This window comes from Cupriavidus sp. F041 (genome assembly GCF_057814235.1).
On record NZ_JBVASY010000002.1, the window covers coordinates 2366707 to 2422489 of the forward strand.

Here is a 55783-nt window from a genome sequence, read left to right on the forward strand (position 1 = left end):
CCCCGAACACCGGATCGTAGCCAGCGCTGGCGATCTTGGCGATGGCGGCCTCGCTCACCTCGAGCGTCATGTCCATGCGCGCCAGCCGTGCCGTCAGCCGCTCCAGTTGGATGCGGGCGATCGACTCGATATGTTGCTGGTCGAGCGAATGGAACACCACCACCTCGTCGATGCGGTTGAGGAACTCGGGCCGGAAATGTGTCTTCACTTCCTGCCATACCGCGCCCTTGACCGCCTCGTGCGGCTCGCCTGTCATCGCCTGGATGATGTGCGATCCCAAATTGGAGGTCATCACGATCACCGTGTTCTTGAAATCCACCGTGCGTCCCTGGCCATCGGTCAGGCGGCCGTCGTCCAGCACCTGCAGCAGCACGTTGAACACGTCCGGGTGGGCCTTCTCGACTTCGTCAAGCAGGATCACGCTGTACGGCTTGCGGCGCACGGCCTCGGTCAGGTAACCGCCTTCTTCATAGCCCACGTATCCCGGCGGCGCGCCGATCAGCCGGCTCACGCTGTGCTTCTCCATGAACTCGCTCATGTCGATGCGGATCAGGTGGTCCTGCGAATCGAACAGGAACTCGGCCAGCGCCTTGCACAACTCGGTCTTGCCCACGCCGGTAGGACCGAGGAACAGGAACGAGCCGTAAGGCTTGTTCTCGTCCGACAGGCCGGCACGCGAGCGGCGGATGGCGTCCGACACCAGGCGCACGGCCTCGTCCTGGCCAACCACGCGGCGGTGCAGATAGTCCTCCATCTTGATCAGCTTCTCGCGCTCGCCCTGCATCATCCTTGACACGGGGATGCCGGTCGCGCGGCTCACCACTTCGGCGATTTCCTCGGCGCCAACCTGCGTGCGCAGCAGCTTGTTGGGCTGCTTCTGCTCGCTGGCCTCGGCCACGGTGGCGGCCTTCAGCTTGCCTTCGAGTTCGGGCAGCTTGCCATACTGCAGCTCGGCCACCTTGTCGAGCTTGCCTTCGCGCTGCAGGCGCGTGATCTCCAGGCGGATCTTGTCGATCTCTTCCTTGAGCGCGGCCGCGCCCTGGGCGGCACCCTTCTCGGCCTTCCAGATCTCTTCGAGGTCGGCGTACTCCTTCTCCAGACGGCTGATTTCCTGTTCGATCAGTTCGAGACGCTTCCTGGAGGCTTCGTCGGTTTCCCGCTTGACCGCCTCGCGCTCGATCTTGAGCTGGATGGTGCGGCGCTCGAGCTTGTCCATCACCTCCGGCTTGGAGTCGATTTCCATCTTGATGCGCGCGCCGGCTTCGTCGATCAGGTCGATCGCCTTGTCGGGCAGGAAGCGGTCGGTGATATAGCGGTGCGACAGCTCCGCCGCGGCGACGATGGCCGGGTCGGTGATCTCCACGCCGTGGTGCAGTTCATACTTCTCCTGCAAGCCGCGCAAGATGGCGATGGTGGCCTCCACGCTGGGCTCGTCGACCAGTACCTTCTGGAAGCGGCGCTCCAGCGCGGCATCCTTCTCGATGTATTTGCGGTATTCGTCCAGCGTGGTGGCGCCGATGCAGTGCAACTCGCCGCGCGCCAGTGCGGGCTTGAGCATATTGCCCGCGTCGATCGCGCCCTCGGCCTTGCCGGCGCCGACCATGGTGTGCAGTTCGTCGATAAAGACGATGGTCTGGCCCTCGTCCTTGGCGATATCCGACAGCACGGCCTTGAGGCGTTCCTCGAACTCGCCGCGGTACTTGGCGCCGGCCAGCAGGCCCGCCATGTCGAGCACCAGCACGCGCTTGTTCTTCAGGCTTTCCGGCACTTCGCCATTGACGATGCGCTGGGCCAGGCCTTCCACGATGGCGGTCTTGCCCACGCCCGGCTCGCCGATCAGCACGGGGTTGTTCTTGGTGCGGCGCTGCAGGATCTGGATGGCGCGGCGGATTTCGTCGTCGCGGCCGATCACGGGGTCGAGCTTGCCGATGCGGGCGCGCTCGGTGAGGTCCACGGTGTACTTCTTGAGCGCCTCGCGCTGGGTCTCGGCGTCGGCGCTGTTGACCGAATCGCCGCCGCGCACGGCTTCGATGGCGGTCTCGAGCGACTTTCGCGCCAGGCCGTTCTCGCGGGCGATGCGGCCGGCCTCGCCTTTGTCGTCGGCCACGGCGAGCAGGAACAGCTCGCTGGCGATGAACTGGTCGCCACGCTTGATGGCTTCCTTCTCGGTGGCGTTGAAGAGCGCGTTAAGCTCGCGCCCGACCTGGACCTCGCTGGTGCCCTGGACCTGCGGCAAGCGCTTGATGGCGGCATCGAGCGCGGTGGTCAGGCCGCCGACGTTGACGCCGGCGCGCGACAGCAGCGCGCGGGCGGCGCCGTCGTTCTGGGCCAGCAATGCGCGCAGCACGTGCAGCGGGTCGATATATTGGTTGTCGTTGCCGATCGCCAGGCTCTGGGCATCGGCCAGCGCTTCCTGGAATCGGGTAGTGAGTTTGTCAAGTCGCATTTAGGAGCCCTCTTTTTTCGGATGAGTGTCCCGATGCGGAAGGCGGGGCGTCCGCGCCCCGGCCTGCCGATCCCGCCGCGCGGGCCGGACACTGGATGTCTGATCGAAAGATAAGGCTTTGCGCCTACATTTCAAGGCCTGACTGAACGGCCATTGATGTGGCGCAGGAAATACGTTGCGACCTGTTCCCTCCCGCGCATTTCACGCTGCCGCGAGCGCCCGCTTGTCTTCCAGGTTGCGCACCAGCACCAGGGCCTCTCCGGCCAGCACCACGCGGCCATCGTCGCCGGTGACGACGGTGGCCAGGTTGACCAGGTCCTTGTCGCCGCGCAGGCGCACGATCCGCACCGAGGCGGTCAGCAATTCGCCCAGCCGCGCCGGCGAACGCAGCCGCAGCGACTGTTTCATCCAGCCGGTGCCGCGGCCCGGCAAGCGCGTGCCCAGCAGGTCCGAGAACATGCCGGCCAGCAGAGGCAGCGGCACGATGGCGCCCCCGAAGCCGCGGCTGCGGGCAAATACCGGGTCGGTATAGAAGGCGTTGCCATCGTCGGTCAACGACACGTATTCATCGATATCGCCGGCGCTGAAACTGCGCACCGCCGAAGCCTCCTGGCCGACGCTAAGGTGATAGAGCGTCCGGTCGCCGTCCACCGCGGCGGCAAGGCGCCCGGCATCGTCCGCCTCGTCAAGCGGCGCCTGTGCCAGCGTTTCGGCACTTGCGTCGACCAGCAGGATCGCATCTCCCTGTGCCGTAATCTGCTCATCGGTAGCTGCCGTTCGCATGCGGCCACGCTGCATGCAGCGGATCTCGGTGTCCAGGGCGATGCGGTCCCGGCCGGGCGTGTCGTTCAGCACCAGCATGGCCGCCACGCCGTCGCCGACGAAGGTGGGACGAGGAAACATCAGCGTCTGCCCGATCGGCAGGACCGGCCTGGGGTTGCTGCGCTGCATCTGCGCGCACAGCAGCGAAAACAGAAACATGCCGTGCGCCACGGTCGCACCGAAATGCGTCGTCCTGGCGAACCGCGGGTCGCAGTGAATGGGATTGTCGTCGCGCGAGAGCGAAGCGAAGCGGTCGAAATCTTCTTGCGTCAGGACGCGCGTGCGGGATGCCTTCATCAGTTGGGTACCTCTACGGTGCTGCCGATGACCGTAATCCGGTCCGCATTGGCCGGGGTGGCGGAAAACGGCGGCAAGTTGGTGGGCAGGATGGTGGGCGCCGGCGACAAGGTGCCACCGCGCGCGATCGTGCGCACCACCTGCGATGGCGGCAGCGCGGTGCCGGTGGTGAGGTTGGCGTAGACCGCGTCGAGCGCCCGGTTCAGGTAGACGTGGAGCGGAATAAAGCGGTTGTCATAGCCCGCTACCGCGCCGATGAAACTGTCGAAGTGCTGGCCGTTCGTGACTTCCATATAGGAGAGATTGCTGGCGCGGCCCTCCTTGAGCCGGTTATAGCCAAGATAGGGCCGCGAGGTATGGTTGACCGGCAGCAGCGCATCGCTGCGGCCATGCACGATGATGGCCGGTTTTCCATGCAGGTCACCCGAGCGCAGCGTCTGGGCCAGCCCCGCCTTCAGCGCCCGCGCCTGGGTGCCGGTGCCGGTCATCAGTGCGCGCAGACAGCGGGCACCATCGAGGTTGGCATCGGCCAGATTCGTGCCGGGCGAACTGGAGTAGAGGTCGCGCAGCGGCCCGCCGGGGTTGTTGTCGTTGATCAGTTGCACGCCAGCCGCCGGCGGCACGCCATTACCCGTCGAGTACAACACATTGAGCGTGGCCGGCGCGATCGTCACCGGCGTCAGTACGGCCGTGCCGGTGGCGGCAAAGCTGTAGCCGCACAGACGGTCAGCCACGGCGGCACGCGCCAGTGCGTTGGCGAACGTCACGGATACCGCACTGGCGACCTCGAACAGGGCAAGCGACGGATGGAGCGCGTCGGAATCCGATTCCCAGCCGGCATCATGCAGCTTCTGCAACGCATCGGCAGCCCGGTTTGCCCCGTCGGACCCGCTGACCAGCCCGGCATTGGCCAGCGACTGGCAACGGTTGAGCGCCGGTTGCACGAGCCCGACGGCGGGCAACGCATACGAGGCCACGCCCGGCGCGTTCACCAGTGCGGTCGCCTGCGAGGTGCAAAGTTGCATCAGGTTGGCCGTGGTGGTGTAGTCATACAGCACGCGCCCCGATTGACTGACCGGCACCCCGCCGCGCGTGACGATCACCCCCGTGTTGGCGGGCAGGTTCAGATTCGGCTCGCCCACCGCCACGCCGTCGATCAGGCCCTCGGTATCCTGCTCCGCCGCGGCGATAGCCGCGCCACCGCCGTTGGAGACGCTGGACGCGATGACGACGATCTTGTCGGGGCCGAAGCTGTGCTGGCGCGTGCCATCCGAGGCCACCGTGCCAAACCGGTCATTGATGGCCCAGATCGCGAATTCGGCGGCCTGCAGCGTGAAGGTGCCCCAGTCCTTCTCGGGGTTGCGCTGCGAATGGGCGTGCTTGAACGCGAGCCGGTGCGGCGCCAGCGCATTGAAGGCAGCCAGGCTGGTATTCGGGAACGGGGCGGCGAACTGCGCGCTGGTGCCGGCGGCGGTACGGTTCGCTCGCGTGCCGTCGATCAGCGGCACGGTGTCGGTATCCAGGTCGTGCGGCGCGGCGCCGGTGCCCTTGTCCGTATAGGCAACGGCGCAGCCGCGCTTGAGCGCCCACTCGCCAGTGGAAATCGCGCCGTAGACGCCGCGCGAGCCGGACGAGGTGGCCGTGATCAGGCAGGGCTTGGCCACGTTGAAACTATCGGGAATCTGCACCAGCATCGTCACGTTCTGCTGGCCGCTGCCATCGTCCGAGAAAGCCAGGTACTCGCGCCCGGCGACCTTCCCTTGCCCGCTGGTGACATTGCCCTGCGCGTCCACGTTGGGGCCATACAGGCTGCCATAGCCACCGCCCGCCGTGATATCCACCAGCGCGCGGTAGTTGGTATAGATGGCATAGCGGCGCAACTCGGCGGCCGTGGGCGCCGCGGAGTTCAGCGGCACCGGCGCCGTGGCCGAGCCCAGGCCGTCCTTGCCAAGACCGCCGGTGAGCAGGTCATCGGTGTTGCCGTCGTAGGTCGTGATCGTTACCGCACCGATATTCGCCGGTTTGGCATTGGGATTGGGATTGACGTTGATCGCATTGTTGTCGCTCGAGCCGCATGCCGCCAGCAGCAGGCCTGCCACGCCTGCCAGCGCCAGGCGCCCTCCGCGTCCGTACCTACCGCCATGTCCTGCAAGTCCGCGCAACATGTTGACCCCCTTTTGCATGCTTGATCTATCGGAACGCAATACAGAAACGAGAATTTCACGAGACAGCAACTGCATGACATCGAACTGCGCGGCGACAGGCGCTGGCCGCCGCCTCATTGTGCCTGGAAGCGCGCGCGCAACTTGTGTTTTTCCACCTTGCCGGACGGCGTGCGCGGCAGCGCCTCGATGATCCGGACATGGCGCGGCACCTTGTAGCCTGCCAGCGCCGCGCGGCAATGCGCAAGCACCCCTTCAGCATCGAGCGCCACGCCTGGCCTGGCCACCACCAGGGCCATGCCGACTTCGCCCCAGCGCGCGTCCGGCACGCCGATGACAGCCGCCTCGGACACCCCGGCAAGCTGGAACAGCACGTTTTCCACTTCGGCGGGATAGACGTTCTCGCCACCGGAAATAAACATGTCCTTGGCGCGGTCGACGATGTAGTAATCGCCCTCCTCGTCCATGTAGGCGATGTCGCCGGAATGCAGCCAGCCGCCGCGAATGGCGGCATCGGTGGCCTGCGGTAGGTTCCAGTAGCCCGGCGTGACACCCGGCCCCTTGATCAGCAACTCGCCGCGCTCGCCGGGCGCCACGTCGCGGCCGTGCGCATCCACCACCCGTGTCAGCATCGAGCCCACCGGCTTGCCGATGGTGCCGATCTTGCGGCGCGCGGTGGCTTCGTCGCAGACAAACACGGTGGGACCGGTCTCGGTCATGCCGAAGCCGAAGCAGATCGTCACGCCCTTGGCCAGGTAGGCCTCCAGCAGAGGCCGCGGCACCGCCGAGCCGCCCGCGGACATATTGCGCACCCGCGAAAAGTCCGCCGCCGCAAAGCCGGCGTGCTGGCTCAGGAAGAGATAGACCGCGGGCACGGCAAAGAACATGGTGATGCCCTCGCCGGCGCCGGCGTCGAGCTTGCCCAGCGTGACCGCGGCATCGAACTGCCGCATGATATGCACGGTGCCGCCGGCATGGAGCACCGGGTTGGCGTACAGGTTCAGCCCGCCCGTATGGAAGAACGGCAGCACATTGAGGAACACGTCATCGCGCGTGATCTTGTTGGCCAGCATGGCGTTGACGGCATTGAAGAAGACCATGCCATAGGTCTGTATCACGCCCTTGGGACGGCCAGTGGTGCCCGAGGTATATAGCAGGTGCCAGACCTCGTGCTCGTCGCGGCAAGGCATCTCGATGATGCGGCCCGAACTGCCGGCCAGCATCGCTTCATACTCCATCCAGCCCCCCGGCACATCGGCGCTCTCGTCATCGGCCAGGTGCAGGACCGCGCGCAGCGGCAGCGCACTGCTCAAGTCCGCGGCGGTAGCCAGGAAGCCATCGCCGGCCACCAGCACGTCGGGCGCGCAGTCGCGCAGGATTGGCAACAATTCCGCCGCCGGCAGGCGCCAGTTCAGGCAGACCATCACCATGCCGGCCTTGGCGCAGCCATAGAGCATCTCGAAATAATCGGAGCTGTTGTGGGCCAGCACGGCCACGCGGGCGCCGGGCGCCAGCTGCAACCGCTCGCCCAGGTACTCGGCGAAGCGGCTGGCACGTTCGTCGAACTGCCGGTAGGTCACCTTGCGGCCGCTCTCCACGTCGACCAGCGCAACCTTGTCCGGCGTGTGCAGGGCGTTCTTGTGCAGCCAGTCGACTACATACATGGTCCCGGATCTCCGCTTCTAGGTGTCTTTGTTATAGCGCTTCTTTTCGTGCTTGTTAACACTCGCCGCATGGTCCGGCATGTCGCAAAGCCCTACGACGCCACCTCATGCTCCGAGCGATCGCCGCGCAGGCGGCCAACGATGCCTTGTGGGAAGTAGTACACGCTGAGGATGAACAGCAGGCCGAGCCATAGCAGCCAGCGGTCCGGATGCAGCAGCCCCGAGAGCAGCGGCACGGCCGTGGTGGCCTCGCTGGCCAGCTTCATCACATCCTGCAGGTAGGTTTGCGCCACCAGGAACAGCGTAGTGCCGATGATGGCGCCGTACAGCGTGCCCATGCCGCCGATCACCACGATCAGCAGGATGTCGACCATGATCTCGAACGACAGCGAAGTATCGGGCCCGTTGTAGCGCAGCCAGAGCGCCATCAGCACGCCGGCCAGCGTGGCGAACCCGGCCGACAGCACGGTGGACACGGTCCGGTACACCACGGTGCGGTAGCCGATCGCCTCGGCGCGGAAATCGTTCTCGCGGATCGCCTGCAGCACCCGGCCGAACGGCGAGTTGACCACGCGCAACAGCAGCAGGAACAGCACCAGCGCGCCGGCGAACACGAAGTAGTAGGAGAACAGCTTGCCGTTGAGCGGCACGCCGAACCACTCGGCGTCTCCCAGGGTAAAGCCTGGCGTGAAGACCTCCGGCACCTTGAAGGTGATGCCATCCTCGCCGCCGGTCCATTCCGACAACTGCGATACCAGCGTGGCGAAGGCGGTCGCCACCGCCAGCGTGATCATGGCGAAGAAGATGGCCCTGACCCGCAGCGAGAACAGCCCGATCAGGAAGGCCAGCGCCATCGACACCGCCAGCGCGCCCAGCGTACCGAGCGCCAGCGCGCCCCACCCCGGATCGAGCCGCGACATGGCGATCGCCACGCCATAGCCGCCGATGCCGAAGAACATGGTGTGGGCAAAGGAGACGATGCCGGTATAGCCGAGCAGCAGGTCGTAGCTGGCCACCAGCACCACGAAGATGCAGATCTTGGCCGCCATATTGAGTGCGCGCGCGCCGGGAAACAGGAACGGCGCGCAGGCCAGCGCGAGCAGCATCGCCACCAGGATGACGGTGAGCACGCGGCTTCTTGGCAGGTCGCCGGAAAGCAATCGGGTCATGGTTTTCCTCGGCGCTCAGCGCTTGGCTACCGGGTACAGGCCCTGCGGACGCCACAGCAGGATCATTACCATCAGCAGGATGTTCGAGAACAGCGCTACCTTGGGAAACAGGAAGCCGGTGTAGTTGGCCATCAGCCCGACCAGCAAGGCGCCGACAAAGCAGCCGGTGGTGGAACCGAGCCCGCCGATGATGATGACGATGAAGATCAGCACATTGACCTGGGCGCCGATGGCGGCCGTGATGTTCTGCTGGTACAGGCCCCACAGCACGCCGCCCATCCCGGCCAGGCCGGCACCCACCACGAACACGCCGATAAACAGGCGCCGGATACGGTAGCCGAGTGACTCGACCATCTCGCGGTTCTCCACGCCGGCGCGGATCAACAGGCCAATGCGGGTACGGTTGAGCACCAGCACCATGGAGACGAAGATCACCAACCCGAGCACCACGGCGATCAGCCGGTATTTTTCGATCGCCGCATCGCCCAGCAAGACCGCGCCGCGGAAGGTGGTGGGCACCTGCAGCGCGATGGTTTCGGCGCCCCAGATGGCCTTGATCAATTGCTCCGCCACAATCATGCCGCCCATGGTGATCAGAATCTGCTTCAGGTGCTGGCCGTAGACCGGGCGCACCACGATGCGCTCGAACAGGAAGCCGATCGCGCCCGCCGCCACCATCGCCGCCCCGATGGCGAGGCCGAACACCGCCAGGTTGAGCGCCAGGCTGTCGGCCTCCACCCAGGCGCCCAGCGGCAACAGCACCGACGCCGCCACGTAGGCGCCCAGCGCGATAAACGCGCCGTGGCCGAAGTTGAGGACGTCCATCAGGCCGAACACCAGCGTCAGCCCCGAGGACACCACGAACACGATCATGCCCATGGCAAGGCCGGCAATGGTCAGGGTGAGCCAGGTCGAGCCGCTGCCGATCAGGGGATAGGCCAGCAGCATCAGCAGCGGGGCCAGCGCCAGCGGCGTCCAGTCGAGCCGGACCTTGGGCAGGTCGGCCGGCGCCGCCGGCGTGGTGGGTAAGGAGCTTGTACTCGTCATTGTCTCGGTCCTGACGATTCTTGTTTGATTGCGTGGAGGCCTTGATGGCCCGCCACGGGCGGCGGCACTTGCCACCGCGCGTCATGCCGCGCCCGACGCTACTGATGCGCCGCCAGCGACAAACCCAGCAGCCGCTGCTGCAAGGCCTCGTCCCCTGCCAGCTCAGCCATGTTGCCCGTATGCACCACGCGCCCGTCGTCCATCACGGCGACCGTATCCCCCACCGACCTGGCCATGTGGAAGTTCTGCTCCACCAGCAGGATCGACACGTCTGTCTGCTTGAGCTCGCGGAAGACCGTGATCATGTTCTGGATGATGGCCGGCGCCAGGCCCTTGGTCGGCTCGTCGACGATCAGCAGCTTGCGCGGCTCGATAATGGCCCGCGCCACCGACAGCATCTGCTTCTGCCCGCCGGACAACACGCCGGCTCGCTGGTGCCAGAAAATCTTCAGCGCGGGAAACATGCGGAATACCCAATCCAGCCGCTGCCCGTCGATGGCGCCACTGCGCGCGGCCAGGCGCATGTTCTCTGCCACGGTCAGCTCGGAGAACACGCTCATGTTCTCCGGCACGTAGGCGATGCCGGCCTGCGCGATGGCGGGCGTGCCGCGGCGGGTGATATCCGCGCCGTCGAACGCGATGCGCCCTTCGCTTGCCTGCCAGAGATTCATGATGGTGCGCAGTGTGGTGGTCTTGCCCGCGCCATTGCGCCCAAGCAGCATCGTCACGCCGCCGCGCGGCACCGAAAAGCTCACGCCGTGCAGGATGTGATATGGCCCGATATGCGTCTGCACGCCATCCAGGCGCAGGATGGGTGTTGCCGGTCCGTCAGCCATGACTGCCCTCCCCCTGCACACCATCGTCGGCGGCGCCGATCCCGAGATAAGCCTGTTGCACGATCGGCGAGGCGATCACCTCGGCCGGGTCGCCGTCCGCCATCAGGTTGCCGTTATGCAGCACGATGATGCGGTCGGCCAGCGAGCGCACCACATCCATCTTGTGTTCCACCAGCAGCACCGTCTTGCTCCTGTCGCGCTTGATCTCCTGGATCAGGTCCAGGATGACGGGCACCTCGTCCACGCTCATGCCGGCGGTCGGCTCGTCGAACATGAAGATGCGCGGTTGCAGCGCCAGCAGGATGCCCACCTCCAGCTTGCGCTGGTCGCCATGCGGCAGCGAGGCAACAGGCAAATGGCGCTTGTCGGCCATGGCCACGCGTTCGAGACAGCTCTCTGCCTCGGCGCGTACCGCCCGGTTGCCGCTCCACACGGACCACAAGTCCAGTCCGATGCGTTGCCGCGCCTGCACCGCCAGCCGCACGTTCTCGAACACCGACAGGTTCGGGAACAGGCTGGTCAGCTGGAAGGCCCGGCCAATGCCGCGCGCCGCCTTGTGTGGTACCGGCAGCCGCGTCACATCCTCGCCGCCAAGCAGGATCTGCCCGGCGGTGGGCGGCAACTGGCCCGAGATCAGGTTGAAGTAGGTGGTCTTGCCGGCCCCGTTGGGGCCGACGATGCAGGTCAGCTCGCCCGGTCGGAACGCGCATGACACCGCATTGACCGCCACATGCCCGCCAAAGCGGATGGTGAGGCCGCGCGTCTCTAGCGCGGGCGGCTCCGCCACCGCCCGCGAGAGTGCCGCCGTGGTATCGATGGAAGAGGCGCCCACCGTCATCACCGCTTGTTGCGGACCGGCACGTTCATCTCCTCCGGCTTGATCTCGCGGATCAGCTCGGGCACGCCCCAGGCGAACGCCGGATCGACCTTGATCTTGAAGTGGTACATCGACTGCAGGGCCTGGTGGTCTTCCTTGCGGAACGTCATCTTGCCCTTGGGCGTCTCGAACGACATGCCCTCCATCGCGCCGATCAGCTTCTCGGTATTGGTGTCGCCATTGGTCTTCTTGAGCGCCTCGACCAGCGCGATGCCGGCCGACATGCCGCCCGCGGTGAAGAAGTCAGGCGGCGACTTGAACTTGGTGTAGTGATTGGATACCAGCCACTCGTTGGCCTTGTTCTTGGGAATGCCGAAGTAGTAATACGTCGCGCCTTCCATGCCGGGGAAGTTCTTGTAGTTGCTCATGGCGGGCAGGATATTGCCGCCCGTGGCGATCTCGATGCCGTAGCGCTTGGGGTCGAGGTCGGCGATCTTGAACGGATTGCCGGCGCCGGCCCAGATGATGAAGATGATCTTGCGGCCCGGCTTGTCCTTGAGCGAATCAAAGAGGCGCTGGGCGCCGGCGGTGAAGTCCGTGGTGTTGGTGGGCAGGTATTCCTCGTGAACGATCTTGGCGTTCTTGAGCGCGCCCTTGAAGGCCTTCACGCCGTCGCGGCCGAAGGCGTAGTCCTGCGCCAGCGTGGCGATCTGCACGCCGGGCTTGTCCAGCGCCACCGCGTTGGAGATGGCGTCCTGCGACGAGTTGCGGCCGGTGCGGAAGATATAGCGATTCCACTTCTCGCCGGTGATCGAATCCGCCACGGCGGGTTCGACCAGCAGGATTTTCTTGTATTCCTCGGCCACCGGCAGCATCGCCAGCGCGGTGCCGGAGGACGTGGGCCCCACCGCGATGTCCGCGCGATCGTCGCTATAGGCCGCGGCAAGCTGGGCCTTGGCGACGTCGGGCTTGCCCTGGGTATCCTTCTCCAGCACCACCAGCTTGTTGCCGTTGACCATCATGGTGCCGTTAGTGGCATAGTCCAGCCCCATCATCAGCCCGGTCTGGGTCTGCTTGGCGTAGGCTTCCAGCGCCCCTGTCTTGTCGTAGACATGGGCGATGCGGATGTCCTTGGCAAGGGTGCCGCCGGCGGCCAGCAGGCCGGCCAGCGCGAACGCGGCTGCGGCTTGGTGCTTGAGTTGCATTCTGTGTCTCCTCTTTGGGTTTCTCTGTTTCTCTTATTGTTGCAAGTAGAGATGCTGCTCGATAACGGCTGATCGCGGCGATCGACCGTGGCCGCCCTGTTGCTCCGCTCCTTCAGCCCGCATCCGCGCCGCCCAGGAAGCGGCGCATGCCGGCGGCGGCCTCGGCGCGCATCACCTGCGCCACAAACGCCGCGCGCTCTCGCTCGAGGCCGTGCGCCAGGACCTCGGGGTCCCAGCGCAGCAGCGCGCGCGTACTCGCCACGCTGCCGGCTACCTTGTCCTTCAGTCCGGCCGCCAGCGACAGCGCCATGGCCTCGGCTTCGCCGGAAGGCGCGAGATGCGTGACCATGCCCAGCGAGGCGGCTTGCCCCGCGGTCAACGTCGTGTTCTCAAGCTGGATCGCGCGCGCCCGTGTGGCGCCAATCATCTGGGGCAGCATGGCGGTCCAGCCACCGTCCGGGCTGAAGCCCACCACCGTGTAGTACGGCGCAATGCGCGCGCCCTCGCCCAGCACCGTCATATCGCAGGCGAGCGCCAGACCCAGCGCGCCGCCGGTCAGCCAGCCCTCCACCGCGGCGATCACCGGCCAACGCAGCGCCGCCAGGCGCAGGATGGCGGCGTTCAGCAGGCCCAGCAGCCGCTGCGCATACTGTTCCAGTTCAGCGCTTTGCGGCGGGAAAGCGGCAAAGGCACCCACGTCGCCGCCCGTGGAAAACGACCGGCCGGCATGGCCGAGCACCACGGCGCGAACTACCGGATCGGCCTCCACGCGCTCGAGCGCCGCCAGCAAGTCCTCCAGCAACCCTGGCACCAGGCTGTTGTGCCGCTCGGCGCGGTTGAGCCGCAGCACTGCCGTGCTGCCGCTACGCTCGACCAGTACCAGCGCACTCATCGTGCGGCCAACCCGTGAGAGATCATGTCGAAGGCGGTATCCACCACCTTGTCCATCGACGCTGGCCGCTTCCACAGCGCGTAGCGCATGCCGAGGAAATTGCTGATGCCGATCAGGCACCACGCCCGCACTTCGGCATCGCCCGGCGAAATCTCGCCCTGCTCCTCGGCCTTGCCCAGGCGCCGGCTGTAGACGTCGGCGAAGACCTGGAAATAACTGCTGTAGATGGTCTCGTCGACCGAGTAGGAATCGAGCACGATGCGGTACAGGTTCTTGTGGCGCGACACGAAGGAAAGGAAAGCCTTGAGCCCGAGCCGCTCGGCCTCGATCTGCGTTTGCGCCGACCCCACGTGCTTGCGCAGGTGGGCGCGCACCAGTTCCAGCATGTGCTGTACCAGCGCGCGGAAGATGTCTTCCTTGTCCTTGAAGTAGAGGTAGAAGGTGCCCATCGCCACCTCGGCTTCCTGCGTAATCTCGGAGATCGAAGCCACGTAGTAGCCCTTCTCGCCGAATACTTTTTCGGCGGCGCGCAGCAGCGCTTCGCGGGTCTTCTGGCCGCGCGCGGTCTTGGGCTGGCTTACGCCGGATTCGGTGAGGGACATCGGGGCTCCGCAGTGGCTGGTCAGGCCGGAATCTCGGCAGCTACATTGCGGTTTTGCACCACGGTAACCGCACCCTCCGGCCAACCTCAAAACATGATAACTGATTCATGTTTCATGATATAAAGTTAGCGATCCGAATGTCAATACATCGCTTACCCGGAGCCCTGCCCACCCATCCGGGGAACATGGGCACGCCGCCTGGCAAGCCAACACATCGACTGGAACCATCGCCATTGGATGCTTCTCACACGGCGCCCCATGCCACGCAAGCTGAGCCAGCCGGCCTGGCTCCGGCCTTCGCCGTCCACGCCGCCAGCGCGGCCCGGCCAGGCTGGCGCGAGACGGGCAGCGGGCAAGCGTTGCTGCTCCTGCACGGGTGGTCGCTATCCGGCGAAGCCTTCGACGGCCAGCGCGCGCTGGCACGACTCGGCTATCGCGTAATTGCCCCCGACCACGCCGGACACGGCTTGTCTGCTGCGCTGCCGCATGCGGGACAAGCCAGCATTGCGCGACTGGCCGCGGATGCGGCAGCGCTGATCGGGCACCTGGGACTGCGAGACGTCGTGGTGGTCGGATGGTCGATGGGGGCGATGGTGGCCTGGGAACTGATGCGCGGCCATCCCGCGCTGCCGCTGGCCGCCATCGGCGCCATCGACATGACGCCGCGCCTGGTCGGCGACGCGGAATGGCCGCACGGCCTGCACGGATGCTACGACAGGGTCCAGGCCGCAAGAATGGCCATGCACGTTCGCAAGGACTGGCCCAGCCTGATCGATTCGGTACGCACCGGACTGTGGTCCGCCGGCAGCGAACCCGATGCGGAGCAATCAGGCCGCATCACCGGCATCATGCGGCAGTGCGCGCCGGACGCGCTTGCCGCGCTGTGGGAGGACATGGCGCGCCAGGACTATCGCCCCGCGTTGCGCCAGGCTCGCCTTCCCTTATTCCACCTGGTCGGGCAGCACAGCCGACTCTATGCGCCGGCCGTGGGCCAGGCCACACTGGCACTGCAACCGGCCGCGCGCCTTGCCACCGTCGACGGCACCGGCCATGCTCCGCATATGGAGCGGCCGGCGGCCTTCAACACGGCCTTGCTCGCGATGCTTGACTGGCCTGGCTTGTCCGCTGCACCGGCGCCATGAGCCGCTGCCCTCAGGCCAGCAGCCGGTAGGTCCACAGGCCCAGCGCGGTCAGCAGCAGCGAGCCACCAAGATGCGCCGCCAGGTGCACTGCCGCCCAGCCATAGTCGCCTGCCATCAGGTTGGCGACAACCTCGCTGGAGAAGGTGGAAAAGGTGGTCAGGCCGCCCAGGAAGCCGGTCACGGCCAGAAGGCGCCATTCGGGCGACAGATCCGCGTGCGCGCCGAAGAATCCTGCCGCCAGGCCGATAAGGTAACCGCCCACCAGGTTGGCCGTCAGCGTGCCATAGGGCAGCGCCGGGTTGGCCGCATTCCACAGGACCGAGAACACCCAGCGCAACCAGGCCCCCATCGCGGCACCGACCCCGACCGCAACAAAACCGAGCCCGCCCATCAGTGCTTGATGCCCGTGTCTTCCGCCCGCACCGGGGTGGCGCTGCCTTCCGGCGCCTCGCCGCTGGCATTCAGGGAGCGGATGCCCCAGCGCGCCAGCGCGGACTCATCGGTCACCCGCGCATCGACCCAGCGCGCGCCTTCCGGCGTCTGTTCCTTTTTCCAGAACGGCGCTTCGGACTTGAGGTAATCCATGATGAACTCGCAGGCGGCAAACGCATTGCCGCGATGCGCGGAGGCCACCGCCACCAGCACGATCTGGTCCAGCGGCAGCAGGGGTCCGACCCGATGCACGATGGTGACGCCGAGCAGTTCCCAGCGCTCACGCGCAACGGCTTCGATCCGCGCCAACGCCTTTTCGGTCATGCCGGGATAGTGCTCCAGCTCCATCGCGCTGACCGCGCTGCCGTCGTTCATGTCGCGCACGGTGCCGACGAAACTGGCCACCGCGCCCACGCCCGGCTGGCCGTGGCGCAGTGCCGCCACCTCCGCACCCAGGTCGAAATCCTCGCGCTGCACTCTGACGCTCATGTCAGCCTCCGGTCACCGGCGGGAAAAACGCCACTTCGCAGCCGTCGGCCAGCATGCTGTCCGCGCTCGCCACCTCATGGTCCACGGCCATGCGCAAGGCCCTGCCTTCAGCCAGCACCTCAGCCCACGCGCCGCCGCGGGCGCCCAGCCACCGCCGCAGGTCCGCAACGGTGGCCACCGCCGGGGGCACCTCGACCCGTTCCTGTCCCAGGCCCAGCTGCTCGCGCACGCTGGCAAAAAAACGCAACTCGATATGCATGGCGGTCTCGCTCCTCATGCCAGCAGGCCGTCGAAAGCGATGTACTGCACGGTGTCGCCCCGCGCGATCGCCTGGTTGGGCGGATTGTCGACCAGGCCGTCGCCCCACACGGTGGAGGTCAGCACCCCCGAACTCTGGTTGGGAAACAGGTCGAGCCCGCCAGCCTGGTTGACGCGCACGCGCAGGAATTCATTGCGGCGGTCGCCCTTGGGCAGGTCGAAATCGGCGCGCAGCGGCAGCCGGCGCGGCAACACGTTCTGCACGCCCTGCAGCCGCAGGATAAAGGGCCGCACGAACAGCAGGAACGTCGCGAAGCTGGAGACCGGATTTCCCGGCAGCCCCAGGAAATAGGCCGGCGCCTGAGCGCCGCGCGCTACCTCGCCGAAGGCCAGCGGCTTGCCCGGCTTGATGGCGATCTGCCACAGGTTGAGCCGCCCTTCCGCCTCCACGGCCGGCTTGATGTGGTCTTCCTCGCCCACGGAGACGCCGCCGGAGGTGATGATCAGGTCATGCCCCTCGGCGGCCCGGCGCAGGGTGTCGCGCGTGGCGGCCAGGGTGTCGGGCACGATGCCGAAATCGCTGACCTCGCATCCCAGGTTTTCCAGCAGTCCGCGCAGCGTGAAGCGGTTGGAGTTGTAGATGGCACCCGGCTTGAGGGGCTCGCCCGGCATGGCCAGTTCGTCGCCAGTGAAGAACACCGCCACCTTGACGCGCCGCACAACGTCCAGCGCCGCCTGCCCCACCGAGGCGGCCAGCCCCAGCGCCTGCGGCGTCAGCCGCGTGCCGGCTGGCAGGATCACGCTGCCGGCGCGGATGTCCTCGCCGGCCCGGCGGATCCACTCGCCCGGTTGCGGCGCGTGATTGACGATCACATCGTCGCCTTCCGCCACACACTGTTCCTGCATCACCACCGCGTCCGCTCCCGGCGGGATCAGGCCGCCGGTGAAGATGCGGGCAGCCGTGCCGGCCGCCAGCGCCGTGCCGACATGGCCGGCGGGAATGCGCTGGGCCACGCGCAGCCGCGCGCCCGGCGCGGCCACGTCGGCACTTCGCACGGCGTAGCCGTCCATCGAAGTATTGTCGGCCGGCGGCACGTCCAGCGTGCTCGATACCGGCGTGGCCAGCACGCGCCCGTTGGCGTCCAGCGTGGCGATGCGCTCGGCTTCGGCGAGCGGGCTGGCGCCGGCCAGCAAGGCTTCGAGAGCCTGGGCCATGGTCAGCATGGGGGGACGGGCGGGCGCGGCAGCTTGTGTCATGACGGGAACAGGTAGGTAAGTCAGCGTGAGACAGCAAACCCATGGCCATCCATCCTCCATGGGAAACGGCCCGCGTACCGCCGCCGATACATCCGGAGCAATGCGAGGGCCGTGCGATTCCGCTCGGCAAGTCTGATTGTAGCGAGTTGGCGCGCAGGCGGCAGGAACGCCGCCCGCGGGGGCTGGCGCCTACAGGCCCGTGTGGCCGGCGATATAAGCCTTGATCCGGTCCACCTCGGCCGGCATCACCTCGAAGCGCTGCGGCAGGTTTTCGATGCCTTCGAAGCTGGCCGGACGCTCCGGCTCGTGGCCAAGCGCCTCGCGGATGGTGTCGGCGAACTTGGCCGGCAACGCGGTTTCCAGCACCAGCATCGGCACGCCGGGCGTGAGATGCTCGCGCGCGACCTTGATGCCGTCGGCGGTATGGGTGTCGATGGTGATGCCGTAGCGCCCGGACAGGTCGCGGATGGTGGCAACGCGGTCCTCGTGCGTGCTGCGGCCCGAGACAAAGCCGAAGGCGCGGATGCGCTCGAATTCCGGCGTGCCGGACAGGTCGAAGCCGCCCTTGGTGTCGATGTCGTCGCGGAACATCGTCGCCAGCTTGCCGGCGTCGCGGCCCAGCAGGTCGAACACGAAGCGCTCGAAGTTCGAAGCCTTCGAGATGTCCATGCTCGGGCTGGAGGTGTGATACGTTTCGGCCGACTTGCGCACGCGGTAGGTGCCCGTGCGGAAGAACTCGTCGAGCACGTCGTTCTCGTTGGTGGCGACCACCAGCTTGTCGATCGGCAGGCCCATCATGCGCGCGATATGGCCGGCGCAGACGTTGCCGAAATTGCCGGACGGCACGCAGAACGACACCTTCTGGCCGGGGCCGTCGGTAGCCAGCAGCCAGCCCTTGAAGTAGTACACCACCTGGGCCACCACGCGCGCCCAGTTGATCGAGTTGACCGTGCCGATCTTCTGGCGGGCCTTGTAGTCGAGATCGTTGGAGACCGCCTTGACGATGTCCTGGCAGTCATCGAACACGCCTTCGACCGCCAGGTTGAAGATGTTCGGGTCCTGCAGGCTGAACATCTGCGCGGTCTGGAATGCGCTCATCTTGCGGTGCGGGCTGAGCATGAACACGCGGATGCCGCGCTTGCCGCGCATGGCGTATTCCGCCGCGCTGCCGGTGTCGCCGGAGGTGGCGCCGAGGATGTTCAGCTCCTGCCCGGCGCGCGCCAGCGCGTACTCGAACAGGTTGCCGAGCAGCTGCATGGCCATGTCCTTGAAGGCCAGCGTGGGACCGTTGGACAGTCCCAGCAACTGCAGCGGCGCGCCGCCCTCTTCGCCCAGCGTGCGCAGCGGCGTGATATCCGCGGTGTTGTCGCCGGGACGGGCGTTGCAGTACACCTCGGCGGTGTAGGTCTTGCGCGTCAGCGCGCGCAGGTCCTCGGCCGGGATGTCGTCGCAGAAGCGGGACAGCACTTCAAAGGCGAGATCGGCGTACGACAGCTTGCGCCAGGCCTCCAGCTCGTCGGCCGTGACCTGCGGATACTCCTGCGGCAGGTACAGGCCGCCGTCCGGCGCCAGGCCGCCCAGCAGGATCTCGGAGAAGGTTTGCGGCATCTCATGGCCGCGCGTCGACTGGTATTTCATCGGTGCGTTCAGTTCAGTTCTTCCATGCGCAGGCGCGTGACGGCCGACAGCACGGTCGGCAGCGCTTCGATCTTGGCGATGGCGGCGTTGACCTGCTTCTCGAGGGTGAGGTGCGACAGCATGATGATGTCGGTCTGCGGCTCGCCTTCACGCGATTCCTTCTGCAGCATGGCATCGATGGAGATGCCGGCGTCGGCCAGGATGCGGGTGATGTCGGCCAGCACGCCGGTCTCGTCCGCCACGCGCATGCGCAGGTAGTACGAGCTGGTGACTTCCTCGATCGGCAGCACCGGCACGCTGGACAGCTCATCCGGCTGGAACGCCAGGTGCGGCACGCGGTGCTCGGGATCGGCGGTGTGCAGGCGGGTCACGTCGACCAGGTCGGCGATCACGGCCGAAGCGGTCGGCTCGGCGCCGGCACCCTTGCCGTAGTACAGCGTGGCGCCCACGGCGTCGCCCTGCACCAGCACGGCGTTCATGGCGCCTTCCACATTGGCGATCAGGCGCTTGGCCGGTACCAGCGTCGGATGCACGCGCAACTCGATGCCGTTCTCGCGGCGGCGCGTCAGGCCCAGCAGCTTGATGCGGTAGCCCAGCTCTTCGGCGTAGCGGATATCCACGGCCGACAGCTTGGTGATGCCCTCCACATAGGCCTTGTCGAACTGCACCGGCATGCCGAAGGCGATCGAGCTCATCAGGGTGATCTTGTGGGCCGCGTCGATGCCTTCGATGTCGAAGGTAGGATCGGCCTCGGCATAGCCCAGCGCCTGGGCCTGCTTGAGCACGGTGTCGAAGTCCAGGCCCTTGTCGCGCATCTCCGACAGGATGAAGTTGGTGGTGCCGTTGATGATGCCGGCGATCCACTCGATGCGGTTGGCGGTCAGGCCTTCGCGCAGCGCCTTGATGATGGGGATGCCGCCGGCCACCGCGGCTTCGAAGGCGACGATCACGCCCTTCTTGCGCGCGGCCTCGAAGATCTCGTTGCCATGCACGGCCAACAGCGCCTTGTTGGCGGTGACCACGTGCTTGCCGTTCTCGATAGCTTTGAGCACCAGCTCGCGGGCAATGCCGTAGCCGCCGATCAGCTCGATCACGATGTCGATCTCGGGACGGGTGACGACTTCGTTGGCGTCGGCCACCACCTCGACCTGCCCACCGGTCAGCTCGCGGGCGCGCTCGGTGTTGAGGTCGGCCACCATGGCAATCTCGATGCCGCGCCCGGCGCGGCGGCGGATTTCTTCCTGGTTACGTTGCAGCACATTGAACGTGCCGCTACCGACGGTACCGATGCCAAGCAGGCCTACTTTGATGGGATTCATGGACGATCTGACTCTGAGTTGCTGAAAAATGGATGACGCCGCAAACGGACCGGTTCGGGGCCGTTCAGACCGCGTGGCCGTGGCGTTTGCGGTATGCCTCGAGGAAACGGCCGACGCGGCCGATGGCCTCGCGCAGGTCTTCCTCGTGCGGCAGGAACACGATACGGAAATGGTCGGGCTTGCCCCAGTTGAAGCCCGTACCCTGCACCAGCAGTACCTTGGACTCCTGCAGCAGTTCATAGATGAACTCCTGGTCGTCCTGGATCGGGTACATCGACAGGTCGAGCTTGGGGAACAGGTAAAGCGCGGCCTTGGGCTTGACGCAGGTGACGCCGGGGATCTGCGTGATCAGTTCATGGGCAATATCGCGCTGGCGGCGCAGGCGCCCGCCTTCGTTCACCAGGTCGTTGATGCTCTGGTAGCCGCCCAGCGCGGTTTGGATGGCCCACTGGCCGGGCACATTGGCGCACAGGCGCATCGAGGACAGCATGTTCAGCCCCTCGATATAGTCCAGCGCGGGCCGCTTGTCGCCCGACACCACCATCCAGCCGGACCGGTAGCCGCACGAGCGGTAGTTCTTCGACAGGCCGTTGAACGTGACAGTCAGCACATCGGTCGACAGCGAGGCGATCGAGGTGTGGGTATGGCCGTCGTACAGCACCTTGTCGTAGATCTCGTCCGCGAAGATGATCAGCCCGTGCTCGCGCGCGATCGTCACGATGCTCTTGAGCAGTTCGTCCGAGTACAGCGCGCCGGTGGGGTTGTTGGGGTTGATGACGACGATCGCCTTGGTATTCGGCGTGATCTTGGCCCGGATATCGTCGAGATCGGGCATCCATTCGTTGGCCTCGTCGCACACATAGTGCACCGGGGTGCCCCCCGAAAGGCTCACGGCGGCCGTCCACAGCGGGTAGTCCGGCGCCGGCACCAGCACTTCGTCGCCGCTGTTGAGCAGCGCGTTCATCGACATCACGATCAGTTCCGAGGCGCCGTTGCCGACGTAGATGTCGTCCAGGCCAACGCCCTCGATGTTCTTCTGCTGCGTGTAGTGCATGATCGCCTTGCGCGCGGCGAAGATGCCCTTGGAATCCGAGTAGGCTGCCGAGTTGGGCAGGTTGCGCATCATGTCCTGCTGGATCTCTTCCGGCGCGTCGAAGCCGAACACGGCCAGGTTGCCGATGTTCAGCTTGATGATCTTGTGGCCTTCCTCTTCCATCTGCTTGGCCTTCTCCAGCACCGGGCCGCGGATGTCATAGCAAACATTGTTGAGCTTATTGGATTTCTGGATCGGTTTCACGGCGATGTCGGCAGGAGGCAAGCGCCGCCGGCTGGCGGCAGCTATCTAGGGAATCTGGGTGGGAAAGGAGCGGCCCGTTGTGCGCATCCGCTGCGATGCAACGCAAAACGTGGCAGGCAGGAAGGCAAAAGCTATAATTTATCGGATTATGACAGACTTCGGCAGGGATTCTTGCATTGCAGCGTACGGCGCCGTCACCCGGCCCCCGCGACGGCAACCCCCTCCCGACCTGCCCCAAAATGCTCTCAACCCGCCTTGCGCGGCCCGGCCGGGTGCCGGACGGCCGCCCAAGGCAGCGCCCGATAAGGTTTGCCCTTGAAACTCCACGCTGACCAGCCCAATGCTCTCAATACGGTGACGTCCTACGGACCGGGCTATATCGACATCAATATGGTGCGCTACACGGAATCCGTGCTGGTCATGCCCGAGGGCGAGATCCGGCCCTGGCCGGTGCAGCGCTTCGAAGACCTGGAGCCGGCGCATTTCGAAGGCCTGCTGGCGCACTCGCCCGAGGTGGTGCTGCTTGGCACCGGCAACCGCCTGCGCTTCCCCCACCCCCGCCTGACCGCTTCCCTGGCGCGCCTGCATGTGGGCGTAGATGCGATGGATCTCCAGGCCGCCTGCCGCACCTACAATATCCTGATGGCTGAAGGCCGCAAGGTGGCGGCCATCCTGCTGCTGGAAGACCCGGTCTGAGCCCGCCGCGCCGCCTGCCGGGCGGTGCCGCAAGTTAAGCCCGCGCCACGCTTGAAGTTTCCGGGCCCGCCCCCATCTGCCGCCACCATGGTGGCAGCACTCATGCAGCCGCCCCCTTCCTGCCCCTCCCAGGAGCCATAAGAATGACAGTCAGTCTCAGCAAGCCCGTACCCGATTTCAGCGCGCCCGCCACCGGCGGCACGTTCAGCCTTGCCGACCAGCGCGGCAAAACCGTCGTCCTGTATTTCTATCCCAAGGACAACACGCCGGGTTGCACCACCGAAGCCATGAACTTCCGCGACCAGCATGACGATTTCGTCAAGGCCGGCACCGTGGTCTTCGGCATCTCGCGCGACAGCCTGAAGTCGCACGAGAACTTCAAGGCCAAGCTGGAACTGCCGTTTGAGCTGATCTCCGATGGCGATGAAGCCGTCTGCCATCTGTTCGATGTCATCAAGATGAAGAAAATGTATGGCAAGGAAGTGCGCGGCATCGAGCGCAGCACCTTCATCATCGACGGCAAGGGCATCCTGCGCCACGCGATGCGCGGCATCAAGGTCCCCAACCACGTCGACGAAGTCCTGCAGATCGTCCGCGCGCTCTGATTCGGGCGGTTGCCGGGCCATTCCCTGGCCTTGGCGGACGGCACGTTTCTGCGCCGCAGCAACACCCTTGCAAGTCGTCTCGGCCAGCGATTGCAAAACAGAAAACGTTCGGATACATTGGCCTTTAATGAGTTCAGATTCCGGATGCCACGCTGCTTCATCGTCCCGGCCCAGGCGCTTCCTGCCACAGGCCGGTAGCGGACCTGCCGTGTCTCCGGTCCGAAAAAAAGCCGCCAAACCTGCCCCCCAGGTCTGGCGGCTTTTTTGTTTGTACTGCCCCCACGCACAGGACACGATCGGCAAGTCCGCGGCGCCAAGCGGCCGCGCCAGTGTCCTGCGCCGTTTTCCAGCCGTCTTCTCCCCCTGAAAGGAAAGCCAAGCATGCCGCTGCCGACCATGCCCGCCAAGCCTGCCCAATTGCTTGACCCGAGCGAATTCGCCCCGGTGACCAAGCTGACCAAGGCCAAATCAGCGTCGCAGGGTAAGAAACCTGTGCCGGCGCTGGAGCGTGTGGCCTTGCTGGAAACCGGAAATAGCCAAGCGGAAGGCGCCCCGGCCGTGGTGGCCCGCGCCAGCGGTTCGACGCGAGCGCGCACCAAGGATGCGCCTCCGTCCTCGCTGAAGTCCGTACCGCCGCTGGCCGCCGTACCCTCGGCGCCCGCCAAGCCAGGGCCGAGCACCACCAATCGCCGCGCGCAAAAACACGTTGGTCCCAGCAAGCTGTTCGTGCTGGACACCAATGTGCTGATGCACGACCCGTCCTCGCTGTTCCGCTTCGAAGAGCACGACGTCTATCTGCCGATGATGACGCTCGAGGAGCTGGACAACCACAAGAAGGGCATGAGCGAAGTTGCCCGAAATGCGCGCACCGTCAGCCGCACGCTGGACGCGCTGGTGGGCGGAACCGACGGCGTGCTCGACGAGGGCTTGCCGCTGGCCAAGCTGGGCAACCGCGACGCGCAAGGCAAGCTGTTCCTGCAGACCAAGCTCAACGAGATCAAGCTGCCCGACGGCCTGCCGCAGGGCAAGGCCGACAACCAGATCCTGGGCGTGGTCAGCGCGTTGCAGCAGCAATTCCCGGAGCGCCAGGTCGTGCTGGTGTCGAAAGACATCAACATGCGCATCAAGGCGCGCGCCCTGGGCCTGCCCGCCGAGGATTACTTCAACGACCAGGTCCTCGAGGACAAGGACCTGCTCTACTCGGGCGTGATGCTGCTGCCCAACGACTTCTGGGCCAAGCATGGCAAGGGCGTGGAAAGCTGGCAGGACCCGAAGTCCGGCGCGATGTTCTATCGCCTGACGGGCCCGCTGGTGCCCTCCTTCCTGGTCAACCAGTTCGTCTACATGGAGCCCAGCGACGGCAGCCTGCCGCTGTACGCACAGGTCAAGGAAATCAACGGCAGGACAGCGCTGCTGCAGACGCTCAAGGACTACACGCACCACAAGAACAATGTGTGGAGCGTGACCGCGCGCAACCGCGAGCAGAACTTCGCGCTCAACCTGCTGATGCATCCCGAGATCGACTTCGTCACGCTGCTGGGCCAGGCCGGTACCGGCAAGACCTTGCTGGCGCTGGCCGCGGGCCTGGAGCAGGTGCTCGACCAGAAGCTGTACAACGAGATCATCGTCACCCGCGCCACCGTGCCGGTTGGCGAGGACATCGGCTTCCTGCCGGGCACCGAGGAAGAAAAGATGCAGCCCTGGATGGGCGCCTTCGACGACAACCTGGAAGTGCTGCAAAAGAGCGACGACAGTGCCGGCGAGTGGGGCCGCGCCGCCACCCAGGAACTGATCCGCTCGCGCATCAAGGTCAAGAGCATGAACTTCATGCGCGGACGCACCTTCGTCAACAAGTTCGTCATCATCGATGAGGCGCAGAACCTGACACCAAAGCAGATGAAGACGCTCGTAACGCGCGCCGGCCCCGGCACCAAGATCATCTGCCTGGGCAATATCGCGCAGATCGACACGCCTTACCTGACCGAAGGCTCGTCCGGCCTCACTTACGTGGTCGACCGGTTCAAGGGATGGAGCCACAGTGGCCATGTCACGCTGGCGCGCGGCGAACGCTCGCGCCTGGCCGATCATGCCGCGGACGTCCTGTAAAGGCCACCGACCGGAAGCCCATGTAGGGCCATGTCCGGCAGCTTTGTCTGCCGGCTTGGCATAGCATCAAAGCATCCGGAGCGCCCGCCATATCGGCACCTCGCGTGCCGGCGACTGGCGGGCGCTTTTTTTTGCCCCCTCCGGCTTGTTGAATCGATGGAGACATTGATGGACAACCACCTGCACCACCATCCGGCTTGCGCCCGCAAGTACATGCCGCTACAGCCATCACGACCATTGCAATCGCGACCATTGCGACCATTGCGTCTGGCACTCGCCGGCGGCATCGCGATTGCCGCATTTTCATGGCTCGCGGCTCCCGCGCGGGCTGCCGACGACATGGTGATCCGCACCATGGGCCCGGTCAGCTATGTTTGCGGCGGCATCGCCGCGGACGAACAGCAACAGCTGGCCGCGCAACAAAAGAACTTCAATATGGGCGTCCTGTTCACCCAGGGCGAGCGCGGCGAATACGTCGCCGATGTGGCCGTACGCATGACGCGCGAAGGCCACGAAGTGGCCAGCTTCACGGCGTCCGGCCCGAAGTGCCTGATAAAGGCCCCGCAAGGCAGCTACAATATCGAAGCGACTTATAAGGGTCAGGCCAAGTCGATAACCGTCAGTACGGGCACATACAACGCACAGTTGCGCTGGTAGACCCACGGGCGGCAGCTTCGCTGGCTGCCCGCCACTGGCGCGGCACCCGACCCGGGACCGGACCGAGAAGGATGCCACCGCGCCAGATTGCCCATACCGGAAGACTCGCGCCTTTGCTGGCCGACGTCTTCGACAGCGCCCGCCTGCCAGTGCTTTGCACCGCTGCGCTGCTGCTTGCCGCCTGCGCCTCCGCTCCGCCGACGCGCCCCGGCGCCCAGTCTCGGCCATCGGCCCCGCCCATGGTCGACCCCAGCGCCGGGCTCGAAGAAGTTTCCATCCAGGCCATGTCCCTGGTTGGCACGCCCTATCGCTACGGCGGCAATACGCCTGACTCCGGCTTCGACTGCAGCGGCCTGGTGCGCTATGTAGTGCTGCGCGCCGCCAACGTCAACCTGCCGCGCACCACCGAAGCCATGGGCGACCGCGGAGTCGCGCTGGAGCGCAGCCAGGTGGCATCGGGCGACCTGGTTTTCTTCAGTACCACGGGCCGCGCCAATTCGCATGTCGGCATCTATGTCGGGCAGAACCGCTTTGTCCATGCACCCTCCACCGGCGGCACGGTGCGCCTTGAGGACATGAGCAAATCCTATTGGGCCTCCCGCTACAACGGTGCCCGACGGGTCGCGACAGGGTTTACGCCTCCGCCGGCTGCCTCACCGGCGCCTCAGCCATCGGTTGCGCCGCCGGCGCCGGTGGACGACGACCCCATCGCCGCATTCGCCAATCGCTGACGGCATACGCTCTTCCGCACCGCGACAAACAAAAAAGCCAGGCATCGCGCCTGGCTTATTGCATTCTTGTCGAAGCGGTGTCCGACCGTTCAGAGCACGTGCCGGCCAATCCACCACGCGATGGCTGCCATGAAGGCAGAAGCCGGAATGGTCAGCACCCAGGCCCAGACGATGTTGCCCGCCACGCCCCAGCGCACCGCCGACATCTTCTGCACCGAACCCACGCCGACGATGGCGCCCGTGATGGTGTGCGTGGTCGACACCGGCACGCCCAGCGCCGAAGCGATGAACAACGTGATCGCACCACCGGTCTCCGCGCAGAAGCCGCCTACCGGCTTGAGCTTGGTAATCTTCTGGCCCATGGTACGCACGATGCGCCAGCCACCGAACATGGTACCCATGCCGATCGCCACGTAGCAGGAAACGATGACCCAGACCGGCGGCTCCGCGCCGCCCTGCGCCACGTGGCCGCTGGCGATCAGCAACATCCAGATGATGCCGATGGTCTTTTGCGCGTCATTGCCTCCGTGGCCCAGGCTGTAGAGCGAGGCCGAGATCAGCTGCAGCCTGCGGAACCAGCGGTCCACCCGCGACGGCGGCGTGCGAAAGAACGTCCAGGCCACGATCACCATCATCAGCGAACCGAGCAGGAAACCCAGCAGCGGTGAGATCACGATAAAGGCCACGGTCTTGAGCAAGCCACCACCAACCAGCGCACCTGTGCCGCTCTTGGCCACCGCGGCGCCAACCAAGCCGCCGATCAGCGCGTGCGAGGACGATGAGGGAATGCCGTAGTACCAGGTGATCAGGTTCCAGGCAATGGCACCCATCAGGGCGCCGAAGATGACATAGTGATCGACGATATTGACGTCGATCGTGCCGGTTCCCACCGTGGCCGCCACCTTGAGGTGGAAGATAAAGATAGCCACCACGTTGCACATGGCGGCCATGGCCACCGCATGGTGCGGCTTGAGCACGCCCGTCGACACCACCGTGGCAATCGAGTTGGCGGCATCGTGGAAGCCGTTCATGAAATCGAACAGCAAGGCGAGCGCCACCAGCAGGGCGATCACCCACAAGCTCATTTGTATGGTCTGCATTCCGATGTGTGCCTCAGGCGTTTTCCAGGACGATGCCTTCGATGATGTTGGCAACGTCCTCGCACTTGTCGGTGATGGTTTCCAGTTGCTCGTAGATGGCCTTCAGCTTGATCAGGCGCTTGACGTCCGTCTCGTCGCGGAACAGCTTGGACATCGCCGCGCGCATCACGCGATCGGCCTCGGACTCGAGCTGGTCGATCTGCTGCGCCGTCTTCAGGATGGCGCTGGCATTGCTCATGTCTTCAAGCAGGCCGACCGCGATCTTGACCTGGTCGCAGCACTGCACGCAGATGGCGGCGAGCTTGCGCGCCTCGTCCGTCAGGCTGGTCACGTCGTACAGCGAGATGGTTTCCGCCACGTCTTCCATCAGGTCGAGGATATCGTCCATGGTGGTGATGAGCTTGTGAATCTCGTCGCGGTCCAGCGGCGTGATGAAGGTCTTGTGCAGCAGGTCGATCGTGTCGTGCGTAATGCGGTCGGCCTTCTTTTCAGTGGCCTGCACGCGGCGCGCATGCGCCTCGGCATTGGGCAGGTCGTTGACCAGCACCTCCAGCTCGCGGGCGGCGGTCACCGCGCAATCGGCATGCTGGTTGAAGTATTCGAAGAACTTGCCCTCGGTGGGCATGAATCGGCCGAACATGGAATGTTCCTTGTCGAAGCGCGGGGGCGCCGCGGGTTATTGCTGAATGAGGCAGGTACGCATTGCATGACAGCCGCCCTGGGGCGGCTGTCATCAAAACGCAATATTTTACAGGGTTGTGGAGCGAAGCCGGAGGACTTTGACAAACGGCATGGACATTCCACCGTCGTCGCCGAGCCACGATGCCCGGCAAGCCGCGCCAGGATGGGCTTCAGGTATCGTTGTCGAAGAAAGCGGGGCCGCCGCTGAAGTTGTCAAACTTCGTGAATTGACCCAGGAAGGTCAGACGCACGGTCCCGATGGGGCCGTTACGCTGTTTACCAATAATAATTTCGGCCGTGCCCTTGTCCTGCGAATCCGGGTTGTAAACCTCATCACGGTAAATAAACAGGATCACGTCGGCATCCTGTTCGATAGCGCCGGATTCACGCAAGTCGGACATCACCGGGCGCTTGTTGGGCCGCTGCTCAAGGCTTCGGTTCAACTGCGAGAGCGCGATCACCGGACAGTTGAGTTCCTTGGCCAGCCCCTTGAGCGAACGCGAGATTTCCGAGATTTCGGTCGCGCGGTTTTCACCACCGCCCGAGCCCGACATCAGCTGCAAATAGTCGATGATGATCAGGCCAAGCTGGCCGCACTGGCGCGCCAGCCGCCGCGAGCGGGCCCGCAGTTCCATCGAGCTAAGGGCCGGAGTTTCGTCGATGAACAGCTGGGCATCGTTCATGCGCTGGATGGCATGCGTGAGCCGTGGCCAGTCCTCGTCGAGCAGGCGGCCGGTACGCAGGCGGTGCTGGTCCAGGCGGCCGACCGAGCCGAGCATACGCATGGCCAGCTGTGTGCCGGCCATTTCCATCGAGAACACCGCCACCGGCAGGCCCTGCTCCACCGCCACGTGCTCGCCGATATTCAGCGAGAAGGCAGTCTTACCCATCGAGGGGCGCCCTGCAACGATGATCAGGTCGCCCGCCTGCATGCCGCTGGTCATGCGGTCCAGATCGATAAATCCCGTCGGCACGCCCGTCACATCGGTACTCGAGTCACGGTGGTACAACTCGTCGATGCGCTCCACCACCTGCGTCAGCAGCGGCTGGATCTCCTGGAAGCCCTTCTGTCCGCGCGAACCCTCCTCGGCAATGGCGAACACCTTCGATTCGGCTTCGTCGAGCAGCTCCCGCACTTCGCGCCCCTTGGGGGCGAAGGCCGCACTGGCGATATCGTCGGCCGCGGTGACCAGCTTGCGCAGCACCGAACGCTCGCGCACGATCTCCGCATAGCGGCGGATATTGGCAGCGCTAGGCGTATTCTGTGCCAGCGAATTCAGATAGGCCAGGCCGCCCACCTCCTCCGCCTTGCCAGCAACCTGCAGCGTCTCGTAGACAGTGATGACGTCGGCGGGCTTGGTGGCGGCGATCAACCGGGAGATGCTCTGGAAGATCATCCGGTGATCGAAGCGGTAGAAGTCCGCTTCGGACAGGAAATCGGCGATTCGGTCCCAGGCGGCATTGTCCAGCAGCAAGCCACCCAGCACCGATTGCTCGGCCTCGATGGAGTGCGGTGGAACCTTGAGATTATCTAGTTGGGGGTCTGCGACGGGCGCGTTCATGGGAAGGGATTATAACGGTCGCCGCCAGACAGCCGGGGGAGAATTCGCAGTCGGTTGTTACCGTGTCGGGTCAAGTGACGGCGGGGCAACCAGCCCGGTGGCAATGATGCAAACGAGGGCAGCGGCCAAACAAAAAGGCAGGAGCAAAACGCTCCTGCCTTTTTGTTTGGTCAAGCTCGATACCGGCAACCGATCCCTGCCAGCCAAACAGGCAAGCGGGACCGGTGGCAAGATCAATGCTTAGACGTGTTCGCCCAGGACGGAAACCGTCACGTCGACCAGCACGTCGGTGTGCAGCGAAACGCTGACCGGATGGTCGCCGACGATCTTCAGCGGGCCATTCGGCAGGCGCACTTGCGCCTTCTCAACCTTGAAGCCTTGACCAGCCAGTGCTTCGGCGATGTCGGCGTTGGTAACGGAACCGAACAGGCGGCCGTCCACACCCGACTTCTGGGTGATTTGCACGGTCAGGCCATTCAGCTTTTCGCCTTCGGCTTGCGCCGCGGCCAGCTTCTCGGCAGCTGCCTTTTCCAGTTCAGCGCGCTTGACTTCGAACTCGCTGATAGCGGTCTGGGTAGCACGGCGGGCCTTCTTGTTCGGGATCAGGAAGTTACGGGCGTAGCCGTCCTTCACGCGAACGATGTCACCCAGGTTGCCCAGATTGATGACTTTCTCAAGCAGAATAATTTGCATCGTGTTTTCTCCTTAACGGACCTAGGGCCGATCAGTTCTTGTGCAGGTCGGTGTAAGGCATCAGCGCGAGGAAACGCGCGCGCTTGATAGCCGTATCGAGCTGACGCTGATAGTGCGCCTTGGTGCCGGTCAGGCGGGCCGGGGTAATCTTGCCGTTGTCGCCGATGAAATCCTTCAGGGTGTCCAGATCCTTGTAGTCGATCTGTTCCACGCCAGCCACGGTGAAGCGGCAGAAGCGCTTGCGCTTGAACAGCGGGTTTTGCTGCTGGAAGCGCTTCTTGTTCTTGTTGTCACGTTTGACGAATGCCATGATTCAATCCTTTTCGAATGCTTTACATCCAGTGATGTGAAAGACGAGAGCCTTGCTGTTGCGGTGCTTGCGGGCCAGGAATCCTTCGCAGTCGAGCACCGCGCCGAGCGGAGTCCGCTCAAGCCGCTGGCCGATCTGACCGATTCCCATGGCGGCGATGGCGAATTCCACCTGCCTGGGCGTTTGCGCCTCGACCGTCTCGCCCGCGTACTGCAAGATGCAGTTGACAACGGGGACCCCGGCCGGGGTGTAACGCAAGGCATCGCGTTCCGCGAGCGTTGCGCAGAGCCTTAACTGGTTCAACGCACTCTCCCGCACCGATGCCCGCACTTGCCGCCGCGGCGTTCAACGCCCACGGCAACCACAACAGTCCGCACTTAGGCGGCCTGGACTTCGCTGGTCTGTTGCGCGGCCTTGCGGGCTTCTTCGCGCTGCACTTCCTTCATCATCGGGGACGGTGCGGTTTCGGCCTTCTTGGTCTGAACGATGAGGTGGCGCAGCACCGCGTCGTTGAACTTGAACGCGTGTTCGAGTTCAGCCAGGGTTTCCTTGCCGCATTCGATGTTCAGGCAAACGTAGTGAGCCTTGGCCAGCTTCTGAATCATGTAGGCCATCTGACGGCGGCCCCAGTCTTCCACGCGGTGGATCTGGCCTTCCTGCGACGTGACCAGCGTCTTGTAACGCTCGATCATGGCCGGAACTTGTTCGCTCTGGTCCGGATGGACGATAAATACGATTTCGTAATGACGCATTGACGCTCCTTTTGGATAAGCCGCCCGGGCGCCATGTCCGGTGCAGCAAGGTTGGATAGCCTTAAAGTATAGCGTGCTTTTGCCTTCTGCAGCAAGCCGCCTTAGTTTTCAGCGAACAGCGCCTGCAACGCAGCGGGATCCGCAGCCAGTCCGGGCGTTGCCGCCAGGGCCAGCATCAGGAGCACGCGCGCCTTATATGGATTGAGATCGCCCGCGGAGACGAAGGCACCCGAAGCCGGCCGTGGAGGTGCCGGTATTGCCACATGCCCTGCCCCGGTGCGCGAACTACGCACCACGGCCACGCCCGCCCCGGCCGCTTCCACCAGCGCATCGACCAGCGACTGGTGAACCGACCCGTTGCCTGCGGCCGCCACGACCAGCCCCGCCACACCTGCCTGCGTGAGCGCATCCACCACCAACCGGCCGGGCTCCGCGTAACTGGCAAGGATCTCCACCTGCGGCCACTTGGATGGCACGGCCCAGGCCCGGTCCGGCAACAGTCGGGGCGCACGGACAAATCGCACGAGGTCGTCCTGCACAAAACCGATCGGGCCGGCCAGCGGCGACACAAAGGCGTTGACCGCTGACGTATGTCCCTTCACCACATCTCGCCCGGCATGGATTTCCTGATTAATCACCAGTAGCACGCCCTTGCCCGCCGCCCCTGCGCTCGCGGCTACCCGTACCGCGTCCAGCAGATTCAAGGGACCGTCAGCCGACAGAGAGGTGGAAGGTCGCATCGCCGCCGTCAGCACCACCGGCACCGTGCCCACACATGCCAGATGCAGCAGCGTTGCCGTCTCCTCCAGCGTATCGGTGCCATGGGTAATCACAATGCCCGCCACATCGGCCTGCGCGGACCAGAACGCAACGCGTTCAACCAACCGGGCCCAGAGGGCGAACGACATGTCCTTGCTATCCACCTGCGCCACCTGCTCCGCCTCGACGCGGGCCACGGCGCCGAGCGCCGGCACCGCATCAAGCAGCGCCGTCACAGGCACCGTGGCCGCCTGGTACTTCGCGCTGCTGGCAGCATTGGACGAAGAACCGGCAATGGTGCCACCGGTAGCAAGCACGACGACGCGAGGCAGGAGAGACATGGCGAGATAGCGATCGAAAGCCGGAAAGGTTAAGCAGCGAGCGAAGAATGAGGCTGCAAGTGCCGCGAATTGTAACGCCCAGGCTCGCGCCACACGGCACGGTGAGCCGCGCCCAACGCACCTGTCGATGCGCAGACTCCCAAAATTCCGCTTGCACTTCACTCGATACTGTATAAAATCACAGCATACTGTTTAAACATACAGTGCTTTCCAACACGGCGACCATGGCGACCCTGACACCGCGACAGCAGCAGATTTTCGACCTGATCCGCAGCAGCCTCCAGCACACGGGCTTTCCGCCCACACGCGCCGAGATCGCCGCCAAGTTCGGCTTCTCATCGCCCAATGCTGCCGAGGAACACTTGAGGGCCCTGGCCCGCAAGGGCGTAATCGAACTCACCCCAGGCGCCTCGCGCGGCATCCGGCTCAAGGTTTCGCGCAGCGACTCAGAGCTACCAGACCAATTCTCGCTGCCAATGGCCGGCGTGATGCAGCTGACACTGCCCCTGGTCGGGCGCGTCGCGGCCGGTAGCCCGATCCTTGCCGCAGAACACATCGACCGCCAATACCAGGTCGACGCTTCGGTATTTGACGTGCAACCTGATTACCTGCTCCGGGTACGTGGCCTGAGCATGCGGGACGCCGGCATCCTCGATGGCGATCTGCTTGCGGTCAAGCGTGCCAGCGAGGCCCCGAACGGCAAGATCGTCGTTGCGCGACTGGGAGACGACGTCACCGTCAAACGCCTCAACCGCCGCGGCGACTCGATCGAACTCATTGCGGAAAATCCCGATTTCCCCAGCATTATCGTGCGCCCCGGCCGCGAAGAATTCTCTCTGGAAGGTATCGCCGTCGGCTTGATCCGACCCAGCGGCTTCTGACGAGTGCGGCTGAGGCGGGCAAGCCCGTATCACGCCGACGCCCGATTGTGCCAACGCCGCCCGCTAGTCGGGCACCGCTAACTGTTGTTGCAAGTCACCAGGTGTAGCCATGCTGCAAGCCAACCGCCTCTCCGCCCGCCGCCCCGTCAAGCCCGTACCATTCCGCCAGTCCAAAGGCGTGCGTATCTACCAGGGTGCGCAACGACGCACCATGGTGGGCAGCATGGCAGCCATCTGCCGCATGCTTGAGTTGGAGGAGTCGGCCAAGCTTTCATAGTTGGGCTACGGCAGCACTCACTTGCGCACGTCGCAGTAACCGACCTAACCGGCTGACATCGCATAAGCCAGCACAGAGAAAAATTTGTGCACAGTACTAGCCATCCGCCTTTTGGTATTGTATGATCTTGTTCTTCGTTGCTCAGCAGCCAGCTGAACAACCTCTACGGTGGCTGTAGCTCAGTTGGTAGAGTCCAGGATTGTGATTCCTGTCGTCGTGGGTTCGAGTCCCATCAGCCACCCCAAGAATTTGTCTTGCAAAACAGCGCCTTAACCAAGGCGCTGTTTTCATTTGTGCATCCCAAAGCCAGGGTCCATTCCCCCCATCTTCCCACGGTGGGAATACTTGCTAACCGCCGGTGTCGGCACCACCACCTCGATCTAGCCTGCTTCAGCACACCCCTCCCCCGTTTCTTCCACGCAGCGACCTCCCCCAATCCCTTAGCTAGTCCGCAAGAGGAATTCCAAATTCGCCGCGCTCCAGATCTCGCTCAAATGCGACTGTCCACGAAATGCCGGTAGCGGCGGGATAGACTTGGACGTCTCCGCCAACTCGGGCGACAGTGATTTTTCGGGGGATATGACTCGACCCGCTGCCTTGCGAAATGCCCTCTTCCTCGCCCACCTCGAAGTCTTCTCGAACAAATCCATGCCGCGCGCAGGCGGATTCAAAGTCGCCGCGTTCATCCACGGGCAGTTCGTGGAACAGTTTTTGAACCATGGCTATCTCCCAGAGCCCGGCAAAATCCTAGCATGACGGCAAACCAGCGCGCATAGGGCGACTGCATCCACACCGGGCAGGAGCCATCGCCAATTGGCTCCGATACTCTCCAAAAAGCCTGAGCGTGGCGGGCACGGATGGCCTGCAGCCCCCGTTACACAAGTGGGTTCATGCGCGCGGAGAGACGATCGAAAGCCGCAGGCTTTGACTACGCGACGCCGGAACGCAACTGCATGGCCATGACACTCCAGGTGACCGCGTCCCGGCCCTGCGTATCCTTACGCTGACCGAGGTAGTAATCCACCAGGCCAAACTCTCGGCCGAGTTCCAGGGTTTCCTCGGCGGAAACATCGAACATCCGCCGGCCAATGGGAACTTGGCCATGCCGGAGTGACATGATGAATCGCCCGCCCGCGGCGAGCAGCTTCGCTACTGTTTTCATCGCGACGGGCCGCTCGTCCGCGTCCAGATGCATCCATACGGCGGCAAGCAGAATCAGATCGAACTGCTCTTGCCTGGATCGCATACCCACTAGGGATGGCACGTCATCCAGCCATTCGATGGGTAAATTCGAATGGATGCGCTGCCCTTCCTGACGCAATTCGCGAGTTGGCTCCACTGCCACGACGCGATGTCCAAGCCGCGCGAGCGCAGCCGCGTCACGGCCCGACCCAGCGCCGATATCCAGTATGTTGCTGTGCCTACGCGGAAATATGTGCAGTACATCTCGATGCACGTCCTCGAAGAGGAGGTTTTCGTACTGCACTGCCAATGCAACCGCATTGCTGCCATAGCCGGCAGTACTTTCCATTGGCTTGTTCATCTGTAAGCGCGATTTTCTCCGCACGTAGCGTTGACGCCCCGAAAGGCGCAGGATTGTGCCCACGATTTTTTTCGTGGGCACAATTCATGGACGATAGCGATTTTGACTTCCTGCCGCTGCGAGTGACCAATGTCGGCGCCAACGGGAAACGCAGCTACGACAGGCAGGGCAAGCGAAGATTGATCGAGGCTTGCCTTGAACCCGGCGTATCGGTTGCCAGCATGGCGATCCGAGCCCGGGTGAACACGAACCAATTGTGGCGCTGGGTCAAGCAGTACAAAGCAGAAAGACAAGGTGGTATTGACATGGATAGCGCCGTCGAAGGCGCGCCATCGGCCTTCGTTCCGGTAGTAGAGGTTCGCGGCGTACCTCCTCAAGCCCAGCGGTCACGGCCGGCATCGCCGGAATCGACATCTGTTCCCGTGCCGCAATCTTCATCTTCGCCACAATTGGCACGCCTGTCGGCACGGCTGCCAAACGGCGTAACCATCGAGCTCGAATGCACACCGAAAGATGGGACGCTCGTGAAGGCGATGATCGCGGCGCTGGGGGACACCTGATGTTCCGCCTCGACGCTGACCTGCGGGTCTATCTGCACCGCGAGCCTATCGACTTCCGGGCCGGCCTGAACAGTCTGGTGACGTTGGTCGAGCAGTCGATGCAACTCGATCCGTTCGCCCGGGCCGTCTTCGCGTTCCATAACCGCGGCCGCAATCGGGTCAAGCTTCTGCTCTATGACCGCTCCGGATTCTGGCTCCTGATGAAGCGTTTGGAAGCAGACCACTTCGCCTGGCCACGCCGCCAGCAGGCGGTGATGGAACTCACCACCGAGCAACTGCACTGGCTGCTTGAAGGTATCGACATCGAAGCCGTTCGCCGACACCCTTCGCGGCGCTACCGGCACGCGAGCTGAGTCAGCGTGAGGGAGGCCAGGGTGCGGGCTCTGGCCATAGGCTTCGCGAGGCGGCTGCTCGCCAGGGGATTGGCCGATACCATTGATATGGATTCGACGTAAACCTGTTGGCGATGCGATTGCACTATCGTGAATGGCATGCCTGCACATGACCTCATCCCTGATCTGCCGCCTGACGTCCAGGCCTATATCCGAGAACTCGAGAAGAAGAATCTGGATCTCGAGTCGCTAGCCCAGCAACTCTCGCAGCGTATCGAGCAGCTCGAAGAGCAGTTCCGCCTCGCGCAGCTCAAACGCTACGCGCCGAGCAGCGAGAAGCTCAAGGATCGGGTGTTTGACGAAGCCGAGCAGATCGCCGCGACAGAACCTGCTGGCGACGATCCCGATGACGCGTTCACGCTGCCCGATACGGGACTTCCGGAAGTCGATGAGTCTGCACACCGCAAGCGGGGACGCAAGCCGCTGCCGGCGTCGTTGCCGCGCCAGCGCATCGAGTACGACCTGCCCGAGGAACAGAAAATCTGTCCATGCTGCCAGAGCCCGCTGCATCGCATGGGCGAGGAGACGAGCGAGCAGTTGCACATCGAGGTAAAGGCCTCGGTGTTGCAGCACGTACGGTTCAAATACGCGTGCCGCCATTGCGAGCGCAACGCGGAGCGCACGCCGATCGTGGTCGCGCCGATGCCAGTACAACCGCTGCCAGGTAGCAACGCGAGTCCGGCGATGATCGCGACGGTGACGACCGGCAAGTACGTGGATGGCACGCCGCTATACCGGATGGAAGACGCGCTGGCCCGTGCGGGCATTCCGGCGGGCCGCGGCACGCTGGCGAACTGGATCATCAGGCCTGCCGAACTGCACTACAGCCGGTTGTACGAGGCGATGCGCCAGACGCTGCTGTCGCAGCCGCTGATCCACGGCGACGAGACGACGGTGCAAGTGCTCAAGGAAGAAGGCAAGACCGCGCAGAGCAAGAGTTACATGTGGCTCTACAGAAGCGCACAGGACTGCGAACAGCCTGTGGTGCTGTTCGACTACCAGCCGGGGCGTGGTCAGCAATATCCGCAGGCGTTTCTCGCCGGCTACGAAGGCATGCTGATGACCGACGGCTACAGCGCCTGGCGCACGCTCAAAGCCGTCACGCACTTCGGGTGTCTTGCACATTCGAGACGACTGTTCGTCGACGCGCACAAGGGCCAGAAGAAGCCCGGCGGTCGCGCACAGCAGGCGCTCGAGTACTTCAAGGCGCTGTATCAGGTCGAGACACTTGCTCGCAGAGAACTGCCAGAGGGCGAGACACGGGCCGGCTACACCTACCGACTGCGGCAGGAACACAGCGTACCGCTACTGGAGGCGCTCAGGAAATGGCTGGACGAACTGGCACCGCAGGTTCTGCCTGAAAGTCTGCTGGGCAAGGCGATCAGCTACACGCGCAATCAGTGGGAATACCTCAGCCGCTATGTTATCGATGGGCGTGCACCCCTCGATAACAACGTGATAGAGCGCGACGTGAGACCCTTTGCAACCGCGCGAAAGGCATGGCTCTTTGCAGACACGGTTGCCGGTGCGAAGGCGAGCGCGACGATCTACAGCCTGATGCTCACGTGCCGCGCCTGCAACGTCGAGCCGTATGCGTATCTGCTTCACGTTCTCACCGAGCTGCCGCAGCGTGCGGCGGACGCCGACATCAGCGACCTGCTGCCGTTCAACTACGCCAGCCAGCAGAGCGCAATGACGAACCCCGGTTGATGACATGACAGGGCGCCGGCACTGCCCCGGCGCGCGATTCCTGGTACCTCCATCGGACATTGCCGATCCTGCTCGAGCGTCGCAATAGGGCCGAGCCCGCCTGTTCGCCGAGAACGACTCTCAATACAGTGTGCTGAATTGCGCGGTTACGTTCATCTGCGCTCACAGGAATGACGCGATAAGCGTTGATTTGTGGATATTTCCCCTGCGGCCAAGGAAGCGGACGGTTCTCGCTGGATTTTGCCTGCAAGCTAACAGCCAACCGGAAGGCGAACCGCCAAGATCGTCCGCAAATAGAGTGGGTATGGGATCAATCGCCGTCTTTCCATATGGCAATATCTTGCCATGCGGCCTTGATCACCTGAAGGGTCTCTCTTACTCAGCACCGACATGGGAGCTTGAAATATGGCCGGCACCAGCCTGCTTCTGCTGATCGACGACATCACCTCGATTCTTGACGATGTGGCAACCATGAGCAAGGTGGCTGCCAGGAAGACCGCTGGCGTCCTGGGTGACGATCTTGCTCTCAATGCGCAACAGGTCAGCGGCGTGAAAGCCGATCGCGAGTTGCCGGTTGTGTGGGCGGTTGCGTTGGGTTCCTTGCGCAACAAGGCGATTCTAGTACCGGCCGCGCTCGCAATCAGTGCTGCGACCCCCTGGGCGATCGTGCCACTGCTGATGGTGGGCGGCGCTTTCCTTTGCTACGAAGGATTTGAAAAGATCGCGCACCGCTTCATGCACGGAGAGTCGCGGGGCGAAGTAGATTCTCCTGGCAGGCATCAGGCACAAGATCCTCCGACGGAATCAGCAATTGACGAGAAGGCGAAGATCCGCGGCGCGGTGCGCACTGATTTCATCCTGTCCGCCGAAATCATCGTGATCTCACTGGGGACCGTCTCCGGCGCGCCGTTTGGTACGCAGGTGGCCGTGCTGTCCGCCATCGCCCTCGTCATGACAGTGGGTGTCTACGGGCTAGTGGCCGGCATCGTCAAGCTCGACGATGCCGGCCTGTATCTTAGTCAGAAAGCCTCCACCCTCGCGCAAGCCGTGGGCCGCGGGATTCTTCGGCTGGCGCCTTGGCTAATGCGCGTACTTTCCGTTGTGGGTACCGTGGCAATGTTCCTGGTTGGCGGCGGGATACTGGCACACGGATTCCCTGGCATGCCTCACCTGACGGAGGTAACAATGCAAATGCTTGGTGAGGTACCGTTGCTCGGCAGTGGACTGGGAATAGCGGCACCGATGCTGATCAATGCGCTGATCGGCCTGCTGGCCGGGGCTTTGGTTACGATCGGCTTCACGGCAGTGAAGCGAGGGATACAGGTTCTTCTGCCGTCATCGCGCTAACTTGCGATGACTGAACCTGTGCCTTGCGCTGGCGATCGCGGACAAGAAAGTTCGCTCGAAGCAGGCTTTGATTGGCCTTCTCGCCACGAGCGGATCAGGGCGCTGTGCTTGTTTCGGCGCAAAACTCCGAAGGAGCGGCGTAATACGCATCCCTAAAAGCAAAACCCCCCAGTACTTTCGTACTGGGGGGTTTCAAGGGAGAGCCTGGCGATTACCTACTTTCACACGGGTATCCGCACTATCATCGGCGTGGAGTCGTTTCACGGTCCTGTTCGGGATGGGAAGGGGTGGTTCCAACTCGCTATGGTCACCAGGCATAAACGGTGGCCGCGTTGAGGTTGAGTCAACGCAGCGAATAGGGATGTAGTAGAGGTTGTGCGTATCGGCCAAGCTGCTTGTTGCTGCTGCAGCGGCACGCGATACTCAACCAGCAGAAACACACTGGTTATAGGATCAAGCCTTACGGGCAATTAGTACTGGTTAGCTTAACGCATTACTGCGCTTCCACACCCAGCCTATCAACGTCCTGGTCTCGAACGACCCTTCAAGGAGCTCAAGGCTCCAGGGAATCCTCATCTTCAGGCGAGTTTCCCGCTTAGATGCTTTCAGCGGTTATCTCTTCCGTACATAGCTACCCTGCGATGCCTCTGGCGAGACAACAGGTACACCAGCGGTACGTCCACTCCGGTCCTCTCGTACTAGGAGCAGCCCCCGTCAAGATTCCAACGCCCACGGCAGATAGGGACCAAACTGTCTCACGACGTTTTAAACCCAGCTCACGTACCTCTTTAAATGGCGAACAGCCATACCCTTGGGACCGGCTACAGCCCCAGGATGAGATGAGCCGACATCGAGGTGCCAAACACCGCCGTCGATATGAACTCTTGGGCGGTATCAGCCTGTTATCCCCAGAGTACCTTTTATCCGTTGAGCGATGGCCCTTCCATTCAGAACCACCGGATCACTATGTCCTGCTTTCGCACCTGCTCGACTTGTCGGTCTCGCAGTTAAGCACGCTTTTGCCATTGCACTTTAGGTACGATGTCCGACCGTACCAAGCGTACCTTCGAACTCCTCCGTTACACTTTGGGAGGAGACCGCCCCAGTCAAACTGCCTACCATGCACTGTCCCCGACCCGGATTCACGGGCCAAGGTTAGAACCTCAAACAAACCAGGGTGGTATTTCAAGGTCGGCTCCACGCAGACTAGCGTCCACGCTTCAAAGCCTCCCACCTATCCTACACAGATCGGTTCAAAGTCCAATGCAAAGCTACAGTAAAGGTTCATGGGGTCTTTCCGTCTAGCCGCGGGGAGATTGCATCATCACAAACACTTCAACTTCGCTGAGTCTCGGGAGGAGACAGTGTGGCCATCGTTACGCCATTCGTGCAGGTCGGAACTTACCCGACAAGGAATTTCGCTACCTTAGGACCGTTATAGTTACGGCCGCCGTTTACCGGGACTTCAATCAAGAGCTTGCACCCCATCATTTAATCTTCCGGCACCGGGCAGGCGTCACACCCTATACGTCCACTTTCGTGTTTGCAGAGTGCTGTGTTTTTATTAAACAGTCGCAGCCACCATTTTATTGCAACCCCTTCACCCTCCTGGCGCAGGCCAGTCAAGCTACAAGGGCGTACCTTATCCCGAAGTTACGGTACCAATTTGCCGAGTTCCTTCTCCCGAGTTCTCTCAAGCGCCTTAGAATACTCATCTCGCCCACCTGTGTCGGTTTGCGGTACGGTCTCGTATGACTGAAGCTTAGAGGCTTTTCTTGGAACCACTTCCAATTGCTTCGCAGCACTAGGCCGCTCGCCCCATATCCTTGAATTCCGCGCCCGGATTTGCCTAAGCGCCTTCTCCAATACAGGGACCGGGACTTCCAACACCCGGACAACCTTCCGCGATCCGTCCCCCCATCGCATCATACGACGGTGCAGGAATATTAACCTGCTTCCCATCAGCTACGCATCTCTGCCTCGCCTTAGGGGCCGACTCACCCTACGCCGATGAACGTTGCGTAGGAAACCTTGGGCTTACGGCGAGGGGGCTTTTCACCCCCTTTATCGCTACTCATGTCAGCATTCGCACTTCTGATACCTCCAGCATCCTTTACAAGACACCTTCACAGGCTTACAGAACGCTCTCCTACCATGCACTTACGTGCATCCGCAGCTTCGGTGACTGGCTTAGCCCCGTTACATCTTCCGCGCAGGACGACTCGATCAGTGAGCTATTACGCTTTCTTTAAAGGGTGGCTGCTTCTAAGCCAACCTCCTGACTGTTTTAGCCTTCCCACTTCGTTTCCCACTTAGCCAATCTTAGGGACCTTAGCTGGCGGTCTGGGTTGTTTCCCTCTTGACACCGGACGTTAGCACCCGATGTCTGTCTCCCGTGATTGCACTCTTCGGTATTCGGAGTTTGCTATGGCGGGGTAATCAGCAATAGACCCCCCAACCATGACAGTGCTCTACCCCCGAAGGTGAGACACGAGGCACTACCTAAATAGTTTTCGGAGAGAACCAGCTATTTCCAGACTTGTTTAGCCTTTCACCCCTATCCACAGCTCATCCCCTAACTTTTCAACGTTAGTGGGTTCGGTCCTCCAGTACGTGTTACCGCACCTTCAACCTGGCCATGGATAGATCGTCTGGTTTCGGGTCTACACCCAGCGACTGAACGCCCTATTCGGACTCGCTTTCGCTACGCCTTCCCTAATCGGTTAAGCTTGCCACTGAATGTAAGTCGCTGACCCATTATACAAAAGGTACGCCGTCACCCGTTTCCAGGCTCCGACTGTTTGTATGCATGCGGTTTCAGGATCTATTTCACTCCCCTCCCGGGGTTCTTTTCGCCTTTCCCTCACGGTACTGGTTCACTATCGGTCGATCACGAGTATTTAGCCTTGGAGGATGGTCCCCCCATCTTCAGACAGGATTTCACGTGTCCCGCCCTACTTGTCGTACACCTAGTTCCACAACGCTGTTTTCGCATACAGGGCTATCACCTGCTATGGCCGGGCTTTCCATCCCGTTCTGCTAACAACACTGCTAAAGAGTACAAGGCTCTTCCCATTTCGTTCGCCACTACTTTGGGAATCTCGGTTGATTTCTGTTCCTGCAGCTACTTAGATGTTTCAGTTCGCCGCGTTCGCTTCCCTGACCTATGTATTCAGTCAGGGATGACCCATCAGGGCCGGGTTTCCCCATTCGGACATCTCCGGATCAAAGCTTGTTTGCCAGCTCCCCGAAGCTTTTCGCAGGCTACCGCGTCCTTCATCGCCTGTGATCGCCAAGGCATCCACCACATGCACTTGTTCGCTTGACCCTATAACGAGTGTGTCTCAAACTTGCGTTCAAGCCGTGCTCGCTACAGGATGAGTTCTCGCATTTGTGCCGTATTCCAAGTCATCTTTCGATCACTTAAATACATTTTGGTTGATACAATCACAACCCGGTATCGTGTGTTACTTCAGCGTCTCATCAACGCTCACGACACCTTTACTACATCCCATATTGTTAAAGAACAGCCGTGCGAAACTTGGTCTCGCAACGTCTTGGCCAAGGCCAAAGGCAAACGCTCAATCCTAAGCGCTTGCCTTTGACGACCAATCCAAGGTGCACACCGAAGTGCGCGGTAAATGGTGGAGGATGACGGGATCGAACCGACGACCCCCTGCTTGCAAAGCAGGTGCTCTCCCAGCTGAGCTAATCCCCCATGTACTTCTGTCCGGAGGTTCAGCGTCGAACCACCATCCGTAACTTGGTGGGTCTGGTAGGACTTGAACCTACGACCCCCGCCTTATCAAGACGGTGCTCTAACCACCTGAGCTACAGACCCTTGGCTGTAACAGCAAACAAACCGATAAGTGTGAACGCTCGACTTTAGATGCACGCTCTTGAAAGGAGGTGATCCAGCCGCACCTTCCGATACGGCTACCTTGTTACGACTTCACCCCAGTCATGAACCCTGCCGTGGTAATCGCCCTCCTTGCGGTTAGGCTAACTACTTCTGGCAAAACCCACTCCCATGGTGTGACGGGCGGTGTGTACAAGACCCGGGAACGTATTCACCGCGGCATGCTGATCCGCGATTACTAGCGATTCCAGCTTCACGTAGTCGAGTTGCAGACTACGATCCGGACTACGATGCGTTTTCTGGGATTGGCTCCCCCTCGCGGGTTGGCAACCCTCTGTACGCACCATTGTATGACGTGTGAAGCCCTACCCATAAGGGCCATGAGGACTTGACGTCATCCCCACCTTCCTCCGGTTTGTCACCGGCAGTCTCTCTAGAGTGCTCTTGCGTAGCAACTAAAGACAAGGGTTGCGCTCGTTGCGGGACTTAACCCAACATCTCACGACACGAGCTGACGACAGCCATGCAGCACCTGTGTCCACTTTCCCTTTCGGGCACCTGATGCATCTCTGCTTCGTTAGTGGCATGTCAAGGGTAGGTAAGGTTTTTCGCGTTGCATCGAATTAATCCACATCATCCACCGCTTGTGCGGGTCCCCGTCAATTCCTTTGAGTTTTAATCTTGCGACCGTACTCCCCAGGCGGTCAACTTCACGCGTTAGCTACGTTACTGAAGAAATGAATCCCCAACAACTAGTTGACATCGTTTAGGGCGTGGACTACCAGGGTATCTAATCCTGTTTGCTCCCCACGCTTTCGTGCATGAGCGTCAGTGACGTCCCAGGGGGCTGCCTTCGCCATCGGTATTCCTCCACATCTCTACGCATTTCACTGCTACACGTGGAATTCTACCCCCCTCTGACATACTCTAGCCTTGCAGTCACAAGCGCCATTCCCAAGTTGAGCTCGGGGATTTCACGCCTGTCTTACAAAACCGCCTGCGCACGCTTTACGCCCAGTAATTCCGATTAACGCTCGCACCCTACGTATTACCGCGGCTGCTGGCACGTAGTTAGCCGGTGCTTATTCTTCCGGTACCGTCATCCCCCCGCTGTATTAGAGCAAGGGATTTCTTTCCGGACAAAAGTGCTTTACAACCCGAAGGCCTTCTTCACACACGCGGCATTGCTGGATCAGGGTTGCCCCCATTGTCCAAAATTCCCCACTGCTGCCTCCCGTAGGAGTCTGGGCCGTGTCTCAGTCCCAGTGTGGCTGATCGTCCTCTCAGACCAGCTACTGATCGTCGCCTTGGTGGGCCTTTACCCCACCAACTAGCTAATCAGACATCGGCCGCTCCTATCGCGCGAGGCCTTACGGTCCCCCGCTTTCACCCTCAGGTCGTATGCGGTATTAGCTAATCTTTCGACTAGTTATCCCCCACGACAGGGCACGTTCCGATGTATTACTCACCCGTTCGCCACTCGCCACCAGGATTGCTCCCGTGCTGCCGTTCGACTTGCATGTGTAAGGCATGCCGCCAGCGTTCAATCTGAGCCAGGATCAAACTCTTCAGTTTAATACCTGTGTGGTTCCGCGCAGTTGCCTGCTGAAACCTCGCTCTTTCGAGCGGTCGCTCACTCTCAGAAAACTGACTGGCTACATCCGCGATTTGCACCCCGGACATAACCAACATGTTTTACTGTGCGAGCACTTTATAACTTGTAAGCTAAAAGACCGAAGTCTTCCGCATCCGCTATCAAGCGCCCACACTTATCGGTTGTTTGTTTGTTAAAGAACTAACCGCGGTTCGCTTTGCTTACCGCGTCGCTGCGTTTGCTGCAGCAGAGAAACGAGATTATGAAGAGCAATCAGCGTTTCGTCAACAGGTTTTTTTACTTCCGTTCGCTGCGCCTTTCGCGCCGCCAACCACCCCTGCCAACCCCGCAACCCTTGTCCCGCCTGCTTTGCAGCGCGGTAGTTGTGTTGCGAGGGGGCGAATCTTAAGGGAGCCCCTCGGCCATGGCAAGCGTTTTCTGAAATGAACCCTGCAGCAACAAATAAGATGCTTATGAGCCACCTTGACCAGCAGATTCCGTTACCGCAATGCCACGCGCAGTCGACATACAATCGTTACCCGCCCTGCCGATATGGCACGGCTGACTTAGCCCTGCTCGTACGCCCGCCTCAACACGGCGATGTCTAGCTTACGCACCTTGAGCATCGCCTCCATGACCCGGGCCGACTATCCCGCGTCCTTGTCTTGCAGCAGCGCACCGAGGATTGACGGAGCGATCTGCCAGGACACCCCAAATCGTCTGCATGGTGGTCTCATACCCGCGCATTGCCCGGCTGTGATAAGCAAAATCACTGACACACATCCCTACGCTCCCGCGTATGGGCGCACCCCAGTCGCTATGCGCGATCTACGCAAATTTTGTGTCGAGAACAGCAGATGCAGCCAACCGCCAATATGGCGCCAAGCACGAGCACGCCGATGACCAAGCCCGCGGCGGCACATCCCGTAGCAGGGCAATCTACATCCGTGGTGCACTGTCCCATGCCGATCTCCTCGTGCTGATGCAATGCAGTCGTGACACTTCCATGCTAGAGCACAGTTGAGTGTGAACAAAGTGCGTAGCACGTGCAGCGCTCCACCCCACCGCAGCCATACGCACAGTCACGCGCCACGCCTTGACTTAATTCTGACTTAGAAAAATCTCAGTTGGATTAGGTGCAGTTTGCGCTATTTTCACAGCATCTTAGACATGTGCCCATGCGCCCTTCCACCAGGCGATGGCGCTTTCAATCCAAGTGGAAAGAACGACGATGCGGACCTCAAGCGCCAAACTCACCCTTAAGCTGGTTGCCACGTTTTGCCTGGTCGTGCTGTTGCTCGGCAGCGCATATGGACTCTTCGGCCAGCCTGGTGGCAGCGAATTGCCGCAAGCCGCTAGTGGCGGCCAGCCCGACACTCTGTTGTCCTTGCTGATACACATCCTTGGCCCAGTGGCCGCGATCCCAGCCCTGATCGGTATGTGGTCACAGCGATTCCCGGCTCTGGGGGGCTTGGTCCTGGCCTGCCCTGCCATTGCCGCATTGCTGCTGCACAGATTTGTCGTAGGTTGAGCGAGCGCCCTACCGTGTCAGGCCTGCCCTGCTTCCAGCCTGTGCGCCCCCCCCCCTCCCCCGCCGGCCTCTCCACGCGCCTTACTCCTCGCCTGCCGGCAACAGCAACAGGCTGCAGAGGAACCAAACCCGATGCCAGCCACCCAATAGTGAGCGCCGGTTCCACGGCCATATTGGAAGAAGGCATGAAGAAAACCTTGTGGGGACTACTGACAAGCTGCGCGCTGCTGGCAATTCTGGGCGGATGCGCCAGCCAGAGCAACGAAGGCCGGGAATCAAGCATTACCGCCTACGGCATCGTTGACGTCGGCATCTCACGCACCAGTGACAAATAGCGCGACGCGCGCGACCGCTCCAGAGCGAGGGCGGACAGAAAAAAAAGAGCCCGCTGCGCGGGCTCTTAAATTAGCGATCTCAATTGCCCTGAAGGCCTCGGTAATCTATCTGTCATTTGCCATTCGTACTATCCGGGTAAACGGAAGCAAATCTACAAAATCAGGCTCTTGTACGCAGGGCGGCATACAAACTCGCGTCGCAGCCATGGTAAAAAAAAGCCCGCGCAAGGCGGGCTTAACAATCAGTTGAAGAAAACCCTGTATTCGAGGGCAGGCACAGTGTAAGAAGTTGCGGCCGCTTGACTAATTAGGGGAATCCCTTTGCCATGGCGGGAAAGCTGTCCGTTGCGGGGGTCAAGTGCGCGTAGCGGCCCCTCTTAGTCCACGAGCATAAAAAGGGGATTCGAAGTTAGAGGGATCGCTCCAACCTGCGCAGGGCCAGCCACCCGAAAGCCGCATTATCCGGGGCATCCAGGCCACTGACCTGGATGGGCTGCGCAAACTCATGCCACTTCGTGGGATAGCTCGCTGCGCTGCCCCAGATGCGCGCGCGCCTCCTCAAACAATGCATCGACTGCAGCGCGCGTACGCACTGCATGCATGCGGCGAGCATCCGACAAGACCCGCCGCCAGCCACGGCCACCGTGGATACCCCGATGCAAGCCCAGCATATGACGCGTAATGGCTCCCATATAGCCGCCCTGTTCGACCAGATCGCCGATGTAGCGCTGCATTGCCAGCTCAACCTCCAGTCGCGAAGGCACGGGCGTCCGTGCACCGTAGAAACGGGTATCCATCTCTGCCAGTACATACGGCTGGTGGTAAGCCTCGCGCCCGATCATGACGCCGTCCACATGCGCCAGATGCTCGTCCATCTCCTCATGCGTGACGATGCCGCCATTAATCAGGATTTCCAGTTGCGGGAACTCCCGCTTGAGCTGGTAAGCGACCTCATAGCGCAGTGGCGGGATCTCGCGATTCTCCTTTGGGCTTAACCCTTTCAGGATCGCATTACGCGCATGCACGATAAAGGTCTGGCACCCCGCATCGGCCACGGTACCGACGAAGTCGCGGACAAAATCGTAGTGCTCGATCGTGTCAATACCAATACGATGCTTGACGGTCACCGGGATCGATACTGCGTCGCGCATCGCCTTCACGCAATCCGCCACCAGTTCGGGCTCCGCCATCAGGCACGCGCCGAATGCGCCCCGCTGGACGCGCTCGGAAGGGCATCCGCAGTTGAGATTGACTTCGACATAGCCCCACTGCTCGCCCAGCTTCGCCGCTGCGGCGAGATCGGCGGGCTCGCTGCCCCCGAGTTGCAGCGCAACAGGCTGCTCGGTGGCGTTGAAGTCCAGGTGGCGAGCTACATCGCCATGCAGCAACGCACCTGTGGTCACCATCTCCGTGTACAGCCAGGTATGGCGGCTCAGCTGCCGGTGAAACATGCGGCAGTGACGATCCGTCCAATCCATCATCGGTGCAACCGATATTCTCCTAGGCGTTGATTTCATTGGAAAGTGGCTTCAGTACTGAGTTCTACGGTAGTTCGTCCGTCGTATCGTTAGTGACCGTTTAGGCCCATCCCCTGCTATTTTTAGCACCGAGTGCTACGATGTAGCACCGAAAAATTCCGTGTAGCACCGAGGAAGCATGGGAACGATAACGCAGCGGGAAAGGAAGGACAAGAGTATAGGGTACACCGCCCAGATCCGCCTGAAGCAAGGCGGGAAGGTGGTCTACAACGAGGCCAAGACCTTCGACCGGAGGCAGGCAGCCGCTGCATGGATCACGAAGCGAGAGAAAGAACTGGCACAGCCTGGCGCCCTCGACGCAGCGAAACAGGCCGACCCAACGCTGAGCGAGGTGATCGACCAGTACATCAAGGAGTCGCGCAAGGAAATAGGCCGAACCAAGGCCCAAGTGCTACGCGCCATCAAGGAAGCACCGCTGGGCGGGATGGTGTGCTCGAAGATCGACAGCGCCGCCCTCACCCGGTTCGCGCAAGGCTTGGGTGTGCAACCGCAAACTGTCGGCAACTATCTGGCACACCTCGCTTCGATCTTCGCGATCGCGCGCCCGGCATGGGGATACCCCCTGGACCAGACCGCGATGGACGATGCCCGCAAGGTAACGAAGAAGCTTGGCCTGACCAGCCGATCTATCGCGCGGAACCGCAGGCCGACGATGGCGGAGTTAGATCTGCTCATGGAGCACTTCGGCAAGATCCGCGCAAAGCGGGTCGATAGCACACCTATGCAGGCAATCACCGCATTTGCGATCTTCTCCACGCGTCGGCTGGAGGAGATGTGCCGAATCACGTGGGCCGACTTGGACGAACCAGGTGGGCGCATCATGGTGCGGGATCTGAAGCACCCGGGCGAAAAGCTCGGCAACGATGTCTGGTGTGACCTGCCGCTAGAGGCTATGCGAATCATCAAGGCCCAGCCAAAACGCGAGGCGAGAATCTTCCCAGCCAGCAGCGATGCGGTGAGCACCGCCTTTACCCGGGCTGCCAAGTTTCTGGAGATTGACGATCTGCATCTGCACGACATGCGGCACGAGGGAGCTAGCCGGCTGTTCGAGATGGGCCTGAGCATCCCGCGGGTGGCGGCCGTAACCGGGCACAGAAGCTGGCAAAGCCTGAAACGCTACACCCACCTAAGTCATGCCGGTGATCGCTTTGTTGGGTGGAAGTGGCTCGACGTGATCGCGCCACCGGAACCGCCAGAGGCTTCCTGATTTGCACCAACGAGGCCGCGCTATACTGTATATCCATACAGTAATCAATCACTTGCCATGGGCAACAAGAAATCCGCCGCCGGGTGCCAGATGCCCGAAGAACCGACAGGCCAGAAGCCAACCGTCCGCCAGGTCGCGCAGCGGCTACTTACCGCGCTCGATCGCTTTGATGCAGGGGATGATCCGGAGGGGGTTGAACTGGGCGAGGCGCGCCACGAATTGAGCGTGCTGCTCGCGAGCACCCCATCCGCAACCATGCTTCTGACTGGCGCGGACTTCGACCCGGAGGCGTTTGAGCGGATCTGGCGATCCACCGCGGTGCTGGCGGCCGGTACGCACTACGGCTGGCGCGGCGTGGCCGAAGCAGTGTGGGCTGCGGCACTAGACGTGGCTCGCGGCGGTGGCACAATCGTGGCTCGCGAACGCCCATAGGTGGTCACCCATGTGCACTAACTACGCCCCGGTGCAGCGCCAGCTGCTGCGCGACGTCTTTGGCGTCGAGCCGCCGCCGCTCCACTACCCACCCGAGACCTGGCCGGACTATGCCGCGCCGATCATCGTGGGCAACGGCGATGGCGCGCGCCAGGCGCTGGTAGGCACGTTCGGCATGGTGCCCAAGACAAGGATCCCGTCCGGCGTGGCCAAGTTCGACACCACCAACGCGCGATCGGAGACGGTCGGCGAGAAGCGGTCGTTCTCTGGCCCATGGAAGAAGGGGCAGCTCTGCCTGGTGCCGGCCAGCGCGTTCTATGAACCCAATTACGAGAGCGGGCCCAAGTCGGTGCGCTGGCGGATCTGGCTGAAGGACGAACCGGAGTTTGCTATCGCCGGGCTCTGGCGCGCGTGGCCGGGCGAGGCCGGCGCCGAGGTGTTTAGCTTCACAATGTTGACCATCAACTCGGACAAGCACCCCCTGATGAATCGCTTCCATGCCCAAGGCAAGGAAAAGCGGATGATCGTCATCGTGCCGCGGGCGGAATGGGATGATTGGCTGACCTGCCGGGATCCGGAGCGGGCGCGCAGCTTCATGCGGCCCTACCCGCCCGAGCTTATGGATGCCGCGCCGGCGCCGCGCGCGACGCGGGCAAAGGCTGCCGAGTAGCATCCCATGTAGGCAGGACGGACAATTGACCAGTTGAATCCTCATCTATGAGCGACCATTGGTTCCAATGCAGCGCGCGAGCGAACGTATGCAGCTCCCCATGAAATCGGCCCGAAGGACAACTGATGATGCGAGGTATCCGAACCGTTGCGTTCAATTGCCTTTTTGCTGCAACTCTGCTCTTCACCGGGGGCTGTGAGCAACAGTCTTTTCAGGAGCAGTCCGTACAATGCAGAGCGAGTTGTAGTGAGCGCCGGATGTCTGGAAGCATGGAGCGCCGACCAGGCCCAGCATCGCCAAAGCCGCTAGCGAATCAGTACGACTGCGTGTGCACGTAACCCGGTAGTACTTGATTCCGCTGCCGGCTGATGGTCAATAAGGGTCGATGCACACCGATTGAAAAAGAGTGGCCAGCTAAGATCGAATCCGGGTTCCATCGGTCCAGAATCGGGCCAGGAGCAGGCATTGGTGAAGTTAGGCTGACTTAATTGATGAGCACGGGACATGTGTGAAACTGGTTCGCGACATTTCCCTCGCCCGGAAAATCAGCTCCATTGTCAGTCGGGTAAGCCAACCCAAAAAGCGATAAGATCGCGATAATGCGTGATTAAAGGACACAACGATGGCTTGCTCCAGAGGCGCCGCATCACCTGATGCTCACACCCAGCGCCGCCTTTTTGCCGCATCGGCCGGCTACTGTCAAAACCCAGGATGTTCCAACGAGCTGTTCGTCGACGCAGCTGGTAAGTCCATTCACATCGCCGAGATGGCCCACGTGTTTCCGGCCAACGATGGCGGACCTCGGTCAAAACCGGAACTCAGTCAGGAGGAGCGCGGAGCCTTCGAGAACTTGGTTATGCTTTGCGCGAACTGCCATACGATGGTAGACAAGGCGCCAGACGCCTTTCCGGACACAACAATGCTGAACTGGAAGCGCGAGCATGCAAACAAGCTTCAAGGGCTCTTCGGCGCGGTAAAGTTCAGTGATCGCGCCAGCGCCCGACTAATAGTGGAGCCACTTTTGGCGGAGAACCATGCGATCTTCAATCAGTACGGTCCTCACATCGCCGCAGCATCTAACCCGGAGAGCGGTGCTGCTGAGCAGTGGAAGCGCAAAATGCTGACGCGCATCCTCCCTAACAGTAGACGAATGCTCGCGATCCTTGACGCCAACCGCCATCTGCTTAGCGGTGGTGAGAAGGCGACGTTGGAACAGTTCCGGCAACATGTTAACGACCTGGAGGCATTCCATATCGAAGGAAGTCGGGAGGATGCTTCTCGTTTTCCCGGGGAGTTGTCCAAGATTTTGGAGAGCTGATAAATGAGAAAAGAAGCGGTCCAATGGGTGGCCGATAAGCTGGGGGTGACCGAGGGACTTGAGGTTGTCGATCGAACTCCCGAGGGTTTTTTGGTAGTCAGGTCGAAGGGCGATTACACGTTCTTGGTTGCGGTGCTAGGCGTACGGGATTTGATCAAAGCGTCGGACGTGGAGCCTCTCTTTACTGGCGCCACCAGACCGCAGTTGGTAGTGAACATTCCTACTAGTGCCTTGTGGAGTGGTGCAGCCATCGACTGCATCCATGCGGCATCAGCCGCATTCGGAACGTTCGGCGATGTCTCTAGAGCTGCCAGTACAAAAGATGCCGGTTCTTATCGTGACAAGAACATGGACTTTTTTATCGACGCGATGCAACAGCACACGAACGTTCGCAGCGTCTCTTATATCTATGAGACGGTTTTCCGCGTTGATCGAGCGACCGGCGCAAGCCTCACTGTTGCGGTTATCGAAGCGTACAACATGAGCGCAGAAGACGTACGCAATGCAAGAGCACGATTTGGTCACTTTGACGTTGTTGTCAAGTCAACGAGCTACGGCTCAATCACAAGCGCGGCGGAGGGTGCTGCTGATTCTATTGGGGCGCAGGCCCTGACGTTTGCCGGCCTAATGCAGCGGCTGGGCAAGTGATCCGCCAACGCGTAATCACTAGCCTTTGTGAGCTTGCTCTATCGCTTGAGGCGGAGGCCGAAGGAACTCAATGGCATCTTTTCGGCTCAGTCGACCGGAACGAGTCATATGCTGCAGACATCGACCTGATGATCCTCTGCAAAAGCGACGAACAGGCCGACATACTTCGACGGGCCATCGATCCTGATGCCTTCGCTCTGCCGCTTCATCTAGTTTTAATGACCTTTGACGAGGCTGCCGAGGTAGACGCCGTTCGCGTGCAGCGTAGCGGTCTCATCTTCCCGTGAGATGTGGCGGCTACCTTCTATACAAAGGCGGTAGTTCGCCCACGGCCGGCGCTACGCCGGCCCTCCATTTTGACCGTCCGGCGGCTAGAACAAGCCGGCCGGCTCAGCTGCACGATCCCAGCTGTAGATGATCACCTCCCGCCGCGCGGCCAGCTTGTCGCCACCGCCCACTTGGTAGTTGATGTCGAGCCACTCCATCTGGAAGCCGCCAAAAATCCGCCGGATCTCCGGGTGGTCGTTCAAGCTCACAATCGCCTTGCCCTTGAGCCGGCGCATCACCTCCGCCATGCGCTCGTATTGCTCGAGCGGGAAGTCGACGCCATAGCCCTCGGTTTCCCAATAGGGCGGATCCAGGTAGAACAGCGTGTGCGGTCGGTCGTAGCGCGCGATGCACGCTGCCCAGTCCAGCTGCTCGATGTAGGCGCTGGCCAGGCGCAGATGGGCCGCAGACAGGTTCTCCTCCAGCCGCAGCAGATTCAATCCCGGCGGCGTAGTGGTGGCGGTGCCAAACGTCTGCCCCGCCACCTTTCCACCGAAACAGGCCTGCTGCAGGTAGTAGAAGCGCGCGGCGCGCTGAATGTCGGTCAATGTCTCCGGCCGCGTGTCCTTGAGCCACTGGAACACCGTGCGGCTAGTGAGCGCCCATTTGAATTGCCGCACGAACTCCTCCAGGTGGTGCTGCACCACGCGATAGAGATTGACCAGCTCGCCGTTGACGTCATTGATGACTTCCACCGTTGCCGGCGGCCGCATGAAGAACAGCGCGGCGCCGCCGGCGAACACCTCCACATAGCACTCATGGGCCGGGAAGCGGGAAAGCGGGGTATCGGCCAGGCGGCGCTTGCCACCGAGCCAGGGAATGATGGGTGTTGCCATTGTGTGGTGAGCCTTTCACATTTTGATATGATTTGCCCGCCTCCTAGGAAGGTGGCAGGGCCTTGGCTGGGCTCACTGGGTAGTTCAGTGTGTTCGGTGGCCACCGCCGGTGCTCCAACACCGACAGTGGCCGCCCTGTCTTTACTGCTGCGCCTGGTTCAACGTGTCGCGGACGGCGTTGTAGGCGTCGATACAGGCGTTGGCGTCGCGGATGCCGCGGTCGCCGTCTCGGGCGATGCCGTCGAGAGCTGCTGCAGTCTCCGGAGCAAGTTCGGCTCGCGCTTCACCAGCTCCGCCGGCAGCGCCGGGATCTGCGGTGGCGCCACCGGTGCCGGCCTGACAGGAACGGACGGCGAGGGACAGCCGGCGAGCCCCAGACAGGTACTCAGCGCGAGCAGTAGCTTTTGCGATGTCTTCACGATCTCTCTCCTCTTTGGCATGGGCCACCACGGCCGCGATCGCCTCTCCGGCCGCGCGCTCCAGCCCGCGGTACTTCGTGACCTGGTCGACCTCCGCTCGCGCGGCAGCCTCCCGCTCGCTGGCGATCTGCTCGCGCAGCTCGGCGAGCTGGCGCTCATAACGATTGCCCTGCAGCCACCAGGCGGCAGAGCCGCCCAGCGCCACGCCGGCGGCCACCATCAGAAAAGCCGCCAACAGGCGGCTCTTCCAGGCGGCTAGAAACTCAAGCGCCTTTGTTGCCATGCCGGCCCTCGCTCTGGCGCAGCCTGCGCTTGAAATAGCTCTCCAGGGCCTGCGCGCCGACGATGCCGAAAGCGCTGCCCAGCCCCACCAGCGCCACCGGGTTGAGCCCAGGGAACTGGATCAGCGCCATGCCGGCCACCATCGAGGCCGCGGCGCCCATCACCGTCCGGCCGAACACCAGGCGCACGGTGAGCGTTTCGTCGCTGGCCAGCAGCTTGCCCAGACCGATCAAGCCACCGACCACCACCAGCATAAAAAGACTCTTCTCAGGTTCTTGCATGGGGCTCCTTTACCCTTGAATGCACTGCTTGGCATGCACGTAGCGCTGCATGCGGTCGTCCAGCCCGTTGTAGCCGCCGTTGATGCGCTTGGTCAGTGCGCGCTGGTCGCCGGCGTCGGCCAGCTGGTTGCAGCCGTTGGCGAACCAGAACCACCCGGCCGAGCGCGCGGCCAGCCGGTCGTCGGTGGCGAGCAGCTCGGGCTGCCTGACCAGGTCGACGCCGAGGGCATGGCTGCAGGCCATGTAGTTGTCGTGGAACGTGATCTGCTTGAGACCGCGGCCACGGTACCGCCAGCCATCCCCGGTGCTGGCATCGCCATTGCCGTAGCGGCCGGCGTAGACGATGCTGGCGATGCGCTGCTGGCGCTCGAGCAGCACCATGCGCTCGCCGGCCTGGCGGCCGAGGGTCTTGGCCAGCGCCGGCGAGAGCCGTTTATCGAAGGTATCCATCAGCCCACCCACCGAGTAATCGAAGGACTCCGCCAAGGCGGAGAAGCCCTTCGATTCATGGCCGACCTGTGCAATCCAGGCCGCCACCCGGTGAGGGAGCAGGATGCCGAACTCGAACAGCGCGGCGTCGACGTGCGGCCACCAGCGATCGGCCAGCGCATCGTTGATGCCGGCCGCCTTCTGAAAGGTTGTTTTATCCATGACCTCGAATTGAAAAAGCCCGCACGCGGCGGGCAAGAAAAAACCACCCCGCAGGGTGGCTGGTGGTGGTGCGGCTGGCGTGCTAGACCGTGAGCAGGCGGTAGGCCTCCTCCTGCGTGATGTCCAGGCCGTACTTGCTGGACAGTGAGGCCGACAGTTGCAGCGCCGCCGGCGATCCGGCCACCGCCAGCTGCGCGCGGTAGGCCTCCAGCTCGAGGCGCAAGCGCCAGCGGCGACTAACCTGGTACAGCAGACCATTGAAACCCAGCCAGCGCCAGAACTGCCGCGCATGGGTCTGCTCATGCGCCAGCAGCGCGGCGCTGGTACCGGGCCGCACCAGGACCACCGGGCCCACGGTGTA

Annotated in this window: 53 protein-coding genes, 3 tRNA genes and 3 rRNA genes (2 of these 59 running past the window's edge); 20 read left to right on the top strand and 39 right to left on the bottom strand. The window is 62.6% G+C overall.

The annotated features are described in order from the left end of the window. The 11 genes from clpB to ACZY0R_RS28285 all read right to left on the bottom strand — a co-directional run. Positions 1–2446, bottom strand: the 5' portion of a protein-coding gene (gene clpB, locus ACZY0R_RS28235) for an ATP-dependent chaperone ClpB (protein WP_488863047.1). Its footprint begins 143 nt before the window's first position; the window shows 2446 of its 2589 coding nt (coding positions 1–2446); the start codon lies at positions 2444–2446; its stop codon lies beyond the left edge, outside the window. A gap of 201 nt (positions 2447–2647) precedes the next feature. Further along, positions 2648–3565, bottom strand: a complete 918-nt coding sequence (locus ACZY0R_RS28240) for a MaoC/PaaZ C-terminal domain-containing protein (protein ID WP_488863049.1) — start codon at positions 3563–3565, stop codon at positions 2648–2650. Beyond that, complete coding sequence (locus ACZY0R_RS28245) at positions 3565–5730, bottom strand: D-(-)-3-hydroxybutyrate oligomer hydrolase (protein ID WP_488863051.1); 2166 nt, start codon at positions 5728–5730, stop codon at positions 3565–3567. Before ACZY0R_RS28245 ends, ACZY0R_RS28240 begins: the two co-directional genes overlap by 1 nt. Positions 5731–5843: 113 nt before the next feature. After that, the gene (locus ACZY0R_RS28250) at positions 5844–7391 is read right to left on the bottom strand and encodes an acyl-CoA synthetase (RefSeq protein ID WP_276286586.1); all 1548 of its coding nucleotides are present in this window, start codon (positions 7389–7391) and stop codon (positions 5844–5846) included. Between the two features lie 92 nt (positions 7392–7483). Continuing rightward, positions 7484–8560 carry a branched-chain amino acid ABC transporter permease gene (locus ACZY0R_RS28255; protein ID WP_488863053.1) on the bottom strand — a complete coding sequence of 359 codons (1077 nt, stop codon included), beginning with the start codon at positions 8558–8560 and terminating at the stop codon, positions 7484–7486. 15 nt (positions 8561–8575) lie between these two features. Further along, on the bottom strand, positions 8576–9607 hold the full coding sequence (locus ACZY0R_RS28260) for a branched-chain amino acid ABC transporter permease (RefSeq protein ID WP_045239967.1): 1032 nt from the start codon (positions 9605–9607) through the stop codon (positions 8576–8578). A 98-nt stretch (positions 9608–9705) separates the two neighbouring features. Continuing rightward, on the bottom strand, positions 9706–10443 hold the full coding sequence (locus tag ACZY0R_RS28265; protein WP_035872323.1) for an ABC transporter ATP-binding protein: 738 nt from the start codon (positions 10441–10443) through the stop codon (positions 9706–9708). Continuing rightward, a complete protein-coding gene (locus ACZY0R_RS28270) occupies positions 10436–11281 on the bottom strand; it encodes an ABC transporter ATP-binding protein (protein ID WP_488863056.1) in 846 nt (281 codons plus the stop codon). Before ACZY0R_RS28270 ends, ACZY0R_RS28265 begins: the two co-directional genes overlap by 8 nt. Continuing rightward, positions 11281–12465, bottom strand: coding sequence for a substrate-binding domain-containing protein (locus ACZY0R_RS28275; protein WP_488863058.1), 1185 nt, complete (start codon positions 12463–12465; stop codon positions 11281–11283). The genes ACZY0R_RS28270 and ACZY0R_RS28275 overlap by 1 nt, the downstream gene beginning before the upstream one ends. Before the next feature lie 112 nt (positions 12466–12577). Beyond that, positions 12578–13357, bottom strand: coding sequence for an enoyl-CoA hydratase/isomerase family protein (locus ACZY0R_RS28280; protein ID WP_488863060.1), 780 nt, complete (start codon positions 13355–13357; stop codon positions 12578–12580). Continuing rightward, entirely contained in the window at positions 13354–13959 is a 606-nt protein-coding gene (locus ACZY0R_RS28285; protein ID WP_488863062.1) for a TetR/AcrR family transcriptional regulator, read from the bottom strand. The genes ACZY0R_RS28280 and ACZY0R_RS28285 overlap by 4 nt, the downstream gene beginning before the upstream one ends. Positions 13960–14192: 233 nt before the next feature. Between ACZY0R_RS28285 and ACZY0R_RS28290 the strand changes: the two genes are divergently transcribed. Further along, positions 14193–15101, top strand: a complete 909-nt coding sequence (locus ACZY0R_RS28290; protein ID WP_488863064.1) for an alpha/beta fold hydrolase — start codon at positions 14193–14195, stop codon at positions 15099–15101. Between the two features lie 10 nt (positions 15102–15111). Here ACZY0R_RS28290 and crcB read toward each other — a convergent pair whose 3' ends face one another. The 7 genes from crcB to ACZY0R_RS28325 form a co-directional block, all read right to left on the bottom strand. Further along, on the bottom strand, positions 15112–15492 hold the full coding sequence (gene crcB, locus ACZY0R_RS28295; protein ID WP_035872335.1) for a fluoride efflux transporter CrcB: 381 nt from the start codon (positions 15490–15492) through the stop codon (positions 15112–15114). Next, positions 15492–16022, bottom strand: a complete 531-nt coding sequence (gene moaE, locus ACZY0R_RS28300) for a molybdopterin synthase catalytic subunit MoaE (RefSeq protein WP_447429513.1) — start codon at positions 16020–16022, stop codon at positions 15492–15494. Before moaE ends, crcB begins: the two co-directional genes overlap by 1 nt. A 1-nt stretch (position 16023) precedes the next feature. Then, positions 16024–16281 carry a molybdopterin converting factor subunit 1 gene (gene moaD, locus ACZY0R_RS28305; RefSeq protein WP_035872339.1) on the bottom strand — a complete coding sequence of 86 codons (258 nt, stop codon included), beginning with the start codon at positions 16279–16281 and terminating at the stop codon, positions 16024–16026. Positions 16282–16295: 14 nt separating this feature from the next. Next, entirely contained in the window at positions 16296–17537 is a 1242-nt protein-coding gene (locus ACZY0R_RS28310) for a molybdopterin molybdotransferase MoeA (RefSeq protein ID WP_488863067.1), read from the bottom strand. A gap of 189 nt (positions 17538–17726) precedes the next feature. Then, positions 17727–19175, bottom strand: coding sequence for a threonine synthase (thrC, locus tag ACZY0R_RS28315; RefSeq protein ID WP_488863069.1), 1449 nt, complete (start codon positions 19173–19175; stop codon positions 17727–17729). An 8-nt stretch (positions 19176–19183) separates the two neighbouring features. Beyond that, a complete protein-coding gene (locus ACZY0R_RS28320) occupies positions 19184–20494 on the bottom strand; it encodes a homoserine dehydrogenase (protein ID WP_006161584.1) in 1311 nt (436 codons plus the stop codon). A 64-nt stretch (positions 20495–20558) separates the two neighbouring features. Further along, positions 20559–21791, bottom strand: coding sequence for a pyridoxal phosphate-dependent aminotransferase (locus tag ACZY0R_RS28325; RefSeq protein WP_488863071.1), 1233 nt, complete (start codon positions 21789–21791; stop codon positions 20559–20561). A 315-nt stretch (positions 21792–22106) separates the two neighbouring features. Here ACZY0R_RS28325 and ACZY0R_RS28330 point away from each other — a divergent pair, with 315 nt between their 5' ends. From ACZY0R_RS28330 to ACZY0R_RS28350, 5 genes are all read left to right on the top strand, one after another. Beyond that, complete coding sequence (locus ACZY0R_RS28330) at positions 22107–22487, top strand: Mth938-like domain-containing protein (protein WP_488863073.1); 381 nt, start codon at positions 22107–22109, stop codon at positions 22485–22487. 143 nt (positions 22488–22630) lie between these two features. Beyond that, on the top strand, positions 22631–23092 hold the full coding sequence (locus ACZY0R_RS28335) for a peroxiredoxin (RefSeq protein ID WP_035872353.1): 462 nt from the start codon (positions 22631–22633) through the stop codon (positions 23090–23092). A 381-nt stretch (positions 23093–23473) separates the two neighbouring features. Further along, on the top strand, positions 23474–25198 hold the full coding sequence (locus ACZY0R_RS28340) for a PhoH family protein (protein ID WP_488863075.1): 1725 nt from the start codon (positions 23474–23476) through the stop codon (positions 25196–25198). Positions 25199–25411: 213 nt separating this feature from the next. Beyond that, positions 25412–25855, top strand: coding sequence for a hypothetical protein (locus tag ACZY0R_RS28345; RefSeq protein WP_488866233.1), 444 nt, complete (start codon positions 25412–25414; stop codon positions 25853–25855). A gap of 71 nt (positions 25856–25926) precedes the next feature. Continuing rightward, entirely contained in the window at positions 25927–26586 is a 660-nt protein-coding gene (locus ACZY0R_RS28350) for a C40 family peptidase (protein WP_488863077.1), read from the top strand. An 89-nt stretch (positions 26587–26675) separates the two neighbouring features. Here ACZY0R_RS28350 and ACZY0R_RS28355 read toward each other — a convergent pair whose 3' ends face one another. From ACZY0R_RS28355 to ACZY0R_RS28390, 8 genes are all read right to left on the bottom strand, one after another. After that, a complete protein-coding gene (locus ACZY0R_RS28355; RefSeq protein WP_045239979.1) occupies positions 26676–27686 on the bottom strand; it encodes an inorganic phosphate transporter in 1011 nt (336 codons plus the stop codon). Between the two features lie 13 nt (positions 27687–27699). After that, positions 27700–28326, bottom strand: a complete 627-nt coding sequence (locus ACZY0R_RS28360; RefSeq protein WP_035872371.1) for a DUF47 domain-containing protein — start codon at positions 28324–28326, stop codon at positions 27700–27702. 211 nt (positions 28327–28537) lie between these two features. Further along, the gene (locus tag ACZY0R_RS28365) at positions 28538–29929 is read right to left on the bottom strand and encodes a replicative DNA helicase (protein WP_035872375.1); all 1392 of its coding nucleotides are present in this window, start codon (positions 29927–29929) and stop codon (positions 28538–28540) included. 240 nt (positions 29930–30169) lie between these two features. Next, positions 30170–30622 (bottom strand): 50S ribosomal protein L9, encoded by a 453-nt coding sequence (gene rplI / locus ACZY0R_RS28370; RefSeq protein WP_045239980.1) that lies wholly within the window; start codon positions 30620–30622, stop codon positions 30170–30172. Positions 30623–30653: 31 nt separating this feature from the next. Continuing rightward, the gene (gene rpsR, locus ACZY0R_RS28375) at positions 30654–30932 is read right to left on the bottom strand and encodes a 30S ribosomal protein S18 (RefSeq protein ID WP_006163606.1); all 279 of its coding nucleotides are present in this window, start codon (positions 30930–30932) and stop codon (positions 30654–30656) included. 3 nt (positions 30933–30935) lie between these two features. Beyond that, positions 30936–31235 carry a primosomal replication protein N gene (gene priB, locus ACZY0R_RS28380; protein ID WP_488863084.1) on the bottom strand — a complete coding sequence of 100 codons (300 nt, stop codon included), beginning with the start codon at positions 31233–31235 and terminating at the stop codon, positions 30936–30938. Positions 31236–31309: 74 nt separating this feature from the next. Continuing rightward, positions 31310–31684, bottom strand: a complete 375-nt coding sequence (gene rpsF / locus ACZY0R_RS28385) for a 30S ribosomal protein S6 (protein ID WP_006163598.1) — start codon at positions 31682–31684, stop codon at positions 31310–31312. A gap of 101 nt (positions 31685–31785) precedes the next feature. Beyond that, the gene (locus ACZY0R_RS28390) at positions 31786–32784 is read right to left on the bottom strand and encodes an asparaginase (RefSeq protein WP_488863087.1); all 999 of its coding nucleotides are present in this window, start codon (positions 32782–32784) and stop codon (positions 31786–31788) included. 224 nt (positions 32785–33008) lie between these two features. On the opposite strand from ACZY0R_RS28390, the gene lexA reads away from it, so the two are divergent. From lexA to ACZY0R_RS28405, 3 genes are all read left to right on the top strand, one after another. Then, a complete protein-coding gene (lexA, locus tag ACZY0R_RS28395; RefSeq protein WP_035872382.1) occupies positions 33009–33665 on the top strand; it encodes a transcriptional repressor LexA in 657 nt (218 codons plus the stop codon). Positions 33666–33774: 109 nt separating this feature from the next. Then, positions 33775–33942, top strand: coding sequence for a hypothetical protein (locus ACZY0R_RS28400; protein ID WP_488863089.1), 168 nt, complete (start codon positions 33775–33777; stop codon positions 33940–33942). 168 nt (positions 33943–34110) lie between these two features. After that, positions 34111–34186: transfer RNA gene (locus ACZY0R_RS28405), tRNA-His, on the top strand. A gap of 200 nt (positions 34187–34386) precedes the next feature. Here the strand turns inward: ACZY0R_RS28405 and ACZY0R_RS28410 are convergent. Then, positions 34387–34662: a hypothetical protein gene (locus tag ACZY0R_RS28410; protein ID WP_488863091.1), complete on the bottom strand. Its 276-nt coding sequence runs from the start codon at positions 34660–34662 to the stop codon at positions 34387–34389. Between the two features lie 208 nt (positions 34663–34870). Beyond that, a complete protein-coding gene (locus tag ACZY0R_RS28415; RefSeq protein ID WP_488866235.1) occupies positions 34871–35485 on the bottom strand; it encodes a class I SAM-dependent methyltransferase in 615 nt (204 codons plus the stop codon). An 86-nt stretch (positions 35486–35571) separates the two neighbouring features. Here ACZY0R_RS28415 and tnpA point away from each other — a divergent pair, with 86 nt between their 5' ends. The 4 genes from tnpA to ACZY0R_RS28435 all read left to right on the top strand — a co-directional run bounded on the left by tnpA (position 35572) and on the right by ACZY0R_RS28435 (position 39494). Further along, the gene (tnpA, locus tag ACZY0R_RS28420; protein WP_488856667.1) at positions 35572–36045 is read left to right on the top strand and encodes an IS66-like element accessory protein TnpA; all 474 of its coding nucleotides are present in this window, start codon (positions 35572–35574) and stop codon (positions 36043–36045) included. Continuing rightward, positions 36045–36398, top strand: coding sequence for an IS66 family insertion sequence element accessory protein TnpB (tnpB, locus tag ACZY0R_RS28425; protein WP_488856668.1), 354 nt, complete (start codon positions 36045–36047; stop codon positions 36396–36398). The genes tnpA and tnpB overlap by 1 nt, the downstream gene beginning before the upstream one ends. A gap of 138 nt (positions 36399–36536) precedes the next feature. Beyond that, the gene (gene tnpC, locus ACZY0R_RS28430) at positions 36537–38147 is read left to right on the top strand and encodes an IS66 family transposase (protein ID WP_488856669.1); all 1611 of its coding nucleotides are present in this window, start codon (positions 36537–36539) and stop codon (positions 38145–38147) included. 405 nt (positions 38148–38552) lie between these two features. After that, positions 38553–39494 (top strand): DUF808 domain-containing protein, encoded by a 942-nt coding sequence (locus tag ACZY0R_RS28435; RefSeq protein ID WP_488863093.1) that lies wholly within the window; start codon positions 38553–38555, stop codon positions 39492–39494. Positions 39495–39696: 202 nt separating this feature from the next. Here ACZY0R_RS28435 and rrf read toward each other — a convergent pair. From rrf to ACZY0R_RS28460, 5 genes are all read right to left on the bottom strand, one after another. Next, positions 39697–39809, bottom strand: a 5S ribosomal RNA gene (rrf, locus tag ACZY0R_RS28440). Between the two features lie 134 nt (positions 39810–39943). After that, a 23S ribosomal RNA gene (locus ACZY0R_RS28445) occupies positions 39944–42822 on the bottom strand. A 314-nt stretch (positions 42823–43136) separates the two neighbouring features. Next, positions 43137–43212, bottom strand: a tRNA-Ala gene (locus ACZY0R_RS28450). Between the two features lie 46 nt (positions 43213–43258). Continuing rightward, a tRNA-Ile gene (locus ACZY0R_RS28455) sits at positions 43259–43335 on the bottom strand. Between the two features lie 61 nt (positions 43336–43396). Then, a 16S ribosomal RNA gene (locus ACZY0R_RS28460) occupies positions 43397–44928 on the bottom strand. Together the 16S, 23S and 5S rRNA genes with 2 tRNA genes alongside form the textbook arrangement of a ribosomal RNA operon. 1735 nt (positions 44929–46663) lie before the next feature. Between ACZY0R_RS28460 and ACZY0R_RS28465 the strand changes: the two genes are divergently transcribed. After that, a complete protein-coding gene (locus tag ACZY0R_RS28465; protein WP_488863095.1) occupies positions 46664–46813 on the top strand; it encodes a hypothetical protein in 150 nt (49 codons plus the stop codon). Positions 46814–47316: 503 nt separating this feature from the next. Here the strand turns inward: ACZY0R_RS28465 and dusA are convergent. Continuing rightward, a complete protein-coding gene (gene dusA / locus ACZY0R_RS28470; protein WP_488863097.1) occupies positions 47317–48330 on the bottom strand; it encodes a tRNA dihydrouridine(20/20a) synthase DusA in 1014 nt (337 codons plus the stop codon). Between the two features lie 139 nt (positions 48331–48469). Here dusA and ACZY0R_RS28475 point away from each other — a divergent pair, with 139 nt between their 5' ends. From ACZY0R_RS28475 to ACZY0R_RS28500, 6 genes are all read left to right on the top strand, one after another. Then, entirely contained in the window at positions 48470–49558 is a 1089-nt protein-coding gene (locus tag ACZY0R_RS28475) for a tyrosine-type recombinase/integrase (RefSeq protein ID WP_488863099.1), read from the top strand. Positions 49559–49615: 57 nt separating this feature from the next. After that, the gene (locus ACZY0R_RS28480) at positions 49616–49990 is read left to right on the top strand and encodes a hypothetical protein (RefSeq protein ID WP_488863101.1); all 375 of its coding nucleotides are present in this window, start codon (positions 49616–49618) and stop codon (positions 49988–49990) included. Between the two features lie 10 nt (positions 49991–50000). After that, the gene (locus tag ACZY0R_RS28485) at positions 50001–50660 is read left to right on the top strand and encodes an SOS response-associated peptidase (protein ID WP_488863103.1); all 660 of its coding nucleotides are present in this window, start codon (positions 50001–50003) and stop codon (positions 50658–50660) included. A 622-nt stretch (positions 50661–51282) separates the two neighbouring features. Beyond that, entirely contained in the window at positions 51283–51978 is a 696-nt protein-coding gene (locus ACZY0R_RS28490) for a hypothetical protein (protein ID WP_488863105.1), read from the top strand. Positions 51979–51981: 3 nt separating this feature from the next. After that, positions 51982–52626, top strand: a complete 645-nt coding sequence (locus tag ACZY0R_RS28495; RefSeq protein ID WP_488863107.1) for a hypothetical protein — start codon at positions 51982–51984, stop codon at positions 52624–52626. Continuing rightward, a complete protein-coding gene (locus tag ACZY0R_RS28500) occupies positions 52623–52913 on the top strand; it encodes a hypothetical protein (protein WP_488863109.1) in 291 nt (96 codons plus the stop codon). The genes ACZY0R_RS28495 and ACZY0R_RS28500 overlap by 4 nt, the downstream gene beginning before the upstream one ends. An 84-nt stretch (positions 52914–52997) precedes the next feature. On the opposite strand, the gene ACZY0R_RS28505 is transcribed toward ACZY0R_RS28500, so the two are convergent. The 5 genes from ACZY0R_RS28505 to ACZY0R_RS28525 all read right to left on the bottom strand — a co-directional run. Continuing rightward, a complete protein-coding gene (locus tag ACZY0R_RS28505) occupies positions 52998–53789 on the bottom strand; it encodes a DNA adenine methylase (RefSeq protein WP_488863111.1) in 792 nt (263 codons plus the stop codon). A 141-nt stretch (positions 53790–53930) separates the two neighbouring features. Next, positions 53931–54491 carry a lysis system i-spanin subunit Rz gene (locus ACZY0R_RS28510; protein WP_488863113.1) on the bottom strand — a complete coding sequence of 187 codons (561 nt, stop codon included), beginning with the start codon at positions 54489–54491 and terminating at the stop codon, positions 53931–53933. Beyond that, positions 54472–54771, bottom strand: coding sequence for a phage holin family protein (locus ACZY0R_RS28515; RefSeq protein WP_488863115.1), 300 nt, complete (start codon positions 54769–54771; stop codon positions 54472–54474). Before ACZY0R_RS28515 ends, ACZY0R_RS28510 begins: the two co-directional genes overlap by 20 nt. A gap of 9 nt (positions 54772–54780) precedes the next feature. Further along, positions 54781–55422 carry a glycoside hydrolase family 19 protein gene (locus ACZY0R_RS28520; protein WP_488863117.1) on the bottom strand — a complete coding sequence of 214 codons (642 nt, stop codon included), beginning with the start codon at positions 55420–55422 and terminating at the stop codon, positions 54781–54783. Positions 55423–55504: 82 nt separating this feature from the next. After that, a protein-coding gene (locus ACZY0R_RS28525) for a hypothetical protein (protein WP_488863119.1) crosses the window boundary here: on the bottom strand, positions 55505–55783 show its 3' portion. 72 nt of this gene lie beyond the right edge of the window; the window shows 279 of its 351 coding nt (coding positions 73–351); its start codon lies beyond the right edge, outside the window — the gene reads right to left on this strand; the stop codon is at positions 55505–55507.

Bases quoted from the DNA above. Each gene is read 5' to 3' on its own strand.
- ACZY0R_RS28240 (WP_488863049.1), bottom strand. From the start codon at position 3,565: ATGAAGGCATCCCGCACGCGCGTCCTGACGCAAGAAGATTTCGACCGC.
- ACZY0R_RS28245 (WP_488863051.1), bottom strand. From the start codon at position 5,730: ATGTTGCGCGGACTTGCAGGACATGGCGGTAGGTACGGACGCGGAGGG.
- ACZY0R_RS28250 (WP_276286586.1), bottom strand. From the start codon at position 7,391: ATGTATGTAGTCGACTGGCTGCACAAGAACGCCCTGCACACGCCGGAC.
- ACZY0R_RS28255 (WP_488863053.1), bottom strand. From the start codon at position 8,560: ATGACCCGATTGCTTTCCGGCGACCTGCCAAGAAGCCGCGTGCTCACC.
- ACZY0R_RS28260 (WP_045239967.1), bottom strand. From the start codon at position 9,607: ATGACGAGTACAAGCTCCTTACCCACCACGCCGGCGGCGCCGGCCGAC.
- ACZY0R_RS28265 (WP_035872323.1), bottom strand. From the start codon at position 10,443: ATGGCTGACGGACCGGCAACACCCATCCTGCGCCTGGATGGCGTGCAG.
- ACZY0R_RS28270 (WP_488863056.1), bottom strand. From the start codon at position 11,281: ATGACGGTGGGCGCCTCTTCCATCGATACCACGGCGGCACTCTCGCGG.
- ACZY0R_RS28275 (WP_488863058.1), bottom strand. From the start codon at position 12,465: ATGCAACTCAAGCACCAAGCCGCAGCCGCGTTCGCGCTGGCCGGCCTG.
- ACZY0R_RS28280 (WP_488863060.1), bottom strand. From the start codon at position 13,357: ATGAGTGCGCTGGTACTGGTCGAGCGTAGCGGCAGCACGGCAGTGCTG.
- ACZY0R_RS28285 (WP_488863062.1), bottom strand. From the start codon at position 13,959: ATGTCCCTCACCGAATCCGGCGTAAGCCAGCCCAAGACCGCGCGCGGC.
- crcB (WP_035872335.1), bottom strand. From the start codon at position 15,492: ATGGGCGGGCTCGGTTTTGTTGCGGTCGGGGTCGGTGCCGCGATGGGG.
- moaE (WP_447429513.1), bottom strand. From the start codon at position 16,022: ATGAGCGTCAGAGTGCAGCGCGAGGATTTCGACCTGGGTGCGGAGGTG.
- moaD (WP_035872339.1), bottom strand. From the start codon at position 16,281: ATGCATATCGAGTTGCGTTTTTTTGCCAGCGTGCGCGAGCAGCTGGGC.
- ACZY0R_RS28310 (WP_488863067.1), bottom strand. From the start codon at position 17,537: ATGACACAAGCTGCCGCGCCCGCCCGTCCCCCCATGCTGACCATGGCC.
- thrC (WP_488863069.1), bottom strand. From the start codon at position 19,175: ATGAAATACCAGTCGACGCGCGGCCATGAGATGCCGCAAACCTTCTCC.
- ACZY0R_RS28320 (WP_006161584.1), bottom strand. From the start codon at position 20,494: ATGAATCCCATCAAAGTAGGCCTGCTTGGCATCGGTACCGTCGGTAGC.
- ACZY0R_RS28335 (WP_035872353.1), top strand. From the start codon at position 22,631: ATGACAGTCAGTCTCAGCAAGCCCGTACCCGATTTCAGCGCGCCCGCC.
- ACZY0R_RS28340 (WP_488863075.1), top strand. From the start codon at position 23,474: ATGCCGCTGCCGACCATGCCCGCCAAGCCTGCCCAATTGCTTGACCCG.
- ACZY0R_RS28345 (WP_488866233.1), top strand. From the start codon at position 25,412: ATGCCGCTACAGCCATCACGACCATTGCAATCGCGACCATTGCGACCA.
- ACZY0R_RS28350 (WP_488863077.1), top strand. From the start codon at position 25,927: ATGCCACCGCGCCAGATTGCCCATACCGGAAGACTCGCGCCTTTGCTG.
- ACZY0R_RS28355 (WP_045239979.1), bottom strand. From the start codon at position 27,686: ATGCAGACCATACAAATGAGCTTGTGGGTGATCGCCCTGCTGGTGGCG.
- ACZY0R_RS28360 (WP_035872371.1), bottom strand. From the start codon at position 28,326: ATGTTCGGCCGATTCATGCCCACCGAGGGCAAGTTCTTCGAATACTTC.
- ACZY0R_RS28365 (WP_035872375.1), bottom strand. From the start codon at position 29,929: ATGAACGCGCCCGTCGCAGACCCCCAACTAGATAATCTCAAGGTTCCA.
- rplI (WP_045239980.1), bottom strand. From the start codon at position 30,622: ATGCAAATTATTCTGCTTGAGAAAGTCATCAATCTGGGCAACCTGGGT.
- rpsR (WP_006163606.1), bottom strand. From the start codon at position 30,932: ATGGCATTCGTCAAACGTGACAACAAGAACAAGAAGCGCTTCCAGCAG.
- rpsF (WP_006163598.1), bottom strand. From the start codon at position 31,684: ATGCGTCATTACGAAATCGTATTTATCGTCCATCCGGACCAGAGCGAA.
- ACZY0R_RS28390 (WP_488863087.1), bottom strand. From the start codon at position 32,784: ATGTCTCTCCTGCCTCGCGTCGTCGTGCTTGCTACCGGTGGCACCATT.
- lexA (WP_035872382.1), top strand. From the start codon at position 33,009: ATGGCGACCCTGACACCGCGACAGCAGCAGATTTTCGACCTGATCCGC.
- ACZY0R_RS28400 (WP_488863089.1), top strand. From the start codon at position 33,775: ATGCTGCAAGCCAACCGCCTCTCCGCCCGCCGCCCCGTCAAGCCCGTA.
- ACZY0R_RS28410 (WP_488863091.1), bottom strand. From the start codon at position 34,662: ATGGTTCAAAAACTGTTCCACGAACTGCCCGTGGATGAACGCGGCGAC.
- ACZY0R_RS28415 (WP_488866235.1), bottom strand. From the start codon at position 35,485: ATGAACAAGCCAATGGAAAGTACTGCCGGCTATGGCAGCAATGCGGTT.
- tnpA (WP_488856667.1), top strand. From the start codon at position 35,572: ATGGACGATAGCGATTTTGACTTCCTGCCGCTGCGAGTGACCAATGTC.
- tnpB (WP_488856668.1), top strand. From the start codon at position 36,045: ATGTTCCGCCTCGACGCTGACCTGCGGGTCTATCTGCACCGCGAGCCT.
- tnpC (WP_488856669.1), top strand. From the start codon at position 36,537: ATGCCTGCACATGACCTCATCCCTGATCTGCCGCCTGACGTCCAGGCC.
- ACZY0R_RS28435 (WP_488863093.1), top strand. From the start codon at position 38,553: ATGGCCGGCACCAGCCTGCTTCTGCTGATCGACGACATCACCTCGATT.
- ACZY0R_RS28465 (WP_488863095.1), top strand. From the start codon at position 46,664: ATGAAGAAAACCTTGTGGGGACTACTGACAAGCTGCGCGCTGCTGGCA.
- dusA (WP_488863097.1), bottom strand. From the start codon at position 48,330: ATGAAATCAACGCCTAGGAGAATATCGGTTGCACCGATGATGGATTGG.
- ACZY0R_RS28475 (WP_488863099.1), top strand. From the start codon at position 48,470: ATGGGAACGATAACGCAGCGGGAAAGGAAGGACAAGAGTATAGGGTAC.
- ACZY0R_RS28480 (WP_488863101.1), top strand. From the start codon at position 49,616: ATGGGCAACAAGAAATCCGCCGCCGGGTGCCAGATGCCCGAAGAACCG.
- ACZY0R_RS28485 (WP_488863103.1), top strand. From the start codon at position 50,001: ATGTGCACTAACTACGCCCCGGTGCAGCGCCAGCTGCTGCGCGACGTC.
- ACZY0R_RS28490 (WP_488863105.1), top strand. From the start codon at position 51,283: ATGGCTTGCTCCAGAGGCGCCGCATCACCTGATGCTCACACCCAGCGC.
- ACZY0R_RS28495 (WP_488863107.1), top strand. From the start codon at position 51,982: ATGAGAAAAGAAGCGGTCCAATGGGTGGCCGATAAGCTGGGGGTGACC.
- ACZY0R_RS28505 (WP_488863111.1), bottom strand. From the start codon at position 53,789: ATGGCAACACCCATCATTCCCTGGCTCGGTGGCAAGCGCCGCCTGGCC.
- ACZY0R_RS28510 (WP_488863113.1), bottom strand. From the start codon at position 54,491: ATGGCAACAAAGGCGCTTGAGTTTCTAGCCGCCTGGAAGAGCCGCCTG.
- ACZY0R_RS28515 (WP_488863115.1), bottom strand. From the start codon at position 54,771: ATGCAAGAACCTGAGAAGAGTCTTTTTATGCTGGTGGTGGTCGGTGGC.
- ACZY0R_RS28520 (WP_488863117.1), bottom strand. From the start codon at position 55,422: ATGGATAAAACAACCTTTCAGAAGGCGGCCGGCATCAACGATGCGCTG.